General features: G+C 66.2%; 56 protein-coding genes (2 of these 56 only partly in view). 18 read left to right on the top strand and 38 right to left on the bottom strand.

Features of this window, described 5'->3' with window-relative positions:
- From SLW52_RS08400 to SLW52_RS08490, 19 genes are all read right to left on the bottom strand, one after another.
- A protein-coding gene (locus tag SLW52_RS08400; protein ID WP_295911705.1) for a hypothetical protein crosses the window boundary here: on the bottom strand, positions 1 to 41 show its 5' portion. It extends 355 nt beyond the left edge of the window; 41 of the gene's 396 nt are visible here — the first part of the coding sequence; the start codon lies at positions 39 to 41; its stop codon lies beyond the left edge, outside the window.
- Between the two features lie 127 nt (positions 42 to 168).
- The gene (locus tag SLW52_RS08405) at positions 169 to 630 is read right to left on the bottom strand and encodes a hypothetical protein (protein ID WP_320739982.1); all 462 of its coding nucleotides are present in this window, start codon (positions 628 to 630) and stop codon (positions 169 to 171) included.
- Positions 631 to 1063: 433 nt separating this feature from the next.
- On the bottom strand, positions 1064 to 1360 hold the full coding sequence (locus tag SLW52_RS08410) for a hypothetical protein (protein WP_320739983.1): 297 nt from the start codon (positions 1358 to 1360) through the stop codon (positions 1064 to 1066).
- A 175-nt stretch (positions 1361 to 1535) separates the two neighbouring features.
- A complete protein-coding gene (locus tag SLW52_RS08415; protein WP_320739984.1) occupies positions 1536 to 2231 on the bottom strand; it encodes a DUF1963 domain-containing protein in 696 nt (231 codons plus the stop codon).
- A 171-nt stretch (positions 2232 to 2402) separates the two neighbouring features.
- Positions 2403 to 2819, bottom strand: a complete 417-nt coding sequence (locus SLW52_RS08420; protein ID WP_320739985.1) for a DUF4279 domain-containing protein — start codon at positions 2817 to 2819, stop codon at positions 2403 to 2405.
- A 1297-nt stretch (positions 2820 to 4116) separates the two neighbouring features.
- Positions 4117 to 4470 carry a DUF2185 domain-containing protein gene (locus SLW52_RS08425; RefSeq protein ID WP_320739986.1) on the bottom strand — a complete coding sequence of 118 codons (354 nt, stop codon included), beginning with the start codon at positions 4468 to 4470 and terminating at the stop codon, positions 4117 to 4119.
- A gap of 228 nt (positions 4471 to 4698) precedes the next feature.
- Positions 4699 to 5052, bottom strand: coding sequence for a hypothetical protein (locus tag SLW52_RS08430; RefSeq protein ID WP_320739987.1), 354 nt, complete (start codon positions 5050 to 5052; stop codon positions 4699 to 4701).
- A 280-nt stretch (positions 5053 to 5332) separates the two neighbouring features.
- Positions 5333 to 6337, bottom strand: coding sequence for a DUF6708 domain-containing protein (locus SLW52_RS08435; protein ID WP_320744241.1), 1005 nt, complete (start codon positions 6335 to 6337; stop codon positions 5333 to 5335).
- A gap of 196 nt (positions 6338 to 6533) precedes the next feature.
- A complete protein-coding gene (locus SLW52_RS08440; RefSeq protein ID WP_320739990.1) occupies positions 6534 to 6932 on the bottom strand; it encodes a hypothetical protein in 399 nt (132 codons plus the stop codon).
- Between the two features lie 76 nt (positions 6933 to 7008).
- Positions 7009 to 7362 carry a DUF2185 domain-containing protein gene (locus SLW52_RS08445; protein ID WP_320739991.1) on the bottom strand — a complete coding sequence of 118 codons (354 nt, stop codon included), beginning with the start codon at positions 7360 to 7362 and terminating at the stop codon, positions 7009 to 7011.
- Positions 7363 to 7584: 222 nt separating this feature from the next.
- Positions 7585 to 7938 (bottom strand): hypothetical protein, encoded by a 354-nt coding sequence (locus SLW52_RS08450; protein WP_320739992.1) that lies wholly within the window; start codon positions 7936 to 7938, stop codon positions 7585 to 7587.
- A gap of 786 nt (positions 7939 to 8724) precedes the next feature.
- A complete protein-coding gene (locus SLW52_RS08455) occupies positions 8725 to 9501 on the bottom strand; it encodes a hypothetical protein (protein ID WP_320739993.1) in 777 nt (258 codons plus the stop codon).
- Positions 9502 to 9572: 71 nt separating this feature from the next.
- A complete protein-coding gene (locus SLW52_RS08460) occupies positions 9573 to 9941 on the bottom strand; it encodes a hypothetical protein (RefSeq protein ID WP_320739995.1) in 369 nt (122 codons plus the stop codon).
- Between the two features lie 55 nt (positions 9942 to 9996).
- On the bottom strand, positions 9997 to 10305 hold the full coding sequence (locus SLW52_RS08465; RefSeq protein WP_320739996.1) for a hypothetical protein: 309 nt from the start codon (positions 10303 to 10305) through the stop codon (positions 9997 to 9999).
- Positions 10306 to 10659: 354 nt separating this feature from the next.
- On the bottom strand, positions 10660 to 11712 hold the full coding sequence (locus SLW52_RS08470; protein WP_320744242.1) for a DUF4062 domain-containing protein: 1053 nt from the start codon (positions 11710 to 11712) through the stop codon (positions 10660 to 10662).
- A 298-nt stretch (positions 11713 to 12010) separates the two neighbouring features.
- Entirely contained in the window at positions 12011 to 12919 is a 909-nt protein-coding gene (locus tag SLW52_RS08475; RefSeq protein WP_320739998.1) for a hypothetical protein, read from the bottom strand.
- Between the two features lie 86 nt (positions 12920 to 13005).
- Positions 13006 to 13215: a hypothetical protein gene (locus tag SLW52_RS08480; RefSeq protein WP_320739999.1), complete on the bottom strand. Its 210-nt coding sequence runs from the start codon at positions 13213 to 13215 to the stop codon at positions 13006 to 13008.
- A 244-nt stretch (positions 13216 to 13459) separates the two neighbouring features.
- On the bottom strand, positions 13460 to 17248 hold the full coding sequence (locus SLW52_RS08485; RefSeq protein ID WP_320740000.1) for a LamG-like jellyroll fold domain-containing protein: 3789 nt from the start codon (positions 17246 to 17248) through the stop codon (positions 13460 to 13462).
- A 445-nt stretch (positions 17249 to 17693) separates the two neighbouring features.
- Positions 17694 to 20471, bottom strand: a complete 2778-nt coding sequence (locus SLW52_RS08490) for a TonB-dependent receptor (protein ID WP_170268175.1) — start codon at positions 20469 to 20471, stop codon at positions 17694 to 17696.
- A gap of 295 nt (positions 20472 to 20766) precedes the next feature.
- Here SLW52_RS08490 and SLW52_RS08495 point away from each other — a divergent pair, with 295 nt between their 5' ends.
- Positions 20767 to 21789 carry a sugar kinase gene (locus tag SLW52_RS08495; RefSeq protein WP_152239797.1) on the top strand — a complete coding sequence of 341 codons (1023 nt, stop codon included), beginning with the start codon at positions 20767 to 20769 and terminating at the stop codon, positions 21787 to 21789.
- A gap of 372 nt (positions 21790 to 22161) precedes the next feature.
- Here SLW52_RS08495 and fabV read toward each other — a convergent pair whose 3' ends face one another.
- The 3 genes from fabV to SLW52_RS08510 all read right to left on the bottom strand — a co-directional run bounded on the left by fabV (position 22162) and on the right by SLW52_RS08510 (position 25447).
- Positions 22162 to 23367, bottom strand: coding sequence for an enoyl-ACP reductase FabV (gene fabV / locus SLW52_RS08500; RefSeq protein ID WP_320740001.1), 1206 nt, complete (start codon positions 23365 to 23367; stop codon positions 22162 to 22164).
- A 353-nt stretch (positions 23368 to 23720) separates the two neighbouring features.
- On the bottom strand, positions 23721 to 24353 hold the full coding sequence (locus SLW52_RS08505; protein WP_017910062.1) for a response regulator transcription factor: 633 nt from the start codon (positions 24351 to 24353) through the stop codon (positions 23721 to 23723).
- A complete protein-coding gene (locus SLW52_RS08510) occupies positions 24350 to 25447 on the bottom strand; it encodes a histidine kinase (protein WP_267084882.1) in 1098 nt (365 codons plus the stop codon). The genes SLW52_RS08505 and SLW52_RS08510 overlap by 4 nt, the downstream gene beginning before the upstream one ends.
- A gap of 224 nt (positions 25448 to 25671) precedes the next feature.
- On the opposite strand from SLW52_RS08510, the gene SLW52_RS08515 reads away from it, so the two are divergent.
- The 4 genes from SLW52_RS08515 to lldD all read left to right on the top strand — a co-directional run bounded on the left by SLW52_RS08515 (position 25672) and on the right by lldD (position 28797).
- Positions 25672 to 26253, top strand: coding sequence for a methyltransferase (locus tag SLW52_RS08515; RefSeq protein WP_320740002.1), 582 nt, complete (start codon positions 25672 to 25674; stop codon positions 26251 to 26253).
- A 10-nt stretch (positions 26254 to 26263) separates the two neighbouring features.
- A complete protein-coding gene (locus SLW52_RS08520) occupies positions 26264 to 26737 on the top strand; it encodes a DUF2214 family protein (RefSeq protein ID WP_320740003.1) in 474 nt (157 codons plus the stop codon).
- Between the two features lie 85 nt (positions 26738 to 26822).
- Complete coding sequence (gene lldR, locus SLW52_RS08525) at positions 26823 to 27623, top strand: transcriptional regulator LldR (protein ID WP_051064775.1); 801 nt, start codon at positions 26823 to 26825, stop codon at positions 27621 to 27623.
- 13 nt (positions 27624 to 27636) lie between these two features.
- The gene (gene lldD / locus SLW52_RS08530) at positions 27637 to 28797 is read left to right on the top strand and encodes an FMN-dependent L-lactate dehydrogenase LldD (RefSeq protein ID WP_152181213.1); all 1161 of its coding nucleotides are present in this window, start codon (positions 27637 to 27639) and stop codon (positions 28795 to 28797) included.
- Between the two features lie 42 nt (positions 28798 to 28839).
- On the opposite strand, the gene SLW52_RS08535 is transcribed toward lldD, so the two are convergent.
- Positions 28840 to 29823 (bottom strand): Ku protein, encoded by a 984-nt coding sequence (locus tag SLW52_RS08535; protein ID WP_320740004.1) that lies wholly within the window; start codon positions 29821 to 29823, stop codon positions 28840 to 28842.
- Entirely contained in the window at positions 29823 to 30218 is a 396-nt protein-coding gene (locus tag SLW52_RS08540; protein ID WP_320740005.1) for a hypothetical protein, read from the bottom strand. Before SLW52_RS08540 ends, SLW52_RS08535 begins: the two co-directional genes overlap by 1 nt.
- Before the next feature lie 157 nt (positions 30219 to 30375).
- Here SLW52_RS08540 and SLW52_RS08545 point away from each other — a divergent pair, with 157 nt between their 5' ends.
- Positions 30376 to 30678: a hypothetical protein gene (locus SLW52_RS08545; RefSeq protein ID WP_026144577.1), complete on the top strand. Its 303-nt coding sequence runs from the start codon at positions 30376 to 30378 to the stop codon at positions 30676 to 30678.
- Positions 30679 to 30908: 230 nt separating this feature from the next.
- Here the strand turns inward: SLW52_RS08545 and SLW52_RS08550 are convergent, their stop codons facing one another.
- From SLW52_RS08550 to adh, 3 genes are all read right to left on the bottom strand, one after another.
- The gene (locus tag SLW52_RS08550; RefSeq protein ID WP_152236786.1) at positions 30909 to 31304 is read right to left on the bottom strand and encodes a DUF779 domain-containing protein; all 396 of its coding nucleotides are present in this window, start codon (positions 31302 to 31304) and stop codon (positions 30909 to 30911) included.
- Positions 31304 to 32332 (bottom strand): alcohol dehydrogenase AdhP, encoded by a 1029-nt coding sequence (adhP, locus tag SLW52_RS08555; protein WP_148828231.1) that lies wholly within the window; start codon positions 32330 to 32332, stop codon positions 31304 to 31306. The genes SLW52_RS08550 and adhP overlap by 1 nt, the downstream gene beginning before the upstream one ends.
- A 126-nt stretch (positions 32333 to 32458) precedes the next feature.
- Entirely contained in the window at positions 32459 to 33988 is a 1530-nt protein-coding gene (gene adh, locus SLW52_RS08560) for an aldehyde dehydrogenase (RefSeq protein WP_320740006.1), read from the bottom strand.
- 247 nt (positions 33989 to 34235) lie between these two features.
- On the opposite strand from adh, the gene SLW52_RS08565 reads away from it, so the two are divergent.
- Both SLW52_RS08565 and SLW52_RS08570 read left to right on the top strand, forming a co-directional pair.
- Positions 34236 to 36134, top strand: a complete 1899-nt coding sequence (locus SLW52_RS08565) for a sigma-54-dependent Fis family transcriptional regulator (RefSeq protein ID WP_320740007.1) — start codon at positions 34236 to 34238, stop codon at positions 36132 to 36134.
- 341 nt (positions 36135 to 36475) lie between these two features.
- Positions 36476 to 37240 carry an SDR family oxidoreductase gene (locus tag SLW52_RS08570; RefSeq protein ID WP_017911814.1) on the top strand — a complete coding sequence of 255 codons (765 nt, stop codon included), beginning with the start codon at positions 36476 to 36478 and terminating at the stop codon, positions 37238 to 37240.
- A gap of 122 nt (positions 37241 to 37362) precedes the next feature.
- Here SLW52_RS08570 and SLW52_RS08575 read toward each other — a convergent pair whose 3' ends face one another.
- Together SLW52_RS08575 and SLW52_RS08580 are read right to left on the bottom strand one after the other, a co-directional pair.
- On the bottom strand, positions 37363 to 37782 hold the full coding sequence (locus SLW52_RS08575; RefSeq protein WP_017910076.1) for a hypothetical protein: 420 nt from the start codon (positions 37780 to 37782) through the stop codon (positions 37363 to 37365).
- Positions 37783 to 38206: 424 nt separating this feature from the next.
- Positions 38207 to 40333, bottom strand: a complete 2127-nt coding sequence (locus SLW52_RS08580) for a TonB-dependent receptor (protein WP_320740009.1) — start codon at positions 40331 to 40333, stop codon at positions 38207 to 38209.
- A 130-nt stretch (positions 40334 to 40463) separates the two neighbouring features.
- Between SLW52_RS08580 and SLW52_RS08585 the strand changes: the two genes are divergently transcribed.
- The 7 genes from SLW52_RS08585 to SLW52_RS08615 all read left to right on the top strand — a co-directional run bounded on the left by SLW52_RS08585 (position 40464) and on the right by SLW52_RS08615 (position 46106).
- Entirely contained in the window at positions 40464 to 41666 is a 1203-nt protein-coding gene (locus SLW52_RS08585; RefSeq protein WP_026144580.1) for an amino acid aminotransferase, read from the top strand.
- Between the two features lie 169 nt (positions 41667 to 41835).
- Entirely contained in the window at positions 41836 to 42852 is a 1017-nt protein-coding gene (locus SLW52_RS08590; RefSeq protein WP_017910079.1) for a class 1 fructose-bisphosphatase, read from the top strand.
- A gap of 259 nt (positions 42853 to 43111) precedes the next feature.
- Positions 43112 to 43435 carry a hypothetical protein gene (locus SLW52_RS08595; RefSeq protein ID WP_267084872.1) on the top strand — a complete coding sequence of 108 codons (324 nt, stop codon included), beginning with the start codon at positions 43112 to 43114 and terminating at the stop codon, positions 43433 to 43435.
- Positions 43436 to 43516: 81 nt separating this feature from the next.
- Positions 43517 to 44029, top strand: coding sequence for a hypothetical protein (locus SLW52_RS08600; RefSeq protein WP_267084871.1), 513 nt, complete (start codon positions 43517 to 43519; stop codon positions 44027 to 44029).
- A gap of 194 nt (positions 44030 to 44223) precedes the next feature.
- The gene (locus SLW52_RS08605) at positions 44224 to 44496 is read left to right on the top strand and encodes a hypothetical protein (RefSeq protein ID WP_017910082.1); all 273 of its coding nucleotides are present in this window, start codon (positions 44224 to 44226) and stop codon (positions 44494 to 44496) included.
- 206 nt (positions 44497 to 44702) lie between these two features.
- Entirely contained in the window at positions 44703 to 45314 is a 612-nt protein-coding gene (locus SLW52_RS08610; protein ID WP_152236791.1) for an NAD(P)H-dependent oxidoreductase, read from the top strand.
- Between the two features lie 84 nt (positions 45315 to 45398).
- Positions 45399 to 46106: a 2OG-Fe(II) oxygenase gene (locus SLW52_RS08615; RefSeq protein ID WP_017911286.1), complete on the top strand. Its 708-nt coding sequence runs from the start codon at positions 45399 to 45401 to the stop codon at positions 46104 to 46106.
- A 117-nt stretch (positions 46107 to 46223) separates the two neighbouring features.
- Here the strand turns inward: SLW52_RS08615 and SLW52_RS08620 are convergent, their stop codons facing one another.
- The gene (locus SLW52_RS08620) at positions 46224 to 47309 is read right to left on the bottom strand and encodes a PA0069 family radical SAM protein (RefSeq protein WP_320740010.1); all 1086 of its coding nucleotides are present in this window, start codon (positions 47307 to 47309) and stop codon (positions 46224 to 46226) included.
- A gap of 403 nt (positions 47310 to 47712) precedes the next feature.
- On the opposite strand from SLW52_RS08620, the gene cls reads away from it, so the two are divergent.
- From cls to SLW52_RS08635, 3 genes are all read left to right on the top strand, one after another.
- Positions 47713 to 49185: a cardiolipin synthase gene (gene cls, locus SLW52_RS08625; RefSeq protein ID WP_152243853.1), complete on the top strand. Its 1473-nt coding sequence runs from the start codon at positions 47713 to 47715 to the stop codon at positions 49183 to 49185.
- A 102-nt stretch (positions 49186 to 49287) separates the two neighbouring features.
- Positions 49288 to 49554 (top strand): hypothetical protein, encoded by a 267-nt coding sequence (locus tag SLW52_RS08630; RefSeq protein ID WP_010340662.1) that lies wholly within the window; start codon positions 49288 to 49290, stop codon positions 49552 to 49554.
- Positions 49555 to 49568: 14 nt separating this feature from the next.
- Complete coding sequence (locus SLW52_RS08635; RefSeq protein ID WP_017914585.1) at positions 49569 to 50321, top strand: pyridoxine 5'-phosphate synthase; 753 nt, start codon at positions 49569 to 49571, stop codon at positions 50319 to 50321.
- Positions 50322 to 50515: 194 nt separating this feature from the next.
- On the opposite strand, the gene SLW52_RS08640 is transcribed toward SLW52_RS08635, so the two are convergent.
- The 8 genes from SLW52_RS08640 to SLW52_RS08675 all read right to left on the bottom strand — a co-directional run.
- The gene (locus SLW52_RS08640) at positions 50516 to 50923 is read right to left on the bottom strand and encodes a biopolymer transporter ExbD (protein ID WP_267098920.1); all 408 of its coding nucleotides are present in this window, start codon (positions 50921 to 50923) and stop codon (positions 50516 to 50518) included.
- Between the two features lie 320 nt (positions 50924 to 51243).
- Complete coding sequence (locus SLW52_RS08645; RefSeq protein ID WP_010340665.1) at positions 51244 to 51657, bottom strand: biopolymer transporter ExbD; 414 nt, start codon at positions 51655 to 51657, stop codon at positions 51244 to 51246.
- Positions 51658 to 51660: 3 nt separating this feature from the next.
- Positions 51661 to 52086, bottom strand: coding sequence for a biopolymer transporter ExbD (locus SLW52_RS08650; RefSeq protein ID WP_010340666.1), 426 nt, complete (start codon positions 52084 to 52086; stop codon positions 51661 to 51663).
- A gap of 40 nt (positions 52087 to 52126) precedes the next feature.
- Positions 52127 to 52891, bottom strand: a complete 765-nt coding sequence (exbB, locus tag SLW52_RS08655; protein WP_010340667.1) for a TonB-system energizer ExbB — start codon at positions 52889 to 52891, stop codon at positions 52127 to 52129.
- A gap of 97 nt (positions 52892 to 52988) precedes the next feature.
- The gene (locus SLW52_RS08660) at positions 52989 to 53663 is read right to left on the bottom strand and encodes an energy transducer TonB (RefSeq protein ID WP_242082628.1); all 675 of its coding nucleotides are present in this window, start codon (positions 53661 to 53663) and stop codon (positions 52989 to 52991) included.
- Positions 53664 to 53815: 152 nt separating this feature from the next.
- The gene (locus SLW52_RS08665; protein WP_017907988.1) at positions 53816 to 55009 is read right to left on the bottom strand and encodes a tetratricopeptide repeat protein; all 1194 of its coding nucleotides are present in this window, start codon (positions 55007 to 55009) and stop codon (positions 53816 to 53818) included.
- Between the two features lie 159 nt (positions 55010 to 55168).
- Complete coding sequence (locus SLW52_RS08670; protein ID WP_026143554.1) at positions 55169 to 55975, bottom strand: M48 family metallopeptidase; 807 nt, start codon at positions 55973 to 55975, stop codon at positions 55169 to 55171.
- Between the two features lie 68 nt (positions 55976 to 56043).
- Positions 56044 to 56479: the 3' portion of a type II CAAX endopeptidase family protein gene (locus tag SLW52_RS08675; RefSeq protein WP_267095288.1), read on the bottom strand. It continues 410 nt past the right edge of the window; 436 of the gene's 846 nt are visible here — the last part of the coding sequence; its start codon lies beyond the right edge, outside the window; it ends in the stop codon at positions 56044 to 56046.

Raw genomic sequence — 56479 nt, forward strand, 5'->3', positions numbered from 1 at the left:
ACGATGGTCGCGGCTCCCAGGGCCTGGATACGTCGATGCATGCTGTGGGGTGCCTAGATCGGTCCGCGATGGAGTAGGAGTTAGCCTCGCCTCGCCGACCATGATTCAAGACGGGCGAACTAGATGCGTCAATGGTCCAGTTGATCCCGTCAGAGATGTCTCATTGCATCAGCAAGTCTTGCCGAGCGTCACCAACAGGTGCACTGCCCTGTCAGGGGGCGCATCATCCTGCGGTCGCGCAATCGGACTGCTGGTGCCGGCGGCGACGATGGTCTTGATCTGGCAAGCGGGAATGCCCTGCTCCAACAGATAGTCATAGACCAGTTCGGCGCGACGTGCCGACAACATCATGCACGAGGTAGGGCTGCACTCAGTTGCGTTCGCCCTCCCCATCAAGTCATAGGCGACGTTCGGATACTCCTTCATGATCGAGACATTCACCTGTAGATTCTCGAGTTGAGATCCACTCGCGTTATCCATGGAGTCCTCAAGGTTCTCCCCTACAAGTGGATGTCCTTTTTTGAAGTAGACCGTTCGCCAATCAAGCGACATCGACTGTGCCGGAACTGCCACCAGCACGGCGGCGAAGAGCATCAAACTCTTTAGTGCGGCAATGCGGATTATTTGCATGTGTCATCCCACTAATTGAACCGAGTCGCGAAGCGATCGGCTTCGCGACTCGGCACCGATGTAAGGCGAGCTAGTCGCCACGCTTCACCCGGAGCGCATGTCGGCCAGTGCGGTGCGTTCTCCACGCTTCCTGCGTCTCGATCGATAGACCAGATGGGCCGAACCGTTGAGAAGAACCCAACACAAGGCCGGAAACCACGCACTGGAGGCGACACGCGAGGCCGCCTCCATTCCCTGCGATGTGACCGCGTCCGGTCCCAATCCATCCCGCAGGAACCAGTCGACGCAAAGCAGGCATAGGAAGGTCGTGGTCGACGTGAGCACAACGTCAGGCTGGATGGGAAGACGACCACCACGACGAAGGCCGCTCCGGCACACGCAACCAGCGCCAGGAATCCGATCACAAGTGCCTGCATGCCATGCATCGCACCGCTCACCACTTCCCAAAGTAGGACGAAATGTCGAAGTAGACCTCGCGCTCCTCGCCGTAGGGCAGCACGATCGTGATGAGGTCCATGGCCGACGGCTCGAACAATAGCGACTGCGATTTGATGCGCGCGCCGGGGTAGTGCTGATCGAGCCATGTGCGTTGCGCGGCGATGCCCGCGCCTTCGCTATGCGCCGCAGACAGATCGACGGGGCGGTCCGGCGATGCGCCATCCCCATGTGCGACGGCCGGCCTCGGCGACGGCGCGGAGTGACATGCCACAAGGCCCGCCAGCAGGATCAACGACAGCAGTCCACACTTCATATCACACCCCCTAATGTGATCGACCAGACAGCTGGATCAGAGTAGACCTGTCGGCGCACTGCGCACAATAGCGCGCAGTCTTGCTAGGACTTCGCTTGATGCATCACTCGATCAACTGCGCACCTGGTCCCGCAGCCTTCTCCGCCGGGCGCCGCTAGTAGCACTGCCACGCAAGCGCCCACTCGTCTTCTTTTCCTGGTGCTGTTCCGCGGCCGAAGTAGCCAACGCCGCCGTCGCCCCACATCCAGCGGCCCTTGTCCGTGGAGTCGATCTGAAAGACGAACTCCGGCGATGCGGGATGGCGTTTGAAGGGCGCCCAGAAGATCTCGGCCTGGATCAGCGTCGGCCATCCTCCCAGCTTGAAGCCATCCAGGTTCCGGAAGAGATCGTGGTAGTGCGCTTCGATATCTGCTGGCAGATCCATCGGCGCATCCTCCCAGCACGGGTAGTCGTCATGAAAGACATGCGGCCGCATCGGAAATGCGTTGATCGGCGAATCGGTGTGCCGTCGCGCCAGTGGCACCAGTCCATCGAGCCGCTTGTACGCCCGCAGACACCACCCTTCCCCGTTGGGCGTATCGACCGGGAGCGCATCGGGACCGATGAACACCGCAATCAGTGCGATATCCGCGAGGCGCGCCGGCCGCAGCGGCAGTTCGCTGACATTGATCTGACACAGCGCATGCATCGGCCGTCCCGCCGTCTCCGGCCATGTCTCGCCCGGCGCGCAGACGTTCACGCGACCGAACCAACTTGCCAGGGGATCGTCGGGCGGCCGGAATCCCCCGATCTCCAGGATGACACCCGGGCGGGCGAGTTGAGCTTTGAGGTCGTCAGCTGTCGTCGTCACGTATGCGTCTTCCGCGCTTCATCGAGGGCGGGCCGTGTTTACTGGCTTTGCGTTCAATAGAACAAGAACCAGTCTGCAATTCCAAGACAAGTGCGCCGATCCCGTTTCCGTGGTACGTCAGGGTTGAGCGCGTTGTCAGGCCGCACACCGTAGGCATGCGTCCCCTGCACGTCAATCATCGGACGCGTCATAGATATCCAGGCTGAGCGAGATGCCGCGGCGCGAAAGTGCTCCGAGCACCTCCGGGCAGAACTCCAGTCCATCGTTGGAGGAGCCCATGAACACGCCGCAGAAAAAGTCCATTGTGAAGCGTGACCGAAGCGAGGCCCAAACGGCCGGGTCTTCCGGCAGCTTGCTCAGTATCTTGAAGATTTGGGCCGGAATGTCTTCGGGGTAGCTGTCTTCAGCCGCCAAGCTCCATCGTCCGATCTTCTCTACGTAGCGGTTGCCAGTCTTGGCCCCTACACGGATATCACCCTTGGCAAACGCCTTGGTTGGCTCACAGCCCAGCAGGCTTGTGATCTCCGATGGCACGAGGTCATCTCCAAAGATTCGGAAGGAGACGATCGAGTGGTCTGCAATTCTCATGGCGCGCCAACATACGAGTTAAGCCGCGCCGCGAGGTGGCGTCAGCTTGAATGAATGACTAGTCGGTAGGAGCCGTATTCCCCAACGCTGCCGCCGAGAGCCGAGCATGCCACAACGTGTAGCCATGGTGCTTACTCGATTGCTGGCTGCTACTTCGCTGGAACAAAGGGCAAGGAGCGCGGGTGAGCAATGAAGCTGGGAGGCGAAGCGGAGGGCGATTCGAAGATGGACCGAAACATGGAATTGGGAAAAAGCCGATCTTTCAATGGTGTCGCACCTACTTTTGCTCACAGCCGTCGAAGACAGGCTCAACACCAGCCTGTCGCGCCAATAGCAGCTGCTCCGGCGTGGGTCGATATGTGGCGGGCCAGGGTGGCCCAAGCGCGACGGGTGGACAGAACAGTGAGAGCGGAACTCCGGCGCTCACCAAGGCATCCTGAAACAGTTGCGCACGCTTGAGTGCCAGGGCGCTGCATTGCGCATCCGCACATTCGCTTGGGTCGGCTCTGCCAACAGCCTGATACCGAATCTGATTGACGCGCAACATGATCTGCGAATCGTGCTCCACGGCGCGCATTAACCACTCTGTAGAGTCGACGGATGTGGTCAGATCATTGTCAATAGAAGGCTGTCCAGGTTTGAAGTAAATGCAGAATAGCTCCGGACCAGACGCGCTTAGCGTCAGTGGCAATGCTAGGAACACGAGCAATACGAGAGCAAAAGGAGTTTTCATGTGCGGTCAAGGTTTGAACTACACAGCGGACCAAGCGCGAAGCAATTGGGGGTCAGCTAGGTTAAATACTTAGGTTGCACGTCATGCAGGCGGATTGATTGCCGCCATCACACTTGTGCCACAGTTTTTGCAACAGAGACCAGGGTCGCCAAGCGTATTGCAGGTAACGCCAGCCATCGGAAGACGGCAACGAACGCAGTGAAACACCGCCTCTGAGACTTGGCCCACACGCGGGACATCCCGAACCCCCAGCTCATCGAACTCAACTACCCACCAACGGCGCTTCGGGTCGTACTGCGCCGTTCCATGCCCCTCAAGATCCTCGGACTCATCCGACTCATCGTAGGCTATAAGCGGAAGGCCAGGCGACAGCACAACCCCAGCGTTTGATAGATCGCGGATGCTACCGAATGTGTCGAGAACGACAGCGGTTCGTTCCTGATTGATGACGCCACAGACCAAACCATTGAAATCTGCATAGATCCGAATTTGCGGAAGATCACACATTGTCGCTAATGCCTCCGTTAAACCACACCACGACCTGGAGGCGACTTGATCCACCCATCATGGCGCATCCGCTGGTGCCCAATCCATCACAGCGATGAACTGCTCCGACTCCGGGGACTTTTCAAATGCGCTGCCTTCCGGGGCGTCCAGAAACGGAATAATGCTCGGGTCGTAGTTGGCGATCGTGTTGACGTCATAGACGGCATGGTTGGCTGGGTTGTCCATGTACGCATCGTCTTCGGAGCCTGACATGAAGCGCCAACCGCTATCGATGTCGTTGTCCGGCGCTTCGCGGTACATGAAGCGCACGGAATCACCGTCGACGGTGATCCTGTCGGTGGCAATACAGCCGCCGTAGCCTTCGGCCATTGGCTCGATCTGATCTTGCGAGAGTCGGAACTGCTTGGTCATGCGTCCTGACACCTGGATTGGGCGACACCGCGAAGCAGGGCCGGTTGAATGAATAGTTGGACGGTGGTGCCAGAGGTGGTGAAGCATCGACTGCGCTTCACCAGCACTGCCGCATGGGCGCGAGCATGCCATAGATCTCTGTCTTGGATCTTGCTGGCGTCGCTGGTCTCTGGGTGTCACCAAGACCGGTCGTCAGGCCTCAAGCCTCCGGGCTTGGTGTGCCCACTGCTACACGCCGCCGCCCAGAAACGGCAGCACGATGAAAGAGGTAATCAGGAGACTACCGACGACGACGGTCGACAAGTAAGGCGCCGAGCGAGTTGAGCGATCCGTGGCCACGGAGTACCACGCTGCCGGAACCGAGATCAGAAGCGCCAGGAACGAGCCAACCCCAAGCACGGCGAACGCAACAGGCACCACAGGGACATCGCGCAGGAGGAGGGACGCCACCGTTGAAATGACCAGACTTGCTTCAAGAACCAGCAGAGCAAGTATGGAAATCTTCGCCGGCTGCATAGACATGTTCTCGGGGCTTGGTACCTGAATTGAACCGCACCGCGCGGCGGCTTCGGGTTGCATCATCGTTAGGCGTTGGTGCCAAGGAGGTCGTGAAGCATGGACCGCGCTCCCCAGCACTACTGCCAAAAACCGAGCATGCCACAGTTCGCGATCATGAGGACGTGCCCAAAGTGGACGCCGCATCGCGCGTCCATCACTAGACTGATGCATGAAGTAGGCGGAACCACGACACGCATTCGTCTCGTGTGGATTGTTGTGCCCAGCATGTCTACTCCAGAACTGGGGTCAGAGCTAACTTTAAATGGCCTTGCATACAAGAAAAATGCACTCCGCCCCCCGTTTTCTAAGCGTCCAGCGCGCTGCCGCGCAAGGGGGCGCCGCCCACGCTGGCCAGCACTTCACGCGGCCATACGGGCTTGCTCTTGATGTGGAAACTGGCCCAGCGGATCAGGCCGTAGAGCAGGGTCAGCGGAAAGAGCGGGATGGCGATGACCTGCCAGAGGATGGCGCCCAGGTCGGGGTGCTTCCAATGCTCCGCACTGCCCGGGCCGATGAAGGGCTGGCCGAAGAAGATGCAGCGCGCCAAGCGCATCTCGAACAAGGCCTCATTGGGTCCGTCGCCTTCCACGAACAGCGGCCCTTCGTGTTCCATGAAGCGGCGGATGTGCTCCCAGGTATCGAGCAGGGGTTGCACCGCGATGGCGCTGCTGGTCAGGCCCAGGCCGAACTGGCCGACCACGCGGGTGTCGCCGGGCGCGGCCAGCACGATCATCTGCAGGGCCGCGTTGTCCTGTGCGACGGTGCCGGTGAAGGTCTTGAAGCGGACGACCTGGGCGCGCACGCAGGCCCAGTCGTAGCTGAGGATCTCGTGTTGGCCGTCCCCGCCCCAGAGCGGCCACCAGCCGAAGAGACGCGTGTTGTCCTTGAAGACATGGACCTTGCCGGCGTTGCGGTCGAACAGGGTGGGTGCGTAGCGGTAGCCGATGAGGTCGAAGCGGAGCATGAGAAGTGCGCTAACCAGCAAAACCATGAGTGCGATCAACCCGAAGTAGCTAAGTCCTAGTACGCGATCAAAGGTCGCATCGAAGACGATGTAGATCAGAGGGGGCATCATCACCAAGGCGCCGAAGGCCAAGTAGCCCAAGAGTGCAGTCATCATGCTTCCATAAGCCAGCCCATGGGGAAATGCTTCGATGACCGCGCCTCCGCTGTTGGGTGATCGGCTGGCCGGTACGCCGTGCGGCGGCAAGAGGACGGCCTGGGTCCCCACGCCTTTGAACACTTCGTTCTCGTGCAGCTTGAAGAATTCGTCTCCGGCCTGCTGGCCGAGCCATTCGATGTCGGCCATACCGGCGGGTCGGCGCGATATCGATGGCTTGGGCTCGGAGGCGGAGTGTTTGTCGTTCTTGGTTCGGGTCATGGTCAGGGTTTAGAGCGGCTCACAAAACCCTTCTGGCGTCGTTGCCGCATCTTGTCGTACTACTCGTACTGCCTTCGATGCGGTGCCTCGCCAGAACCGCTTCGCTGGGTTTTGGGAGCTGCTTTTATTCACGATGAGCGGTCGCGCCCGAGGCTGAGGCGCTCGACGGCAGCGGCGCAGCGGCCCCTGCTGCGCGGTCCGGCACCACATGGCGCCAGGCTTCCAGCGCGCTGCCATGCAAGGGGGCGCCGCCCACGCTGGCCAGCACTTCACGCGGCCATACGGGCTTGCTCTTGATGTGGAAACTGGCCCAGCGGATCAGGCCGTAGAGCAGGGTCAGCGGAAAGAGCGGGATGGCGATGACCTGCCAGAGGATGGCGCCCAGGTCGGGATGCCTCCAATGCTCCGCACTGCCCGGGCCGATGAAGGGCTGGCCATCGCACTCTGACCCCTGTTTACGCAGCAGTCTTGTGATCTCCGATGGCACGAGGTCATCTCCAAAGATTCGGAAGGAGACGATCAAGTGGTTTGCAATTCTCATGGCGCGCCAACATACGAGTTAAACCGCGCCACGATCTGGAGGCGGTTTGAATCAATTGTCAGGGCTCATCCTCCGGCGTCCAATTCGTCACAGCGATGAAGTGCTCCGAATCCGGAGGCTTTTCAAATGCGCTCCCTTCCGGGGCGTCCAGAAAAGGAATAATGCTTGGGTCGTAGTTGGCGATCGTGTTGACGTCATACACGGCATGGTTGGCTGGGTTGTCCATGTACGCATCGTCTTCGGTGCCTGACATGAAGCGCCAACCGCTATCGATGTCGTTGTCCGGCGCCTCGCGGTACATGAAGCGCACGGAATCACCGTCAACGGTGATCCTGTCGGTGGCAATACAGCCGCCGTAGCCTTCGGCCACTGGCTTGATCTGATCTTGCGAGAGTCGGAACTGCTTGATCATGGGTCCTACACCTGGGTTGGGCGACACCGCGAAGCCTGGCCGGTCGAATGAATCGTTAAACGGTGGTGCCAGGAGGTGGTGAAGCATCGACTGCGCTCCCCCAGCGCACGGGCGCGAGCATGCCATAGATCTCTGTCTTGGATCTTGCTGGCGTCGCTGGTCTCTGGGTGTCACAAAGATCGGTCGTCAAGGCCCAAGCCTCCGGGCTTGGTGTGCGCACTGCTACACGCCGCCGCCCAGAAACGGCAGCACGATGAAACAGGTAATCAGGAGACTACCGACGGCGACGGCCGACAGGTAAGGCGCCGAGCGAGCTGAGCGATCCGTGGCCACGGAGTACCACGCTGCCGGAACCGAGATCAGAAGCGCCAGGAACGAGCCAACGCCAAGCACGGCGAACGCAACAGGCACCACTGGTACATCGCGCAGGAGGAGGGCCGCCACCGCAGAAATGACCAGACTTGCTTCAAGAACCAGCAGAGCAAGTACGGAAATCTTCGCCGGCTGCATAGACGTGTTCTCGGGGTCTGCCAACTGAATTGAACCGCACCGCGCGGCGGATTCGGGTTGCATCATCGTTAGGCGTTGGTGCCAAGGAAGGGGTGAAGCATGGACGGCGCTCCCCAGTACTGCCGCCAGGAGCCGAGCATGCCACAGATCGCGATCATGAGGACTTGTCCAAAGTGGACGCCGCACCGCGCGTCCATCACTAGACTGATGCCTGAAGTAAGCGGACTCACGATACGCATTCGTATCGCGTGGATTGTTTTACCCAGCATGTCTAGATAGACATGGCCACTGCAAGAAATCCTGAACTCATCCATACGAGAAGGCAAAGCCCGACACAAGGCAGCGCGAGCGCGCGCCAGCAGGCGCCAATAGCGGCGACGGCCGCAACAAGCAGAGTGGAGCACCAGAACATGGTGGATGCCCCGGCTCCCCAGACAAGCCAATACGGTGGACCAATCAGCGAGGCGCCAAGGACCGAACCAGAAGGTAGCCAGCCAGGCTGACGCAGTACGACCAGACAAAGCGTGAGGTAGCAAAGCACCAAGACAAGCAACGACGTGGTCGCAACGACTGCCCACCGCCGACGATCCAGTGCTTTCGGAGCATGTGGGGCCATCAAGAACCCTGCTGTTGAGCCTACGGCCTGGGTTGAGCCGCGCGCGGAGCATGCCGGCTTCGACGAATCCATACCAGGAGGCGCTGACGTATGAACAATGCTGCCGGGCGCTGCCACCGAGAATCGAGGTTCCCACAGATCGCGGTGTTGGCGCTAGAGCCGACTGAAATCGGAGCAAACTTACAGACGTGTCGCACACAACAAAGTGCACTCTCCCCTTGTCTTCGCGGTCTTTCCTATTTGCGCTCGACTAACCTGATCTGGTCGCCCTGCACAGTCCAGATCGTTCCCGCGGGCGCTGTTGCGACATAGATGGGCTTTCTGGCCCACAGGCTCCAGAACACGTGCGCCTCCGTGGGCACAGGATCGAGCAAGTGGGTGATCATCAGCGCCTCCACCTTTTGGCCCGTCTCTAGAACGATGCATGTGCGCGTGAATGCCCGCTGGGATACGACGCGCGCATCCTTCACCGAGAAGCGGTAGGTGCCGCCGATCGGCACCACGTTGTTCTTTGTCGTTGCTGGAAGAAGGTAAACGACCCAGTCTTCCTCGGGACTCTTGCCTGGCAACACAACGGAGTTGTACTTCTTCGCGCATCGCTCGAATTGCGCCGTCGTTGCCGCGGCGCGGGCTTGTGCCGCGCCCGCTTCGTAAGCGGTGAGTGCAACAGGCGCTTCCAGCGCCTTGAAAGACCCGGCCTTCCCGTTGGTGACGGCGACCCGATAGATCGCCGCCGGCGTGCTGTCCAGAAACGTCACGACGATGTCGGCGCCCTGCTGTTCCGTGACCCAGCCCCTAACCCGCTTGTCTCGCCTGAACTCAGGCACTGCCAGCACCGCGTCGGTCGCCACGGACGCGGCTTGATCATGCAGGTAGATCGTGCTTCCGACGGTTTGTGCGGACGCAATTTTGGCTGCCTCGTCGGCTGGCGAAAGCGCAGCTGGAAGTGCTTCGTCTGCATGCACCGACGTGCATGCCACAACGAGAATCGCGGTCAGTATCAGTCGAATCACTTACATTTCCGGTTATGAGTCCAGCGCCTGCATGGTGCCGCGCCGGGATGTGGCGGCCGCCCGGATGGATATTAGGCCGTATTCGCGACCTTGGGCAGATAGAAGTACGCCGTCAGCAGCGTAGTCGCAAAGAACATTGCCAAGAACAGATTGAGTGCCGCGATAACGGCCGAGGCAAAGAGCTTGTTCTCGAGCGGGTGACGCGACCGCCACAGATAGAGACCAATTGCCGCAGTAACGGCTGCACTGAGCCAGAGCGCGAATGGGGAATAAGGCAACCAAGCAGAAAACGATCGGGCGACCTGCGGCACGTGCGGCCCATAAGACTCGAGCTGGCTCGCGGGAAAAGCAGCGAGAACCTGCGACAGCTGTGCGGCCGTGGCAAGCGATCCGAAGAGGCCGCAGAGGTAGATCCAGACGCTGATGACAATCTTTAGCATGGGGTCCAACGAGCGTTAAGAGGCGGAGCCGAGCGAGATGGACTCGAATGAAGTGTCAGAACCCTGCCCGCGACAGCGCGTAAGTCAATTCCAACTGGTTGCAGCCATGGTCGTGCAAGATGCCATCCGCATCCAACACCCCAACCTCAAATCCGTCCTCAACGTCCTCGTAGTAGAGCAGGCCGGACGGCAGCTCCGCAATAACAAGGGCCTGCTCCAAGCCGAAGCTGCGCTGGAAAGGCACTGAGTAGAACGGCACACGGTAGCGGGCGAACGCAGTCTGCTGGGCAAGCGAGCAGCTAGGAAGCTGATCGGCCACCAGTGCCTCAAGCTCATCGACCGTAATGGGCTGCCAGGCTTCCATAGAACTCACTCGTTTGGACTAAGCCGCGTCGCGAGGCGAGATAGAAAAGTGCACTCTGACCCCTGTTTTCGCTTTCTCTGACCAGGTTTTGATTTGCCATGAAATTCGCGTGTTAAAGCTGGGGTTAGAGTGAACTTTCGAAGGTTCAGCACACAAGAATAAGTGCACTCTGCCCCGTGTTTCTAGACCCCTGTTTCTAGCAACGATGCGTTTCGCGGCATGGACGAGGCCAAGACCCGCCGCTTCGCTGGTGTAAGATCGGACTATCGGCCACGCAAACCCACTACGATCAACGAGCAAGTTAACCTGGCCCCTTTATCCGGTTCCTTTCCACCGACCCTTGTTCAATATCTGCTACGCATCGCTTTTTGATTTTGGTAGATTAGCCTCAGTAATCTTCCTCAAACTTTCAACTTTGTTGAGACGCCTTTTTCTCATTTCTGATAGCATTAGTAATCCAAAAGGAGAAAGTGACCAGTATTCGTCCTTATCTGCCACGGGCTTCCTGCGTTTGGAAGGTTCGACACATCCAAGCGCGGCCAAGTCAGCAAGGAGAGTCCGCAGTGTGTTTCTTGGAGTTGGCCAGATGCTGCGAAGTTCCTTGAAGGGAACATCATTTATATGCATAGCGATGTATCGGGCGATCTCTGCCAGCGAAAATTCGACCTGTAACTCCGGCGCTAGAACCTCAAATATTTGATAGAGCGTCACCTCCTTCCCAGATTCCCAATCGGCTCCGCTCTTTTTATGAAATGCGATAATTTGCTTATTATTTCTCAGTATTTCCATCACTTCAACTAAATTGGACTGCTTTTTTTCTTGCTCCTCGTAAATTGCAATTCGGCGGCGCAGCTCGGCGTTCTCCGAGCTTAATCTAACAATTTCTTTTGCAGCTGCCGCGTCTTGCACTTTAGAGGCCCGAACCCAGCCTTCCCTTGGATAAGCATTAAAGGCCTTCATTAGGGCAATTGAACATCTCCCATAGAGATCCTCTCCGTTTTTCCAAAAGCTGACTGGCTTTTTCTTCACTTTTTCTTTGAATGCCTTCAAACGCTTAATCGCGTTTTTATCAGAATCAGATTTTTCTTTAGGCCAAGATACACTTTCATCAAGAACAAAACCTAACGCAGGTATACCTTTTGAAATAGCGTAATCATACTCTTTCTCAGTGTAGCTCAAGCCTGCTGCATCACATGTTCCGTAGCAATGGGCAGCAACGACAACATAGTAATCTGATTGATCAATTTGCTTTTTTATAATGTTCCACTGTTCTTCGTCAGCAGCACTGAACATCTCCATCCCAACAGGGATATGCCCCATTTCTAAAATAGCCTTGATAACTAGGTCTCTCTCCTCGTGTAAATCGCGGAAGGTAGAGCTAACGAATATTTGAAACTTTGAAGACATCATTACACCTATTTATTAGATATGCTAACCAAACCAAGGATCGAGGTCGGAAGCTCTGTATTTATAAAATATATCTAGAACTTTCCTCTCTGACGAATTTACTCTGGCCAGTGCATAGTGCTCGGGTGAATACCTCCAGAGGTATCGCATAAAAAAATGTACTCTGACCCTGATTTTTGACCCTGATTTTTAGTCCACCGACGACGCAAACCCACCACGATCAATGAATAATTCAAACTGACCCCGTTATCCCATGCAACCTAAGGCCTTTAGAAGCGAGGTCGGCTTGGATGAATTATTAGACGACATCTCTAGGCTCGTCCGGGATAGCTGGTCCGTTTACAAAAGAATCTTCAATTTTTTCTTCATACCTCGCAGCGACCTTTGCCCAAGTCTTATCCTTTTTTTCGTTTCGCTTAGCCCAGAGCTGCTCTAGAACGGAGCCAAGTGCGTCACTTGGGTCTTTTAGACGAACGGACTTCATGCTCTTCTCTTTCTCGGAATATTCCAGCTCGAAAACACTTGCACAGTTGGAGGCGATGAGGAAGCCGTAGACATAGGTGTATAATCTAGCTTCCATTAGCCGAGAAAAGTCAACGTAACTGTTCTCCTTCTTTGCCCGCCACGCGGCGTAAACGGCTATTCGACCGATAGGGCTTGCAAGACTAAAGAAAGTCTTTAACTCGTTCTCACCCCACGATCCCGATTTGTTGTCATCGGAGGGCTCTGCCATAGTATTGGTCGGCGGGTCAGTTGGCGCGAGTGATTTTGAATTGTTTATCCGGTCTGGTATCGCCTCCAGGCCCGTTTCGATCCGCTCTGTCGTTTCAGATAGAGAGGCTAGGCCCGAGCGCATGTCATCAATGAGGCCATGGAGTTGCCCCGTACGCTCTTCTGCGCGCGCCTGGGCCCGCTGTCCTCCTTCTAAAACCGCCTTGAGTTCCGCTGCGATCTGCGTGAAATTTGACGCGCTTGATTCTACTGAGCCAAGTGACTGGCTAATGGTGCCGCTGGACACGAAGCCGAAAATGATCGCAAGGATACCGAGGACTAACGAAGTCACCGTTGCAGCAACGCTTAAGTATTCTGTGAAGCCCTGAAGATGGGTCCAGTCAAAAGTGATTAGCAGTACGATAGCGAGACTTAGGATCAGCGCTACATAGAAGAAATGGACGCCGAGGTTGCTTCGTGCATTAGGGCTAGTCATTCCGTTTTCCCGTTAACTTAGTGGCTATCTTTGTTATCTAACACTTGAATTAGACCGCACCTTATGGACTCTCCCAACTTAGAAAATTAAGGCTTATGCCGACGGTATTGATTGTTGGTGCTCGGGCTATGGTAGCTACCACCCTTATACGAAGAGCCGTGGCCCGACGTGTAGTGACCGCCGTGACTCGTCGTGTGGTGTGAACCAAATGCGCGCACACGTGCGTTCGCAGATGCGGCGGCTAGGCACAAGGCAAACCCCGCTAGCGCCGCGATGATCGAGACTTTGGTAAACATCGATTTCCCCTGAGAAAATTTGGCGTCCTAGCGTTCTCATTAAACATGGACGCTCTGCGCCGCATATCCCCAGGCGCAACCGTCCGATCAGGTCCTATGGAAGTCCGTTCTCCCCCCACAGACGATCTTGTTCTAGCACGGCGTCACACTTTTTTGGGAGACAAATGCAGCCATCCATTGGGGGCATTCCCAGGCGAAGTCACCCCGCTATGCAAAGCGCGTCGTGACCCAGGCCTCGATTAAACTAGGGCACATCCACCGCATTGTTTCTCCGCGTCAGTTCCGCCACGTCGCCCTCGGTGACGACACGCACCCGTCCTCCCTTGGCGCTTTTTCCGGCCGGCACCGCCAGCCGCACCAGCGCCGTCCTCGGCTCCAAATCCCGCGGCGCCTCCAACGCAGGAAACCCCGCCCGCGCCAATTCCCGACCCCGCGCATCCTCCAGCACCACGAACCCAGCCGGCGCATCCACATGCCCCAGGCTATGCACGGTGACTTCGATGGCATCGGCCATCACCCGCACATCCCCACGCCCAATCCCCAGATCCGGCCGCAGCTCGACCGGCACCGCGGCCGGCGTGACCAGCTCGAACTCCATCACCACCGTCTTGCCGGCCGGGAATTCCACATCCACCGCCCCGCTCTTCTCGAACGCGAACTCGCGGCTAGCGACCTTGCCGTCGATCTTCCCATCGCCATCGCGATCCACGCCCGCACGCATCCGCCACTGCCCGGCCGCGACATTCCACCCGGTCATCTGCGCCCGCTGCGTCTTGCCGCTGGTGTTGTAGCCGATGACGGTGAAGCGATCCTGCCGCGGCTTCGGCAGCAGCAGCGCTACCTGCACGGCGCCTTCGGGATCGGCGAAGCGCCAGCTGACGGTGTGGCCGGGGTAGGTCTGGTTGCGCTTGAGGGCGACGCCGCCGAGGCGGGCGCGCTGCAGGTTCACGGTGGGCGATTCGACGCGGTCGCTCCACCAGTGGCCTTCGGTGTTCATGTAGAAGGTCTGCAGTTTGTCGCGGGTCTCGGCGCGGTACAGGGTTTCCAGCCAGCGCGGGTCGCCGGTCTGTTCCCAGGCGACGTGGTGGGCGAAGTCGGGGGCGTCGTCGGGGTCGGCGTCGGCCGCCGCCTTGGCCAGGCTGGCGCCCCAGCTGTCGCGCTTGCCAAGCACGTCGAGGAAGTTCTCGTTGAGCAGGGACAGGCCGCCTGGGCCGGCCTTGGCGACGCGGTAGTCGATCGCCTTCAAATAGCGCGCATCGCCGGTCCAGCGGTACGCCGCCCAGAAGGTGTGCAAGGTGTCGGGGCCGCCGCTGCCGTCGAACAGGCTGCCGCCGCGGGTCTTGCCGGTGGCCCAGTTGATCTCGTTGGGCAGCGCCCACTGGCCCTTGGCGTCGGTGTAGGCGTGGGCGAGATAGCCGTCGGCCAGGCCGGTGACGATGCGGCGGCTGTTGGGGTCGGCGTTGTAGCCGCCCAGCAGCAGCGCCGGGTGCAGGATCGGGAACGAATAGGGTTTTTGCCACTGCCAGTTCGGTTCGCGGTAGACCTTGCGCCCGCCAAACCAGTTGCTGGCGAACAGCAGGTGGCCCTGCGGGTTGACCTGGATGATGCGGTCGAACGCCTTCACCGTGCGCATCAGCCGCTCCACCGTCAGCGGGTCGCCCCAGTTGAGGTAGAGCATTTCGCTGTTGATGTTGATGCCGTCCTCGTAGGAATGCAGTTCGTCGGTCTCGATGGTGGAGAGGCCGTCGGTGAACATGCCGTTGCGGTAGTTGGCGTCGGACAGGGCGGTGAGCGAGGCGTTGAGCTTGTCGGGATCCACGCCCATCAGGGCGACGCCGGGCCATTGCTGGGTGAGGTCGGAATCGTCGGAGATGCCGCCGCCGAAATCGCCGTAGTCGACCTGGCGCTCGTCGATCCACCAGTTGATGTAGCGGCGCGTGGCCTTGAGGTCTTCCAGTTGCCAGAACGCCCAGCCGGGCACGCCCTTGGGCGGCTGCGGCAACTGCACCGGCAGCGGGCCCTGGTTGCCGTAGCTGATGTCGGCCCAGTACTGGCGGCCCAGCGCGTTGTCCGGGTCTACCCGCAGCAGGTCGTGGATATCCGCATCCAGGCGCGCGTACAGGCGCTGGCGCTTGGAGGTGGTGTGTTCTTCGACCAGGAAGCCCCAGTTGTCCTTGACCTGGTTGAAGCGATCGGCGATGTGCTCGACCTTGGCCTGCTCGCGCGGCTTGAACAGCAGGCGGATCTGCGCACCGTCCAGCGTGCGCGCGTCGAAGCCGGGCGCGGCCGAGGCGATGCTGAGCATCAGGCTGTCGTCGGTCAGGATGCGGTCGCGCAGGTCCAGCCACAGCGTGCGCGCCTGCCCGGGCGCGACCGAGACCGACACGTCGAGCATGTCGCGGCCGGGCCAGATCGGATCCTTGACGCGGATGTTGAGCGGGATCAGGCCGTTGTGCGTGGCTGGCAGCTGCAGCGCCGGCAGGTCGATGGCGATGCCGTCCAGGCCGTCGTGCATGTTCTCCCAGCCGTACGACCAACTGCGCATCAGCGGCTGCGCGGCCGGTGCGTCGCCGAGGTTGGACGGAATCAGCACGTGGACGATGGGCAGCGGCGGCGCAGCGATCTTTCCGTCGGCACGCTTGCGCGACGGCGCCTTGGTCGGCAGCGCGACCACGGTGCTGCGCTCGTCCGGCGGGTAGCGCCCGGCGATGTAGGCGCGCAGCGCGGCGAGGTTGGCGTAGTCCGGGGCGACGTCGCTGCGCACGGTGTAGCGCAGCGTGGCGCTGGGGTTGGCCGGCTCGGCACCGGCGCCGACGTCGTAGGCCCAGATCTCCTGGATCGGAGTTTCCTGGGCGACGTTGGTGAAGCGCAGATGGCCGCCGCGGCGGCGTTCGAACTGATCGACGCTGCGCACCGTGCCCTGGGCGCGCGAGAACAGCGGCGTCGGCGTCGCACCATCGGCGGCATAGGTGGCCTGGCCGTAGGCGGCGCCGCGCAGTTCGATGCGGTTGAACGGTTCGTCCGGCAGGGCCAGGTCCAGCGCCTTGCCGCCTTCGACGTAGACGTTCCAGTCGGGCAACTGGAAGTAGTCGTTGCGGCCGGGCAGGCGCGAGCGGTTATAGACGCCGGGCCAGGTGGTCTCGGCGATGCCGTCGGTGGCCTTCCACATCCATTCCTTGAGGTCCTTGGCGTCGGCGAACTCGACCTTGCGGATGCGCGTGGACGGGGCATCCAGCGCCGGCGGTGCGCGGCCGTGGTCCCAGCCGAAGCGGTGCAGCCAGGCGTTGCGCGCGGCACTGTCGGGCACGGTCTCGGCGCTGCGCGGTTCCTGCTGCCGGGCCAGCGCGGCGACGCCCGCGGCGTCGAGCATGCGGTCGTAGACGCGGATCTCGTCGAAATCGCTGCCGCGCAGGAAGTTGTAGCGGCTCTGCACCTGGTGCGGGGCGAGTACGCGTGCGGCCAGGCCGAGCTGGTCGAGCGCGGCGTCGAAGTCGAGCGAGCCGCCGTCGGCGCAGGCCTGGGTGCAGTCCACGCGTGCGGCTTCCTTGCCGTCCACGTACAGGCGCACGCCGCGGGTCTCGTCCCAGGCGAAGGCCAGGTGGGTCCAGGCGCTCGGCGCGGGGAATTTGTCCAGCTTGAAGGAGACGCGGGTGCGCGCCAGGTTGGCGTCGGTCACGAAGGCATCGAAGCCGTGGCCGTTCCAATCGATGCGCAGCCAGGCCATGTCCCAGCTGGTGTGGTCGGCGTAGCCGACGCGGAAGATCACGAACGGCGCTTCGCCCACCGGGTAACGCGAACGCCAGAAGAACGACAGCGTGCCGCGCTGGGTGTAGAGGTTGCCGGGAGCGTTCCAGGACAGCACGCCATCGTCGGCCCATTCGATGGCCTGCCCGGACACGCCGGTCGGTACCAGGGCGATCTTGTCGCGGAAGTTGGGTTGGGGGTCGCCATGGGCGACGTCGGCGTCCAGGCCTTTGTCGGCGGAGACGCGGAACAGCAGTTCGGGAGTGGCGGCTGCGGCGATCGCTGGCAACGCGAGGGCACAGAGCAGGGCGAGGCGGTGTGAGATGCGACCTGGGCTCTGCGATTTGGAGACGTATGCAGTAGAGCCTTGCTTTGCCGAAGTGGGTAGGAACAGCGCGTCGCGGCTGAAGCCGCTCCCACATGTGCGGTACTGCACTGTGGGAGCGGCGTCAGCCGCGACGCGCGATGCCCGCACATCCTGTGGCAATCGCGGAGAGCCGATGGACGCAAGCAGGTGCACCGCCTTCGCCTTCAGGCGACGCCACACCCCAGGACCGATCGCCGACACACCACCGCCGGCGCCCACCGCGCTGCCGCACATTGCCTGTTTCATCTCGCTCCTTTGCGATCGGCGCGCACCGTGGCGGCGCGCGTCGATCTCCCTCCCCGGCCCGCGAGTATGCGGGCAGCGGGGCGTTGCCGATGCCGCAGCGCGGCACCGGCGAACGCAGTCTTCAGAACTTGTAACGCACCCCGATCGCGTACTGGCGGCCGGTCTCGCTGTAGGTCAGCGGCAGCTGCGCGCCGGTGGCGCTGGTCTGCACCCACTCGTAGTACGGCACATTGGTCAGGTTCGACCCTTCCAGGCTGATGTCGATCTTCTCGTCGATCTTGTAGGTCAGCTTGGCGTCCACGACATTGGTGCCGCGCATGCCGTGCATGTCGAAGCCGGTTTCCGTGGCCGGCACCTGGGTCAGGTAGCCGTCGCGGTGGGTCAGCGACACGCGACCGCTGAAGCGCTCGCCTTCGTAGAACAGCGTGGCGTTGTACGAATTCTTCGACAGGCCGGTGAGATCAGTGTTGAACGACAGCGCGCCGGTGCCGGTGACGTACTGGATCTTCGACTGCACGTAGGTGTAGTTCAGCTGGGTACCGAAGTTGGCCCACTTGCCCGGCAGGAAGCTGAAGGGCTGGATGTAGTTGAACTCCGCGCCCTTCAGCTTGCCGCCCGGGGTGTTGAGCGGCACGCTGAAGACGAAGTCGTCGGTGGCCGCCGCGCCGGTGCCGTCGAGCAGGCTGACCGGCAGGCCGCTGCTGGAGTACGGGGCGATGGTGCGCGCGGTCTGCACGAAGCTGTCGATGTCCTTGTAGAACAGCGCCAGGCCGAGCATCGCGCCTTCCTGCAGGTACCACTCGAAGCCGAGGTCGGCGGTCTTGGCGCGGATCGGATCCAGGTTCGGATTGCCGCCGCTGACCGTGCGCGCGCCGCCGGCGACGGCGACCGTCACGCCCGGGGTCAGGCTGCCCAGGCCCGGCCGCGTCATCACCTTGGCGGCGCCGAAGCGGATCAGGAAGTCCGGGGTGATCTCGGCGACCAGGTTCAGCGACGGCAGGGTGTCGTGGTAGTCGCGCTCGACCGTGGTGTTGATCAGGTTCGAGCCGACCAGGGCGTAGCCGGTGGAAGACTGGTTGGTCTTCACGTAGCGCACGCCGATGTTGCCGGAGAACGGGATCGCGCCGATGTCGAAGGCGAAGTCGCCCATCAACCAGGCGCCGCGGTCCTTCTCTTCCACGCTGCGGGTGTTGACCGCGCGCTCGGTCAGCGTCCAGGTGCCGGTGCCGCTGTAGATGCCCAGCGCATCGGCGATGCCGTTGAGGTCGGGCACCGCCCAGTTCGACGGCGTGCCCTCGATGCCCTTGAGCCCGGCCAGCGTCACCAGGTTGACCGGCACGATGCGGTTGCCGGTGGCGAAGGTCGGCACGCTGGTCTCGGACGCGCGGCGGAACTCCTTGGTGTCGAAGCCGTAGTTCTTGGCCAGCACGCCGCCCTTGAGGGTGAAGTTGGTGCCCAGGTTCCACTCGAAGTTCAGTGAGCCGGTGTCGAAGCTGTTGTTGGCCGACTGCGGACGCATGCGCACTTCGGCCAGGGTCCAGCCGTTTGCGGCGGTCGGGTCGATGCCGTAGTTGAACACCGGCGAGGTGTAGCTGTTGCGGTAGTCGTAGCTGTAACCGGCGACGTTGTTCTTGTCCATGATCACCGTGGTCTGGATCGGGTTCCGGTGCTTGGAACTGGAGGTGCCGATCTCGCCGGTGATCTTGAAGGTGTCGCTGAAGCGGTGCTCGCCGTTGAGGGTGAGCTGCTTGAAGACCGTGTTCCACTCGTCGTGGCGGTTCTCCGAGCGGATGTCGGTGTTGTCGAAGCGACCGTACAGCAGCGCACCGGAGGCCGGGTCGACGTAGCCGTCGCGCACGATCATGTCCGGCTTGCCGTTCTGCGAGCGGCCGCGGCTGAAGCTGATCGCCTCGATGTAGTGCTCGTCGCGCTTGGCATCGATCTTCGAGTACAGGCCGTCCAGCGAGAACTCGGTGCTGTCGTTGGGCTTCCACTGCAGCGAGCCGGTCACGCCCAGGCGGTTCTGCTCGTGCTCCATCTGCGTGTAGCGCGGGATGCGCGGGCTGAACACGTTGGCGCTGTTGGCGGCGGCGAACGGCGAGGTGGGGCTGTAGCCGTTGTTGCTCGGGCCGTTGGCCCAGCGCGTGGTGCCGCTGCCTTCCTCGAGCACCTGGCGCTCGGAGTAGGCCACCGACATCAGCGCGCCGAAGGTGCCGTCGGCCCAGGTGTTGGCGACCAGCGCGGCGATGCGCGGATCGGCCTTCTGCGACATGCCGTTGTAGGTGGCCTGGCCGTTGGCGGCGAAGGTGAAGCCGTCGTAGTCGAACGGCCGCGCGGTGCGCAGGTCGACCGTGGCGCCCAGCGAGCCTTCCTCGACGTCGGCCGAGGCGGTCTTGCGCACCACCATCTGGGTGAACAGGTCCGAAGCGAACACGTTGAAGTCGAAGCCGCGGCCGCGGTTGGTGCCGCCGCTCTGATCGCTGGCGCCGACCGTGGTCAGCGCTTCCATGCCGTTGATGCGCACGCGGGTGAAGTCCGGGCCGAGGCCGCGCACGGAGATGTTGCGGCCTTCGCCGGCGTCGCGGGTGATGACCACGCCGGGGATGCGCTGCAGCGATTCGGCCAGGTTGGTGTCCGGGAACTTGCCCACATCCTCGGCGACGATGGCGTCGACCATGCCCTTTTCGGCGCGCTTGATGTCCAGCGCCTTCTCCACGCTGGCGCGGTAACCGGTGACGACGACGGTGTCGAGCTCGGTGGTGGCATCGGCCGAGGCCGCGGCGGGCGGCGCGGCCGCCGGCGCTTCCTGTGCCTGCAGGGCACCGGCCTGCAGGGCCAGGCCGATCGACAGCGCGAGCAAGGTAACCGGTGTCTTCCGGCGTTCGGTACGTGATTGCATGTCCTCCCCTCCCAAGGGTTACATGACGGCGTGGAACTGCGGGCGTTGTCGCGAATGACACCGCTGGTCAAAACCAACGTTAACAGTTGCGAAACATCCCGGCATCTTGCAGCGCAACAGAGTGCCCGGCGACCCGAGGGTCTTTTCAGTCAATGAGATAGCGCAGGATCTCGACGTCGGCCAGTGCCGAAGCGCCTGCTGCCGCACAAAAATGACACCGCTAGTCACTTTTTCTGGTCGGCGTTTGCATTTCGCGGCATGCTTGGCGTCCCTTCGGCTGCCGGACCCGCTTGCCATGACCGTTTCCCGCATCGTCTGCTTCGGCGAACTGTTGCTGCGCCTGGGCGCGCCCGGCCACGAACGGCTGCTGCAGACGCCGCGGCTGGAGGTGCAGGTGGGCGGTGCCGAGGCCAACGTGGGCGTGGCGCTGGCGCATTTCGGCCACGCCGTCTCGGTGGTCAGCGTGCTGCCGGACAACCCGCTGGGCCAGGCCGCGGCCGGCGAACTGCGCCGGCATGGCGTGGACACCAGCGGGGTGCGCTTCGTGCCCGGGCGCATGGGCCTGTACTTCCTCAGCACCGGCGCCGGGCACCGCCCCAGCGAGGTCACCTACGACCGCGCCGGCTCGGCCTTCGCGCTGGATGCGGGCGACCGGCACGACTGGCCGGCGCTGCTACGGGGCGCGCAGTGGCTGCACCTGTCCGGGGTGACCCCGGCGCTGGGCGAACGCGGCGCGGCCGCGGCGCTGGCGGCCGCGCAGGCGGCACGCGCGGCCGGGGTGCGGGTGTCGTTCGACGGCAACTACCGCCCCAAGCTATGGGAGGCCTGGAACGGCGATGCGCCGGGCATCCTGCGCCAGCTGCTGGCGCAGGCGGACGTGCTGTTCGCCGACTACCGCGACCTGGAGGTGGTGCTGGGCCACCGCTACCCGCAGGACAGCGTGCAGGCGCGGGTGGAAGCGGGCGCGCGCGACGCCTTCGCCGCATTCCCGCAGCTGCAGGCGATGGCCTGCACCCAGCGCGTGGCGCACAGCGTGGACCGGCACAGCCTGGGCGCGATGCTGCTGCGCCGCGACGGCAGCGTCGCGCAGGCGCCAGCCGAGGAGCTGAGCGGCATCGTCGACCGCATCGGCGGCGGCGACGCCTTCGCCGCCGGCGTGCTGCACGGGCTGAGCCGCGGATGGGACGACACCGCCACGATCCGCTTCGGCCTGGCCGCCGGCTGCCTCAAGCACACGCTGCCGGGCGACGTGCTGGCGCTGAGCGAGGCCGAGGTGCGGGCGTGCGTGGGGGCGACGCGGTTCGATGTGAGGCGGTGAGGCGGTGAGGCCGGGAATGGGGAATGGGGAGTGGGGAGTGGGGAATCGTAAAAGCGCTGGCGCTGCGGGGTTTGCGTGCGGATCGGCGTTGCGTTGTGGCGTTTTTTTGTCTTGATGGTGTGCGGATAGTCCCGGCGTCGCGGCTTCGATTGTCGCGGCTGAAGCCCCTCCTACAGCAGATGCCGCGGGGATGGATGAGGTCTTTGTGGGAGGGACTTCAGTCCCGACGCGATTCGGTCGACGTGCCGCCACCGCTGCCTCGCCGTCACCGCAAAAAAACGGCCGACATCGCTGCCGGCCGCATCTTCTGTCCGGGGCCCGGGATCAACACGACGCCCGAATCCCCACTCCCGAATCCCGAATCCTCGCTCCTCAGAGCTCCACGCAATCGAACTTGACGTCGGGGTCGACCTCGGCGTCGTAGTCCACGTCCTTGCGCTCGAAGCCGAACAGCTTGAGGAACTCGTGCTTGTAGCCGGCGTAGTCGGTGAGCTGGAACAGGTTCTCGGTGGTCACCTGCGGCCACAGCGCCTTGCAGGCGTCCTGCACGTCGTCGCGCAGTTCCCAGTCGTCCAGGCGCAAGCGGTTCTCGTCGTCGGTGGCCGCGGGCTGGCCGTCCTCGCGATACAGGCGTTCGCGGAACAGGCGGTCGGCCTGTTCGATGGTGCCTTCGTGCAGGCCCTTCTCCTTCATGATCTTGTAGACCATGGAGATGTACAGCGGCATCACCGGGATCGCCGCGCTGGCCTGGGTCACCACCGATTTCAGCACCGCCACGTTGGCCGCGCCGCCGTGCTGCTGCAGGCGCGCATGCAGGCGCTGCGCGGTCTGGTCGAGGTCGACCTTGGCCTTGCCCAGCGCGCCGTGCCAGTAGATCGGCCAGGTGATCTCGGTGCCGATGTAGCTGAAGGCGACGGTGCGCGCGCCCGGGGCAAGCACGCCGGCGGCGTCCAGCGCATCGATCCACAGTTCCCAGTCCTGCCCGCCCATCACGGTGACGGTGTCTTCGATCTCCTGCTCGGAGGCCGGCTCGATCGAGGCCTCGATGATCGCGTCCTTGTTGGTGTCGATGGCGGTGGCGGTGTAGGTCTGGCCGATCGGCTTGAGCGCCGAGCGCTTCACTTCGCCGGTGCCCGGCAGCTTGCGCACCGGCGAGGCCAGCGAATACACCACCAGGTCGACCTGGCCGCCCATGTCCTGCTTGATCAGTTCGATGACCTTGGCGCGCGCCTCGTCGGAGAACGCGTCGCCGTTGATCGACTTGCTGTACAGGCCGGCGGCCTTGGCCTGCTTGTCGAAGGCGGCGGCGTTGTACCAGCCGGCGGTGCCGGCCTTCTTCTCGCTGCCGGGCTTTTCGAAGAACACGCCGAGGGTGGCGGCGCCGAAGCCGAACGCGGCGGTGATGCGCGAGGCCAGGCCGTAGCCGCTGGACGCGCCGATCACCAGCACGTTCTTTGGCCCGTCGTGGCGCACGCCGCGCGCGCGCGTGGCGGCGATCTGCTCGAGCACGTTGCGCTCGCAGCCGAGCGGATGCGTGGTGGTGCAGATGAAACCGCGGACTTTCGGATGGATGATCAACGTGAATTCCTCGTCGGCACAATGCCCGCGGCATCTTAATGTCTGCGGCGGGTGTGCAGAAGTCCCGGTGGCAGCACACGGCGGGGTATGGAGCGTACTGCGGGCGTGCGCGCGCGTTCGGATGGGTCGCGTCGCGACTGAGGTCGCTCCCACAGGGGAGGCGTCGCGGCGGCGGATGTCGTGCTGGCTGGAGGGAAACAGCTGATCGGCGAGCCGCAATCGCGCCATCGGTTGTCGCGGCTGAAGCCGCTCCTGCGGCAGGCCGCGGCACGGCACGGTCGCACCGTTGTGGGAGGGACTTCAGTCCCGCCGCGCTGCCGGTGGACGTCGCAGCGCCACCGCTGGTGCACGCATCAGATGATGCGCAAGGTGATCGCCTTGAGCACGGCACGGGTGCGGTCGCGGGTGCCGAGCTTGTCGAGGATGGTGGAGACGTAGTTCTTCACCGTGCCCTCGGCCAGGAACAGGCTGCGCGCGATCTCCTTGTTGGAGTAGCCGCCGGCGAGCAGGCGCAGGATCGCGACTTCGCGTTCGTTGAAGGTGTCGCGCGGGGCGTCCTCGTCGCGGTAGCGGTAGCGCGCACGCACCGGGTCGGTGCTGACCGGCTGCAGCAGGGTCTCGCCGGCGGCCACGCGCGCGATCGCCTCGCGCAGGTCCTCGGGCGCGGCGTCCTTGAGCAGGAAGCCCTGCGCGCCGGCGGCGGTGGCGCGCAGCAGCAGATCGGATTCGTCGAAGGTGGTGAGCAGCAGCACCGGCGTGCGGTCGCCGCGCGCGCGCAACTGCTGCAGCGCCTGGATGCCGTCCATGCCGGGCATGCGGATGTCGCTGAGCACCACGTCCACCGGCGTGGCCGCCACCACGTCGAGCAAGGCCTGGCCGTCGTCGGCCTCGCAGGCGACGACGATGCCCTGGGTCTGCAACAGCGCGCGCAGGCCGGCGCGCACCAGCACCTGGTCGTCGGCCAGGGCGATCCGCAGCGCGCTCACAGCGGCAGCCTCGCGCTCAGTTGCATGCCGCCGAGCGGCGTGCGGCCCAGTTCCAGGCGCCCGTGCAGCGCGGCCAGACGCTCGCGCATGCCGGCGATGCCGTTGCCCTCGCGGATGCGCTCGGCGCGGTGGCCGTCGTCCTCGATGTCCAGGCACAGCTGCTGCCGATCCTGGCCCAGGCGCACCCGCACATGTGCCGCGTCGGCATGCCGGGCGGCGTTGGTCAGCGCTTCCTGCACCAGCCGCAGCAGGGTCTCGGCCAGATGCGGATCGGTGATGCGCAGCGCCGGGTCGATCTGCAACTGCAGCTGCGGCCGCGGAAACGGCGCGGCCAGGGCGCACAGCGCGGTCTCCAGATCCACCCCGCGGTCGTCGCGCAGCGACTGCACCACTGCGCGGATGTCGGCCAGCAGCTCGCCGGACAGTCGCTCCACCGTCGCCACCTCCGGGCGTTGCGCCAGCGCCGGATCGGCCAGCAGCAGGCGCAACTGGATGCGCAGGGCGGTGAGCTTGTGCCCGGCCACGTCGTGCAGTTCGCGCGCCAGGCGCAGGCGCTCGGCGTCGCGGGTGCTGTCGGCGAGCAGCGCGCGGGTGGCCAGCAGGTCGGCGTTGACCCGCGCCAGCGCCTCGCGCGCCAGCTCGGCGGTGCGCGCGTAGTGCGCGCTGAGGCCGGCGAAAGCATGGAAGCCGGCGTAGATCAGCGTGGTCAGCAACGGATGCCTGATGCCGGCGGCGGACAGCGCCAGGAAGGTGCCCAGGTTGGCCAGCAGCGCCAGCGCCAGCACCGGCCGCGGCGGCCACTGCAGCGCCACCTGCGCGACCACCACCACCAGCAGCACCGGCGCGGTGCCGACGTGTGGCTCCAGCCAGACCAGGGCCATCGCCGCGGCTGCCTCGACCCACAGCGCGACATCGCGCCAGCGCCCGGGCAGGTAGTGCGCGCCGAGCAGCGGCAGCAGGAACAGCGCCGCCGCAGTCCAGCGCCAGGCCACCAGCGCATGCGGCGCGAACTGGAACGACCACAGCACGGTGGCCACGGTCAGCAACCCGGCCAGGCGCTTGGGTTCGATCAGATCGCGCAGGAATCGGTTCATGCGGCCGATGCTGACCGCGGGCCGATGCCGCGGCAATGGGGCGGGCGCAGAAAGTGACTTCCGGCAGGCGGACGGCATGACCAGCGGCCACTGCCGCGCCCCCCCGATGGCGCCACACTGCGTCCATGCCCTGCCGGGTGCCGGACGATCGGCACGCAGGACGGGCCCGGTTCATCCACCCTGCCACGCAATGCGTGGTGCACGCCGCCACGAGGAACACCGTCATGCTCCTGACCCTGCGCCATCCGGATCTGCTGTTCATGCTGCTCGGCCTGGGCTGGGGCGCGTACGAGATGCTGCTCAGCCGCCGCCGTCGCGCCGCCGATGGCGGTGCGCGCGACCAGGGCACGCTGCGCCTGCTGTGGCGCGTGCTGTACGCCGCGGTGGCGCTGGGCGTGCTGCCGTCGCTGCTCGGCGTGTGGCGCTATGCGCCGCACCTGCGCGAACCGCTGCGCTGGTTGGCCTGCGCGCTGCTGGCCGGCGGGCTGGCGCTGCGGCTGTGGTCGATCCGGGTGCTGGCGCGCTGGTTCACCGTCGACGTGACCATCCAGGAAGGCCACCGCCTGGTCCGCCACGGGCCGTACCGCTATCTGCGGCATCCCTCGTACACCGGCGCGCTGCTGGCGTTCTACGGGCTGGCGCTGGGCATGGGCAACGTGCTGTCGCTGCTGGCGATCGTGCTGCCGGTGACCTGGGCGTTCCTGCGCCGCATCCGGGTCGAGGAAGCGATGCTGACCCAGGCCTTTCCAGAAGAATACCCGGACTACGCCGCGCACAGCTGGCGGCTGCTGCCGTGGGTGTGGTGAGGCCGCCGCGATGGCGCTGCGCGACCTGATCCTGGCCAGCCTGCACCACCTGGCGATGCTGCTGTTGATCGCCACGCTGGTGGCGGAATGGACCCTGCTGCGTGCGCCGCCGGACCACCGCCAATTGACGCGGCTGGTCCGCGTCGACGCCGGCTACGGGCTGGCCGCGCTGCTGATCCTGGCGATCGGTGCCCTGCGCGTGCGCTACGGGCTCAAGGGCACCGGTTACTACCTGCACAACCCCTGGTTCTGGGCCAAGCTCGGCACCTTCGCGGCGATCGGCCTGCTCTCGCTGGTGCCGACGCTGCGCCTGCTGCGCTGGCGCCGGCAGGCGCGGCTGCAGCCGACCTGGTCGCCGAACGCGGCACAGGTGCGCACGCTGCAGCGGTTGATCGGGGTGGAACTGGGCCTGTTGGCGGTGCTGGTGGTGCTGGCCGCGGCGATGGCACGTTACGGCATGACCTTATTGGTATTACCAATTTAGGCGGCTCGCATCGTTGCAACCATTGACGTCGCGTAATCCAAGGCGCCTAATGGTCACACCATTCGCGCCCCGCCAGTTTATTGGTATGACCAATAGTCTTAAAGCTGCCGCCACTGCCGCTGCCGGCGAGTCCCCTGCCCGGCTCAGCGACCGGGTCGCCGCGCAGTTGCGCACGCTGATCGCGCAACGCGGCCTGGCGATCGACGCGCGCCTGCCCGCCGAGCGGACCCTGGCAGCGGAGCTGGGGGTGTCCCGCCCGGTGCTGCGCGAGGCCATCGCCCAGCTCGCCAGCCAGGGGCTGCTGCGGGCCCGGGTGGGCGGCGGCACCTACGTGCAACGGCCACCGACTCCGGAAGACCAGGTGGTGGCGCCGCTGCAGCCGTTCCTGCCGTTGCTGCACGCCGACCCGGAGTACCGTTTCGACGTGCTGGAAGCGCGCCATGCGCTGGAAGGCGCCACCGCCTGGCATGCGGCGCTGCGCGCCACCGACGACGACCGCGCGCGCATCGAGGCGGCCTACGAGGCGCTGCTGCAGACCCATGCGCAGGCCGATGCGGCGGCGCAGGCGCACGCCGACGCCGATTTCCACCTGGCCATCGCCGAGGCCACCCACAACCGGGTGCTGCTGCAGGTGATGCGCGGGCTGTTCGACCTGCTGCAGGCCAACATCTCGCAGAGCCGGCAACAGCTGTTCGAATCGCCGCGCATCTTCTCCGCCCTGCTCGCCCAGCACCGCGCCCTGCGCGACGCGATCCTGGCCGGCGACCCCGAACGCGCCCGCGCCGCCGCGCACGCCCACCTGGAATTCGTGCACAGCGCGCTGCGCACCCTCGACGAGGACGATGCGCGCCGCGCCCGTGCCTCGCGCCTGCCCTCCTCTCCCTGACCGCCCTGCCCCCATGATCATTTCCGCCTCCACCGACTACCGTGCCGCCGCGCAGCGCCAGCTGCCGCCGTTTCTGTTCCACTACATCGACGGCGGCGCCTATGCCGAGCACACCCTGCGCCGCAACGTGTCCGACCTGAGCGACATCGCCCTGCGCCAGCGCGTGCTGCGCGACATGTCGGCGCTGGACCTGCACACCGAGCTGTTCGGCGAACGCCTGGCCTTGCCGGTGGCGCTGGGGCCGGTGGGCCTGACCGGCATGTACGCACGCCGCGGCGAGGTGCAGGCGGCCAGGGCGGCAGCGGCCAAGGGCGTGCCGTTCACCCTGTCCACGGTGTCGGTGTGCCCGATCGAGGAAGTGGCGCCGGCGATCGACCGGCCGATGTGGTTCCAGCTGTACGTGCTCAAGGACCGCGGCTTCATGCGCAACGCGCTGGAGCGGGCCAAGGCCGCAGGCGTCACCACCCTCGTGTTCACCGTGGACATGCCGGTGCCGGGCGCGCGCTACCGCGACGCGCATTCGGGCATGAGCGGCCCCAACGCGCCGCTGCGGCGCATGCTGCAGGCCGTCACCCATCCGCGCTGGGCCTGGGACGTGGGCCTGCGTGGGCGCCCGCACGACCTGGGCAACATCTCCACCTACCGCGGCCATCCCACCGGGCTGGCCGACTACATCGGCTGGCTCGGCGCCAACTTCGATCCGTCGATTTCGTGGAAGGACCTGGAGTGGATCCGCGAGTTCTGGACCGGGCCGATGGTGATCAAGGGCATCCTCGATCCGGACGATGCGCGCGATGCGGTGCGGTTCGGTGCCGACGGCATCGTCGTTTCCAACCATGGCGGGCGCCAGCTCGACGGCGTGCTGTCCAGCGCGCGGGCGTTGCCGGCGATCGCCGATGCGGTGAAGGGCGAGCTGAAGATCCTGGCCGACTCCGGCGTGCGCAACGGCCTGGACGTGGTGCGCATGCTGGCGCTGGGCGCCGACACCGTGCTGCTCGGCCGCGCCTTCGTCTACGCGCTGGCCGCCGCCGGACAGGCCGGCGTGGAGCATCTGCTGAGCCTGATCGAGAAGGAGATGCAGGTGGCGATGACCCTGACCGGCGCCAAATCGATCGCGGCGATTTCGCGCGAGTCGCTGGCACAGGTGACGCGCGAGGCGATGGTCTCGGCGTAAAGCCGGTCGCGGCGACCCTGGCGCCGCCGCGACCGACCTGCTCTACCCGGCCTTGCGCCGCGCCGGGGCCTTGCGCGCAGCTGGCTTGGCCTTGGCCGCCGCTGGTTTCGGTTTGGCGCGCGTCGCCTTCTTGGCCTTGCCGGCCGCGGCCTTGGCCGGCTTGGCCGCCTTCTTCGCGGTCTTGCGCACCGGCACGCGCTCCTCCTGCCTGGCCGGCGTGCGCTTCTTGGCCTCCAGGCTCTTCTGCAGCAGCGACATGAAGTCGACCACGTTGGTGGTGGCGTCCTCGCGCTGCGGCGCCTCGGCATCCTCGTCGACCTGGGTGGTGCCCTCCTGCGCCTTGATCCGTTTCTGGATCACCGCGTGCAGCCGCTCGCGGAATTCGTCGTGGTAGGCATCGGGGTCCCAGCGCCCGGACATCGAATCGATCAGCTGCGCCGCCATCTCGGTTTCCTTGGCGCTGATCCGGTAGTCGGCGGCCTTGCCGCTGGGCAGCATGTAGTCGTCCAGGTCGACCAGTTCCTGCGGGTAGCGCAGCAGGATCAGCACCAGCGCATCCTGCAGCGGCATCACCGCCGACAAATACTCGCGGGTGCGGATCACCACCCGCGCGATGCCGACCTTGCCGGTGTTGCGCAGGGTCTCGCGCAGCAACACGTAGCCCTTCTCGGCCTTCTTGCCCGGCACCAGCACGTAGGGTTTCTCGAAATAGCGCAGGTCGATCTCGGCGGCGTCGACGAAGGCCTCCACTTCCACCGTCTCGTGGCTTTCCGGTGCGGCCGAGGCGATGTCCTGCTGCTCCACCACTACGTAGTTGCCCTTGCTGTACTCGTAGGCCTTGACGATGTCCTTCCACGGCACTTCCTCGCCGGTGTCGGCGTTGACCCGCTCGAAGCGGATCGGGCGCTTGTCGCGCGCGTCGAGCATGCGGAAGTGCAGGTCGATCCGGCGTTCGCCGGACATCAGCGACACCGGCACGTTGAGCAGGCCGAAGGACAGCGTGCCGGTCCAGATCGGGCGCGGCATCAGTGCGGCTCCACGCCGGCGGCCTGCGCCGGCAGATGATCCAGCGCCTGCCAGGCATCCTCGATCACCTGCCGCGCCTGGGCCCAGTCCAGCCGCGAGTCGCCACGCATCAGGTCCCAGTGCGCGGCCAGTTCGTCTTCGGTCTCGGCGCCGGGCCCGCGCGGCCAGCCGCGTGCATGGGTCTGCAGGGCGAAGGCGTAGGCCGGGCACAGGTCGCGCCACGGCGTGCGGTGGCGGGCGCGGCGCTGGCGGTAGTCGGCCAGGCTGTAGCGGCGGTAGTCCGGTGCGTCGTGCGGGCGCAGGGCCGCACCACGGCGGCGCGGCGGCGGAGCGCTCGGCAAGGGATCCAGATGGGCGTTGAACAGCAGCGGGTCGGGACGGTCGCTGGGGCGCATGGCAGGGCTCCGGGCGGCAACGGCGGCGGGGGACGCGCAGCAGTAGCGCTGCAGCCGTTAGCGACCCGTGACCGATCCGTGGAGGATGCGCGATTCGCAATGGCTTCACCACGCCGGCGGTGAACTGGACCTCCGCTATTCCCTGGAGGAACCGGACATGTCCACGCCCACCGATCCGCTGCGCCAGGCCGCGCCCGTCCCCGGCGAACAGCGCGGCAAGCGCCAGACGCAGGACCGCGAAGACCGCGGCGCCGGCGACCGCCCCGAGACCATCGTCGAACACGAACCGCGCACCGGCGAGAACCGCCCTGCCCCGCCGGACACGCCGGCGCACTCCACGCCGGACACCGCGCACGGACGGCATGCCGACGCCAACCAGGACGAAGCCCTGGAAGAAACCTTCCCCGCCAGCGATCCGGTGTCGCCGTTCGTGCCGGCGAAGGCGCCGAAGGCGTCGTAGCGCATCGAAGTCTGGCGTCCTACCAGCATCGGTGTGGAAGTGACTTCAGGGCACCTCAAAAAATCTCGACTGCAACATCAGCCGCGACGAGCGACATCATCGGCGCGTCCGACTGCACTGCAGTCGGGACTGAAGTCCCTCCCACAAGGAGGGGCCGGCGGGCAGCGCTTCCATCGATAGGATCGGAAACACGGTGCAGAAGAACTCGCTGCACCGCGTGCCTTCCGCCACTACACCTTTCCCGCCGCCTCCAGCGCGGCGTACTCGCTGTCGCTGAACAGCCGCGAGCGCACCAGGAAGCGCACGCCCTCGCCGTTCTCCAGGGAGAACATGCCGCCACGCCCAGGCACGACGTCGATGATCAACTGGGTGTGCTTCCAGTAGGCGAACTGCGACGGGCTGATGTAGAACGGCGCCTCGCCGATCTCGCCGAGCAGCACGTCGCGGTCGCCGACGATGAAGTCGTCCTGCGGGTAGCACATCGGCGAGGAACCGTCGCAGCAGCCGCCCGACTGGTGGAACAGCAGCGCGCCGTGCCGCGCCCGCAGCTTGGCGATCAGCTGCAGGGCCGGCAGCGTCGCCAGCACCTGCGGCGGCAGCGCGTCAGCGGGCGCGGACGCGTCCATCAGGCGGCCATGTCCAGCACGATGCGGCCTTCGATCTTGCCGGCGTGCATGCGCGCGAACACGTCGTTGACGTTGTCCAGGGTGTCGGTGGCCACGGTCGCGGCGACCTTGCCCTGCTCGGCGAATTCCAGCGATTCCTGCAGGTCCAGGCGGGTGCCGACGATCGAGCCGCGCACGGTCACGCCGTTGAGCACCATGCCGAAGATGTCCAGCGGGAACTGGCCCGGCGGCAACCCGTTGAGCGAGACGGTGCCGCCGCGGCGGACCATGCCGATGGCCTGCTCGAACGCCTTCGGCGACACCGCGGTGACCAGCGCACCGTGCGCACCGCCGATCTCCTTCTTCAGGTACGCGACCGGATCGGTGGTGCGCGCGTTCACCGTCACCGTCGCGCCCAGGCGCGTGGCCAGCGCCAGCTTGGCGTCGTCCACGTCGACCGCGGCCACGTTCAGGCCCATCGCCTTGGCGTACTGCACCGCCATGTGGCCGAGACCGCCGATGCCGGAGATCACCACCCAGTTGCCGGGCTTGGTGTCGGTGACCTTCAGGCCCTTGTACACGGTGACGCCAGCGCACAGGATCGGCGCGACCTCGACGAAGCCGATGTTCTTCGGCAGGTGGCCGACGTAGTTGGCATTGGCCAGGGCATATTCGGCGAAGCCGCCGTTGACCGAGTAGCCGGTGTTCTGCTGCGCCTCGCACAGGGTTTCCCAGCCGCCCAGGCAATGCTCGCAATGGCCGCAGGCCGAGTACAGCCACGGAATGCCGACGCGATCGCCTTCCCTGACGTGGTCCACGCCGGCGCCGACCGCCACCACATGGCCCACGCCCTCGTGGCCGGGGATGAACGGCGGGTTCGGCTTCACCGGCCAGTCGCCCTCGGCCGCATGCAGGTCGGTATGGCACACGCCGCAGGCTTCGATCTTGACCAGGATGTCGCCGGCCTGCGGCCGCGGCACCGTCACTTCCTCGATCACCAATGGCTTGCCGAACTCACGCACCACGGCGGCTTTCATCGTCTTGTCCATCGCAACGCTCCTGAGAAAAACGGGTACTGTCACCATCGCGCGACCGGCGACGGAGTGCCTTGATCCAGATCAGTTCGCAGGCGGACGACGGCACGCCGGCAGCGTGCCGCCGCCCTGCCCGGCGGGTCAGAAGAAGCCCAACGCCTTCGGCGAGTAGCTGACCAGCAGGTTCTTGGTCTGCTGGTAGTGGTCGAGCATCATCTTGTGGTTCTCGCGGCCGATGCCCGACTGCTTGTAGCCGCCGAACGCGGCATGCGCCGGATAGGCGTGGTAGCAGTTGGTCCACACCCGCCCGGCCTGGATCGCGCGGCCCATGCGGTACAGCCGCGCCGCATCGCGGCTCCACACGCCGGCGCCCAGGCCGTACAGCGTGTCGTTGGCGATCGCCAGCGCCTCGGCCTCGTCCTTGAAGGTGGTCACCGACACCACCGGGCCGAAGATCTCCTCCTGGAACACACGCATCCTGTTGTGGCCCTTGAACACCGTCGGCTTGACGTAGAAGCCGCCGGCCAGCTCGCCATCCAGCGCGTTGCGTTCGCCGCCGATCAGCACCTCGGCGCCTTCCTGCTTGCCGATGTCGATGTAGGACAGGATCTTCTCCAACTGCTCGCTGGAGGCCTGCGCGCCGACCATGGTGTTGGGATCGAGCGGGTTGCCCTGCTTGATCGCCGCCACCCGCTTGAGCACCTTCTCCATGAAGCGCTCGTAGATCGACTCCTGGATCAGCGCGCGCGAGGGACAGGTGCACACCTCGCCCTGGTTGAAGGCGAACAGCACGAAGCCTTCCACCGCCTTGTCGAGGAAGTCGTCGTTCTCGGCCATCACGTCGGCGAAGAAGATGTTGGGCGACTTGCCGCCCAGCTCCAGCGTCACCGGGATCAGGTTCTGGCTGGCGTACTGCATGATCAGCCGGCCGGTGGTGGTCTCGCCGGTGAAGGCGATCTTGGCGATGCGCGGGTTGCTGGCCAGCGGCTTGCCCGCTTCCAGGCCGAAGCCGTTGACCACGTTGAGCACGCCCGGCGGCAGCAGGTCGCCGATCACCTCCATCAGCACCAGGATCGAGGCCGGGGTCTGCTCGGCCGGCTTCATCACCACGCAGTTGCCGGCGGCCAGCGCCGGTGCCAGCTTCCAGCACGCCATCAGCAGCGGGAAGTTCCACGGGATGATCTGGCCGACCACGCCGAGCGGTTCGTGGAAGTGGTAGGCGATGGTGTCGTGATCGATCTCGGAGATGCCGCCTTCCTGCGCGCGCACCGCGCCGGCGAAGTAGCGGAAGTGGTCCACGCACAGCGGCACGTCGGCGTTGAGCGTCTCGCGCACCGGCTTGCCGTTGTCCCAGGTCTCGGCATAGGCCAGCAGCTCCAGGTTCTGCTCGATGCGGTCGGCGATCTTCAGCAGCACGTTGCTGCGCTCGGTGCTGGAGCTCTTGCCCCAGGCGTCCTTGGCGGCGTGCGCGGCGTCCAGCGCCGCCTCGATGTCCTCGGCGTTGGAGCGCGCCACCGCGGTGAATACCTTGCCGGTGATCGGCGTGCTGTTGTCGAAGTACTGCCCGCTCTTCGGCTCCACCCACTTGCCGCCGATGAAGTTGCCGTAGCGCGACTTGAAGATGGACTGCGGATCGGTGGCATGCGGCTTGGCGGTGCTGACGGCATTCATCGTGGTGTCTCCTTCGGCGGTCGAGAAGGACAGGGCAGGCCCGTCCGGGTAGCTGCACAAGCGCAAGTCCGATGCCAGGTTTCGCGTGCTGCGCCGCGTCACCCGGTCGCACCGCGACACACCGACGCACCCCCTGCGGTTTTGCTGCGTCGCGTCACGTCTGTCGATTGCGCCGCGCCTGCGGATGTGCTGTTTATCGGAACACCCGTATCACCAGGTGTCGCAATCTGCGACAGCGGAGCCGGACATGGCGCAGCACCCTTCGCAACACCAACTCGGCCAGGCCCGCCGAGCCTTCTTCGAACGCGGCGGCGCGCCGGTCGGGCAGGTGCCCGACACCATCCTGCAGTCGTGGCAGCGCTGCCAACGCCTGGGCCTGGCCGCGGACGCGAAGCCCGCGATCGAGCCGCTGGAAGCCTCGCGCCTGCGCGCCCTGCGCGAGGCGCACGAGCGGCTGTGGCGGCTGGCCCGCGCCGAACTGGAAGGCCTGGCCGGCGACGCTGCGGCCACCGGCAGCATCGTGCTGCTCACCGACGAGGCCGGCTGGATCCTCGACGCCGAAGGCAGCCCGCGCTTCCTCGACAAGGCGGGCAGGGTGGCGCTGATGCCCGGCGCATGCTGGAGCGAACCCCAGGTCGGCACCAACGCCATCGGCACCGCCATCGTCGAAAGCCGCTCGGTGGAAGTGCGTGGCGGCGAGCACTATTTCGCCCCGCACCAGATCCTCAGTTGCGCGGCGGTGCCGATCTTCGATCCGTACGGCGCCCTGGCCGGCGTGCTCGACATCTCCGGCGACGCCAGCGTGCAGCACATGCATGCGCTGGCACTGGCGCGGATGGCGGTGGCCAACATCGAACACCGCTATTTCGACGACGGCATCCCCGGCTGCGAACTGCTGCGCGTGCACCACGACCCGGCGCTGCTCGGCACGGCGCGCGAAGCGCTGCTGGCGTTCCGCAACGGCCGCCTGGTGGCCGCCAACCAGGCCGGGTTGCGGCTGTTCGGGCTGGAGCGCCACGAACTCGGCCGCGCGCCCTACGAAGCGCTGTTCGAAGAGCCGCTGTCGCGGCTGCGCCAGCAGGGCAGCGTGTTCGACCTGCAGGGGCGGGCGCTGCACGGACGCATCGACAGCCCGGCCGACGATCGTCCGCGGCGACGCCCGCAGCAGGCGCCGATCACCGTAACCGCGTCATCGCGGCCTTCGGCGGCGGCGGCGTCCGAGGCGCCGCTGTTCGACGCGGCGCAGGAACTGGCGCTGGAACGCGCGCGGCGCGTACTCGATGCGCAACTGCCGGTGCTGGTGCAGGGCGAGACCGGCACCGGCAAGGAAGTGTTCGCGCGCGAACTGCACCGGCGCAGCGCGCGCGCCGGGCGCCCGTTCGTGGCGGTCAACTGCGCGGCGCTGCCGGAAGGGCTGATCGAAGCGGAACTGTTCGGCTACGAGGACGGCGCCTTCACCGGCGCGCGCAAGCACGGCAACCCGGGCCTGCTGCGCCAGGCCGACGGCGGCGTGCTGTTCCTGGACGAGATCGGCGACATGCCGCTGGCCCTACAGCCGCGGCTGCTGCGCGTGCTGCAGGAACGCGAACTGCTGCCGCTGGGCGGCGGCAAGCCGGTGAAGCTGGATTTCGCCCTGGTCTGCGCCACCCACCGCGACCTGGACGCGGCGATGGCCGAGCAGCGCTTCCGGCCCGATCTGTACTACCGCATCGCACACCACTGCGTGCAGATTCCGGCACTGCGTGCGCATCCGGACCGGCACGCGCTCGTCGCCGAGCTGTGGGCGCGGCTGGGGCAGGGCAGGCGTCTGAGCGAGGCGGCCCTGGCGACGCTGAGCGCCTACACGTGGCCGGGCAATCTGCGCCAGCTGGTGGCGTGCCTGCGCACCCTGGTGGCGTTGAGCGAAGCGGATGCGCTGGTCGATACCGACGCCTTGCCGGCCTACCTGCCCGGCGTGCGCGCGGGAGAGCAGGGCAGCAACGGCGGCACCGCGATGCCGTTGCCCGATGCCGACCTCGACAGTCTCGCGCTCGGCGCCATGCGCCAGGCCCTGGATGCCTGCAACGGCAACGTCTCGCAGGCCGCACGCCGGCTCGGCATCAGCCGCAGCACGCTGTACCGGCGGCTGCAGTTGGGGACCCACTGAGGCGGCATATCGCCGGCTGCGCCTTACGCGGTCGTCGACGTCGCACGTCCCGTAGGAGCGGCTGCAGCCGCGACACGGCGTTATCGGTCATGTCAGTCGCGGCTGACGCTGCTCCTACAGCGCAGCGCGGTTTCCACCGAACCGCAGCAACGCGCGTGGCTGGAGCGCCCTTTCGCCGCGACAGCCCTCCCACAGACCCCTCATCGGTTGGAAACCGCTCTCGCATCCATGACCTCTTTCTGACCGAACACATCGCCCACGACTGCCGCGTCCGAACACGGCGAGCAGCGCGCGGTGCTGCCGGCGATGCTCCAGGCTCCTTCGCAACCATGGAGCTTCACATGCAACGCTTGCACGGCAAGATCGCGCTCATCACCGGCGCCAGTTCCGGCATCGGCCACGCCGCCGCGCACCTGTTCGCGCGCGAAGGCGCCTGCGTGGTGCTGGGCGCGCGCCGCGGTGCGCTGCTGCAGACGCTCGCCGCGCAGATCGAGGACGCCGGCGGCCAGGCCGCGTGGCTGGCCGGCGACGTCCGCGAGGAGGCCTATGCGCAGGCGTTGGTGGCGCTGGCGAACACGCGCTTCGGCGGGCTGGACATCGGCTTCAACAACGCCGGCACCCTGGGCACGCTGGTGCCGACCACGCAGCTGCAGGCGCAGGCCTGGCGCGACGCGCTCGATACCAATCTCAGCGGCGCATTCTTCGGCGCCAAGCATCAGATTCCGGCGATGCTGGCACGCGGCGGCGGGTCGCTGATCTTCACCTCGACCTTCGTCGGCCACACCGTCGGCTTCCCGTGCACCGCCGCCTATGCCGCCAGCAAGGCCGGCCTGATCGGCCTGACCCAGGCGCTGGCAGCGGAGTTCGGACCGCAGGCGATCCGGGTCAACGCCTTGCTGCCGGGCGGCACGCACACGCCAATGGCAGAGGCGATGAACGGCACGCCGGAAGCGCTGGCGCAGGTCGCGCAGCTGCATGCGCTCAAACGCCTGGCGCAGCCGGACGAACTGGCACGGGCCGCGCTGTTCCTGGCCTCGGACGAAGCCGCGTTCGTGACCGGCAGCGCGATGCTGGTCGACGGCGGGGTATCGATCATGCGCAGTTGACGCGGACGGCGGTCGCGATGTCGCCGCGCCCGCACGCTGCGTGGCGAGGCGCACGCTCGCCACCGCGGGCAATGCCCTGCCGCTGCCGACGTCGCGACAGCAGCGGCCGGGCATGCAATCGCTCAGTCGTAGCTGTTGTTCATGCACGGTGAGCTGACCGGCGTCAGCACACTGAAGCTGCTGGCGTACAGCGCGATGATGCAGGTTCCCGGCGCATCGCTCTGCACGTAGTTGCATTGCTTGCTGTTGCGGCTACGCGAGCTGCCGTCGCTCATCTGGAACGACAGGTTCCAGTAGTCGTTGGAGCCGGTCTGCGCCCGCAGGGGCACGGAGGCGATCGTACCGCCCGGCGGCAGTGATGCCGAAGCGGCCGGATCCATGTAGTTGCCGCAGGTGTGCTTGACGCTGACGTTGTTGATCGTCTGGCCGGTGCAATTGACCACCGTGAAGGTGCCTTGGTACGGCGTGGCGCTGACGCCTTCGGCCAGCGCGGGTTTGCTCTTGGTGCCGGCGTTGTCGCGGCTGTCGTCGGATGTGCTCATGGTGCGTCTCCTGGAGAGGCGTGGCGGTATGCGGGGGTGGCATTACGCTAGCGCCGCCGCGAAGAACGCCGCCAGCGTCCGCCGCCGGTTCGCGTAGACAGGTGCAGTGCGTTTGGTAGACGACTTGCATGCGCGGCGCAGCATGTAGACACGCGGCACCTGGCGTTCGCTCAAGCCAGGCGCGGCATCGCCTCCGATGATTCATACGCGGCTGCCAGGCGCCTTCTTCCGCAGTGCCGCTATCGCGTTCGCCTCGCACTGCATCTGCGCCTCGCACTTGCCGTCGTTCGACAGGTGCAGATGCTGATGGACGCATCGACCGTCGTCGGCGTACAGCTGCGGCAGGCCATCGCCGAGTGGTCGCCGGAACCAAGCAAGTACGCAGCCGCGCGCGAAGCCTAGCCCGACCGGCAGGCGTTCGCGGCTAGTGCGGCAAGTCCCACTGCAAGCCGACCGTGTAGCTGCGGTCGGGGCCCGGCTCGTAGTAACGGCCGTTGCCGTCGTTGACGATGACCGAGCCGATGTAGCGGCGATCGAACGCGTTGTCGATGCGCGCGAAGGTGCGCAGGGTGCCGTGCGCGGTGGTCCAGCGCCGCGCCGCTTCCAGGTTGAGCAGGGCGTAGCCGGGCGCGGCCTCGCTGGCCAGGTCGTTGACCACGGTGTCGCCGGCGGCCACGCCCTCCACCGCGAATTGCCAGGCGCGCGGCTGCCACTGCCAGCGCGCGAACAGTTGCTGCTGCGGCACGCCGGGCAGGCGCGTGCCGGCGGCCACCACCGCGGTCGGCCTCGCGCAGCCGCTGCTGGCGCAGGTCAGGTAGGCCTGGCGCACCGTCGCCTGCAGCCAGGTGTAGGCCACCTGCAGTTGCGCACTGGCGCCCAGCGGCAGGGTCAGGCTGGTCTCGGCGCCCTGGCGGCGGGTGCGACCGATGTTGCGATAGGTACTGCGGCCGTTGGTGTTGCTGGCCACCGCCAGCTCGTCCTCGGTGGTGGCGCGGAACAGCGCCGCGTCCCAACGGGCGCCCGCGGCGTTGCGCCACTTCGCGCCCAGTTCCAGGTTCTGGCTGCGCGCGGCGTCCAGGTCCAGCGCCAGGCCGGCGCCGCCGTCGCGGCGGTAGCCCAGCTCGTTGAAGGTCGGGGTCTCGAACCCGCGCCCGGCCGAGGCGTAGAGCCGCAGGTCGTCGGTGACGCGGAACACCAGCCCGGCCACCGGCGTGGTCGCCGCATAGTCGGTGCGGCCGCTGTCGTCGGGATTGCGGCCGACGATGTAGGCGTCGTTCGAGCGGAACCGCACCTGGCTGTGGCGCAGCCCGGCCAGCAGCGACCAGCGCTCGGCGAACTGCCACCAGGCCTGGGCGAACTGGTCCACGTTCTCCACCCGGTCCTGCTGGTCGCGGCGCAGCCGACCCTTCACCCCCAACGTGCTGCCGACGAAGTTCTCGTAGCCGGTGCGGTGCTGTTGCTGGCGGTCGGCATTGGCGCCGACGGTGAACTGGAACGGGCGGCCGCCCAGTTCGCCCTGCCAGGCCCAGCGCGCGTCGAGGCCGCCGTAGTCGCCGTCCAGGTCGATCACGCCGCCGGCATTGAGCGGGTTGCTCTGCGCGCCCACCGGGACCGAGAGGTATTGGGTGACGTCGCGGCGCCCGGCGTAGCCCATCAGCCGCCAGGTCTGCTGGTCCACCTGCTGGGTGAAGATCGCGCCGGCCTGCACCTGGCGGGTGGACTTGCGGGTGTCGAACTGGCCGGCTGCGGCAGTGGCCTGGCGCGGGTCGGCGGCGACCTGGGCGCGGCTCAGGCCCAGCGGATCCTGCGCATCGGGCGCCTGCAGCGCGTTGAGCAGCAGGTCCAGGCGCCGCCCGGGCGCCAGGTCGATGCCGATCTTGGCGTTGAAGGTGGTGCGCTGGGCGTGGCTGTGGTCGCGGTAGCCGTCGGTGCTGAAATGGGTGGCCGCCAGGTTGTAGTGGACGTCCCCCTGCTGGCCCAGCGCCTGCGCGCTGAGCGCGGCGGTGCCGTGGCTGCCGATCGCACTGCGCAGCCGCCACGGATCGTCCGGCTGGCCGTCGGCGCTCCACAGCTGCACCACGCCGCCGGAAGAGTTGCCGTACAGCGCCGAGAACGGCCCGCGCAGCACCTCGACGCGCTCGCTGCCGAACAGGTTGAAGTTGGATAGCTGGCCCTGGCCATCCGGCATCGTCGCCGGGATGCCGTCCAGCAGCAGGCGAACGCCGCGTACGCCGAACGCCGAGCGCGCGCCGAAGCCGCGGATCGACAGCTGGGTGTCCTGCGCATAGTTCTGGCGATCGCGCGCGAGCAGGCCGGGCACCCCGACCAGCGCCTCGGACGCCTGTATGCCGAGGCGGTCGCTGTCGCCCAGGCCGGTCGTGGTCAGCGACGCCGGCAGGTCGAAATCGGCCACGCCGCCGACGCGGGCGGCCTGGACCTGGAGCACTGGCAAGGTGGTGGCCGGATCCTCGCCGGGAGCGGCGTGGACCAGGGGCGACAGCGCCAGGGCGCAGGCCCCGCAGAGCAGGGCGGAGGGCAGGGAAGATGACATGGCCCATCATCGCCCAACTGCCGCCCGGCCGCACCCGTCCAAGCGCGGCAGCGTTTGTTAGGATGAGGTGTTTGACCGCGCCGGCTCCGGTCCTTCCGGCCCCCACCTCCGCCACCGAACGAGTACCGCCGTGTCCTTCTTTGCAAACGTGGAACAGGTCCCAGGCGACCCGATCCTGGGCCTGACCGAGGCCTACAACGCCGATTCCCGCCCGACCAAGGTCAACCTGGGCGTGGGCATCTACTACGACGAAAACGGCCGCATCCCGCTGCTGCGCGCGGTGCAGCAGATCGAACAGCAATTGGCGCAGGACGCCAGGCCGCGCGGCTACCTGCCGATCGACGGCCTGCCGGCCTACGACCTGGCCACGCAGAAGCTGCTGTTCGGCGCCGAGTCGCCGCTGCTGGCCGCCGGCCGCGTCGCCACCTCGCAGACCATCGGCGGCAGCGGTGCGCTGCGGGTGGGCGCGGACCTGCTGAAGAAGCTGCTGTCCACCTCCACCATCGCCATCAGCAACCCGAGCTGGGAGAACCACCGCGCCGTGTTCGGTGCCGCCGGCTTCGACGTGGTCGAGTACACCTATTTCGATCCGGCCAGCCACGGCCTGAACTTCGACGGCATGCTCGCCGACCTGCGCCAGCTCGCCCCCGGCAGCGTGGTGCTGCTGCACGCCTGCTGTCACAACCCGACCGGCGCCGACCTGAGCCAGGCGCAGTGGCGCACCGTGGCCGAGCTGCTGAAGGAACGCAACCTGTTCCCGTTCGTGGACATCGCCTACCAGGGCTTCGACAAGGGCATCGACGCCGACGCCTACGCGGTGCGCCTGCTGGCCGAGGTCGGCATCGACAACTACGTGGTCGCCAGTTCGTACTCCAAGTCGTTCTCGCTGTACGGCGAGCGCGTCGGCGCGCTGTCGGTGGTCTCGGCCAACGCCGCCGAGAGCAAGGCGGTGCAGTCACAGGTCAAGCGCATCATCCGCACCATCTACTCCAGCCCGTCCACGCACGGCGCCGCGCTGGTCGCCGGGGTGCTCAACAGCCCGGAACTGCGCGCGATGTGGGAGCAGGAACTGACCGAGATGCGCGAGCGCATCCACGCCTTGCGCGCCGGCATGGTGCAGAAGCTGGCCGCCCTGGGCGCGCCGGAGTTCGGCTTCATCCAGCAGCAGGCCGGCATGTTCTCCTACTCGGGCCTGAGCAAGGCGCAGGTGGACCGGCTGCGCGAGGAGTTCGGCATCTACGCGGTCGGCACCGGCCGCATCTGCGTGGCCGCGCTGAGCCAGAAGAACCTGGACTACGTGACCCAGGCCGTGGCGACCGTGCACAAGGGCTGAGCCCTGCGGTCCCGCACCGAGCCGGAAGCGCCTGCGCTTCCGGCTTTTTTGTGCCTGCATGGGGGCCGTGTCGGCCCGCGCCTGCATGGTCGCGGAACACCGTTGATCGAAATCTGCGGCGCAACCCGCGACAATGGCGGCCCCCTTCTCACGCAAGGCCGTCCTGCCCATGTCGCGAACGTCGCTGACCCGCTTCCTGATCGAAGAACAGCATGCCGGGCGTATCGGCCCGGAGCTGCGCCAGCTCATCACGATCGTGTCCCGCGCCTGCAAGCGCATCTCCATCGCGGTCAGCAAGGGCGCCCTCGGCGGCGTGCTCGGCGATGCCGGCACCGGCAACGTGCAGGGCGAGGCGCAGAAGAAGCTGGACGTGCTCAGCAACGACATCCTGCTCGAAGCCAACGCCTGGGGCGGCCACCTCGCCGCCTGCGCCTCGGAAGAGATGGACCACTGCCAGCCGGTGCCCGACAAGTACCCCAGCGGCGATTTCCTGCTGCTGTTCGATCCGCTGGACGGCAGCTCCAACATCGACGTCAACGTCTCGGTCGGCACCATCTTCTCGGTGCTGCGCGCTCCCCCGGGCACCGACAAGCCCGGCGACGAGCACTTCCTGCAGCCGGGCACCGCGCAGGTCGCCGCCGGCTACTGCATCTACGGCCCCAGCACGATGCTGGTGCTGACCCTGGGCCACGGTACCCACGCCTTCACCCTGGAGCGCGAGGAGGGCAGCTTCCTGCTGACCCAGGCCGACATGCGCATCCCCGAGGACACCGCCGAGTTCGCGATCAACATGTCCAACCAGCGCCACTGGGAAGCGCCGATGCAGCAGTACGTGGCCGACCTGCTGGCCGGCAGCGAAGGCGTGCGCGGCAAGAACTTCAACATGCGCTGGATCGCCAGCATGGTCGCCGACGTGCATCGCATCCTCACCCGCGGCGGCATCTTCATCTATCCCTGGGACAAGAAAGACCCAGGCAAGGCCGGCAAGCTGCGGCTGATGTACGAAGCCAACCCGATGGGCATGCTGGTGGAGCAGGCCGGCGGCGCCGCCAGCACCGGCCGCGCACGCATCCTCGGCCTGCAGCCGGAGCAACTGCACCAGCGCGTGCCGGTGTTCCTGGGCTCGAAGAACGAAGTGGCCGAGGCGGTGCGGTATCACCTGGAGCACGACAGCCACCACGGCTGAGCGTGGTGGCGCGGCAGCCGCGCGTCCGGGGACCCTGGACGATGGCGGCTGTCGCCAGCGCTGTCGTATCCTCGGTGCCGCATCGCCGGCATGGTCGCGGTGGGTGCAAGGGGGAGACCGCTACAGGCGGCACATTGCGATTGGGGGGCGAGATCGTCCTGTAGCGGCGCAGTCGCTTCGGGGCGGCGTCTTGGCTCGATGATGTGCGCTCACTGCCACAGCGCCGATGGCGGTAGAAAACTCAAACAGGGGAAATGCAATGAAGCGTGTCATCGGGCTATTGCTGCTGCTCGCCTCGGGTGTGGCCTGTGCCGACACCACGCAGCAGGGGAAGATCACCCGCGTCGTGGTCGAATCCAACTACGCTTCGGTCTGGCTGGAGAACCAGCCGACCAACAACGAGTGCGCGTCCGATGGACGCTGGGTGATCGATTTTTCCGCGGACGCCATCGCCAAGGAAAAGTATTCGGCCATTCTCTCCGCCGCCACGTCCAGGACTCAGGTCGTGCTGCAGTACACGACCAGCGAGGGCTGTGGCGGTTTCGGCGCGAAGAAGATCCACTACGTCGATCTGCTGTACTGATCCCCGACGCTTGCCGCGCCCCTGGCCGGGCGCGCGGCGATGCGGCAGGATGCGCCGATCGAGACGAACAGGGAGGTTCCGATGCGCTGGTGCCTGATGCTGGTGGCAATGATGTCGAGCGGAACGCTGTCGGCCGCCGAACCCTTTCGCATGCAGAACCTCATGCTGCTGCAGCCGGAATCGGTGATGCGCGATCGCGCCGAGAGCGTCGAAGACCTGGCGGCATATGTGAAAGCGCTGAATGCCACGGCGTCGCGCGAACTGGCGCGGGTCGCCACACCCCGACCGGCCGCCGGCTTCGTGGCCGTGGCGGTCCGCCCTGGCGGCCGGTCCCGGATCTGGCTGGATGTGACACCGGCACTGCCCGATCCGGTGGCGAACACGCTGGTCTCCGCTCTGGAGCGGGTACCGCCATTCCAGGCCAAGGGCGGTGTGGTGGTGTTCGCGCTCAACGTCACGCTGTGGGACGCGCCGCCGACCGGGCGCCAAGGTCCTTCGCCAGCGGCCTGGCAGCGTGCTGCGGAAGGCGAACAGTCGCCGATCGAAATCGGCGACCTGGTCGATCGGGTCTGGCCAGCGAGTGCGGCGCACTGAGGCGCGGGAGCGGCGCTCGTCATGACGCACGACCGTGCGTCCGCTGCGACACCGCTCCTTTGCGCCGCTGGCGACGTGCCGGCGGTTGCCTGACGCCCTGGCTGCGGTAGGGTAGCGGCGTCCGGCGCCAGCAGAGCGCGTTGATCGCCGGCGGTCGTCGCATGCACCTGGTCGTCCCGGGCGGGAGGAACCCCATGAACCAGACCCTCGTCGTGTTGTTCTTCTTCGCCACCGCACCGGTCGCGCTGATGCCCACGGTCATCGCGCTGTTCACCCGCCACCGCTGGCGGCGGCGGATCGTGCTGGTCAACCTGGCGCTGTGGACGCTGCTGTTCTTCGCCGCCCGCAGCTTCACCCTGTACAACTCCAGCCGCTTCGAGCTGCCGACCCTGCTGGCGCTGGCGGTGTGGCTGGCGCTGTTGGGCATCGCGATCCGCGGCACGCCCGGGTCATCCAAGCGCTCCTAGCCACCGACAGCGCCCGCACGCCTGGTCGGTGCGCGATGGGGCGATCGCGGCGGCGGACCGCTATCGCCCAGGCCGATCTCAAGGCCACACGGACCGCGCTCGCTGCGTGTTTGCGGTGCCGCAGCGCTCACGACCCTTGCACGCCATCGCGACGTCAGGCCCATCGCGCCCGATCCACAGTGAGGTTTTACTGACGGAGTCGGACCATGTCCCTGCGCGCCTTCGGCCTGAACTGCTCGCTCAAGCGCGGCACTGCGCCCTCGTCCACCCAGCGCCTGCTGGATCAGATCCTGCAGGCACTGGCCGCGCACGGCGTGCAGGGCGATTCGGCGCGTGTGGCCGACTTCGACGTGCGCCCCGGCGTACGTGCCGACGAAGGCGACGGCGATGCCTGGCCGCAGCTGCGCCAGCGCGTGCTGGATGCAGACATCTTCGTGCTGGCCACACCGATCTGGGTCGGCCATCCGTCGAGCCTGGCGCAGCGCGTCCTGGAGCGCATGGATGCGTTTCTCGGCGAAATAGGCGACGACGGCGTGTATCCGACCTTCAACCGCGTGGCCATGGTCGCGGTGGTGGGCAACGAGGATGGCGCGCACAAGGTCAGCGCCGATCTCTACCAGGGGCTGACCGACTTCGGTTTCAGCGTCGCCGCCGGCAGCCCGCCGTACTGGGTCGGCGAGGCGATGGGCAGCACCGACTACCAGGACCTGAAACAGACGCCGAAGGTGCTGGCCGACACCATCAAGACCGCCGCCAGCAACGCCGCGCACCTGGCGCGCCTGCTCAAGGCCAATCCGTACCCACCGCCGCTGGCCTGAGCGTTCCGCCGCGTCGGAGCGCCAGTGGCACGGAGCCGCTGCGCTGCGGCTGCAACCCTGCGAAATCGCTGGTAAGGTCGCGCGATGTCCGACCTGCATCCCGATTTCATCGAAGTGTTCGATGGCGCCATGTCCCGCGAGGACTGCGCCGCCATCCTGCGCCGCCTGCGCGGCAGCACCCAGTTGCGGCCCGGCGAGGTAGGCAGCGGCGTGTTCCCCGAGCTCAAGCGCAGCCGCGACCTGCGCATCAGCGGCCTGGAGCCATGGCGCGACGTGGAACAGCGGCTGCAGCAGGCCGTGTTCGGCGGGCTGCTCGGCTACCTGCGCAAGTACCCGCAGACCCTGATCTCGCCGCTGATGCTGCAGGTGCCCGGCGCCGACGGCCAGCCACACCGGCTCGGCGCCGACGACTTCGCCCTGCTCGACGACGCCGCGCTATCCAACCTGGCGCGCACCTGCCTGCGCCCGGGCGCGATCAACCTGCAGTGGTACGAAGCGGGCGAGGGCGGCTACCCGTACTGGCACTGCGAACTGTACCCGCGCGATCCGAGTGCCGAGACCCTGCACCGGCACCTGCTGTGGACCCTTTACCTCAACGACGATTTCGACGAGGGCGAGACCGAGTTCCTGTTCCAGCAGCGCAAGATCGTCCCGCGCGCCGGCAGCCTGCTGATCGCCCCGACCGCCTTCACCCACACCCACCGCGGCAACCGCCCGCAGCGCGGCGACAAGTTCATCGCCACAAGCTGGATCCTGTTCCAGTCGGCGCAGGCGCTTTACGGCAGGGAATAGGGAATGGGGAATGGGGATTCGTAAAAGCGGCTTTCTTGGCAGTTGGATTGCAGTGGCTGCGTCAGGCCGCGCCGTGTCGCTCTTGCGAATCCCCAATCCCGAATCCCCAATCCCCGCTCAAAACAACACACCCTGCGGCGACGGCGGGCGCGGCGGCTGCGGTTTGACGAAGTGGCTGCAGTCCAGGCGGCGACGCGGGGACTCGGCATAACCCAGCCGCTTGTGCGCCAGCGCGAAGCGCCGTGCCAGCAGGTCGGCGTACACCCCTTCGCCGCGCATGCGCTTGCCGAAGGTGCTGTCGTAGTCCTTGCCGCCGCGCAGTTGCTGCACCGTGCTCATCACGTGCGCGGCGCGGTCGGGATGGTGCGCCTGCAGCCAGTCGCGGAACAGCGGCGCCACCTCGTGCGGCAGGCGCAGCAGCACGTAGCCGGCGGACTCGGCGCCGGCCTCGCGGGCCGCCTCCAGCACCGCTTCGAGGGCGTGATCGTTGATCCACGGGATCACCGGCGCCACCATCACCCCGACCGGCACGCCGGCCTCATGCAAGCTACGCATCGCGCGCAGCCTCGCGTGCGGCGCCGAGGCGCGCGGCTCCAGCTTGGCCGACAGCCGCGGGTCCAGCGAGGTCACCGAGAAGTGCACGCTGACCAGGTTGTCGCGGGCCAGCGGCGCCAGCAGGTCCAGGTCGCGCTCGACCAGCGCGTTCTTGGTGATCAGCGAGAACGGGTGGCGAGTCTCGGCGAAGACCTCGATCAGGCGCCGGGTCAGCTGCAGCTTGCGCTCGATCGGCTGGTAGGCGTCGGTGTTGATGCCCAGCGCGATCGGGCTGGGCACGTAGCCGGGCTTGGCCAGCTCCCGGCGCAACAGCTCCGGGGCATTGGTCTTGGCGAACAGCCGCGTCTCGAAGTCCAGCCCCGGCGACAGGTTCAGATAGGCATGGCTGGGGCGGGCGAAGCAGTAGCTGCAGCCGTGCTCGCAGCCGCGGTACGGATTCACCGATTGGGCGAACCCCACGTCCGGCGACTGGTTGCGGCTGATGATGCTGCGTGCGGTCTCCTCGCTCACCTGGGTGCGCAGGCGCGGAGCGGCGAATTCCTCGCTGTCGTCGGGGTGCCAGCCGTCGTCCTCGGCCTGGCTGACGGTCCGTTCGAAGCGGCCCGGCAGATGGCTGCCGGCGCCGCGGCCCTTGATGGCGGTGCTCATCGGCATAGGCTACGCGGCAGGCGTCTCGGCGGATGCGACGGCACCGACGGCGGCGCTGAATCTTTCAGGCCACGCAGGCAGCGTGGCTCGCCTCCGCCCGTTGCGCATGGCGGCGCAGCAGATCGACGTTCCACGGCGGGCCGGCGGCCTGTCGCTCTTTGGCGATGACGCTGCCATTCGCCGAACCGGGGCCTCGTCGCGGGCGCACGCGAACGCCGTCGCCTTGGCGTCACCCGGTTGCCGCGAACGCCTGCTGTCATGCACCCGCCGTGCAGGGCAGGTTCGCAGAGCGGATGACTGCCAGCGCGCCAGACAGCAAACCCACGCGATCCGGGCAGTCGCCGCGGTACCGAGCCGGCACCGCCTTCGCCGCAATCTCCGCGTCACCCTCTAGAATCCGCCGATGCTCGTGATCGCGACTCTGCAGAACACCTGGGACCGGCTGACCGGCATCCCGCACATCGGCGCCTACCTCACCGCCGCCTACCTGCTGTACATCCTGTGGCTGAGCGGCTGGATCGTGCTGCAGAAACGCGAGCCGGCGGCGACGCTGAGCTGGGTGCTGTCGCTGGCCGCCTTGCCCTACCTGGGCTTCGTCATCTACTACCTGCTGGGCCCGCAGAAGGTGAAGCGGCAGCGCCTGCGCCGTGGCCGCTCGCGCTCGGGCATGGAGCACTACAGCAGCGTGTGCCCACCCGACGCCGACTGCACCGAGCTGGCCAAGATCGCCCAGGCCACCACCGGCCTGGCGCCGAGTTCGGCCACCGCGGTGCAGTGGCTGGTCGACGGCGCCGCTACCTACGAGGCGATCCTGCGCGACATCGGCGCCGCGCAGCACCATGTGCACCTGGAGTACTACATCTTCAATCCCGACCGCACCGGCACGCGCATCCGCGACGCGCTGGTCGAGCGCGCTCGCGCCGGGGTTCGGGTGCGCCTGCTGCTGGATGCGGTCGGCTCCTCGCAGGTGCGCAAGCGCTTCCTGCGGCCACTGCTGGAGGCCGGCGCCGAGGTGGCCTGGTTCCATCCCACCCAGTTGCTGCGGCCGTTCAAGTTCAAGCGGCCCTGGGTCAACCTGCGCACCCACCGCAAGATCGTGGTGATCGACGGCCGCATCGCCTTCACCGGCGGCATCAACGTCACCGACGAGGAGAACGAGGCGCTGCGCGCCGACGCCTACCGCGACCTGCACCTGCGCTGCGAAGGCCACGTGGTGCGCAGCCTGCAGCTGGTGTTCGTGGAGGACTGGCTGTACGCCACCCGCCAGGGCCGCGACGCCTTCGACATGGCGCGGATCTGGCCCAGCGACATGCCCAGCCGCGACGCCGGCAGCATCCAGGCACAGGTGCTGGTGTCGGGGCCGGATTCGTCGTGGGAAAGCATCCATCGCCTGCAGGTGGCGGCGATCCACGAGGCGCAACGGCGGGTGTGGCTGGTCACGCCGTACTTCGTGCCGGGCGAGGCCGCGCGCATGGCGCTGACCTCGGCGGCGCTGGGCGGGCTGGACGTGCGCCTGCTGGTGCCCAAGCGCAGCGACTCGCGGCTGGTGACCTTGGCCGCGCGCTCCTACTTCGACGAACTGCTGCAGGCCGGCGTGCGGATCTACGAGTACGGCCCGCGCATGCTGCACACCAAGGCGCTGATCACCGACGAGGACCTGTGTCTGGTCGGCAGCGCCAACTTCGACAACCGCAGTTTCCGGCTCAATTTCGAGGTCGCCACGCTGTTCCGCGACCGTGGGCTGACCCGGCAGCTGGCCGAGCTGCTGGAAGGCGAGATGGCCGACGCGGTGCGCGTGCGCGACGACCGCAAGCGCTCGCTGTGGCGCTACCGGCTGCCGGAGGCGGTGGCGCGGCTGACCTCGCCGCTGCTGTAAGCGCGGCGCCCCGGCGCCGGGAGCGGCGCGCGCCGGCCGCCACGCCACGTGGAACCGGCACGCCCGGCGGCGCTACACTGCGCCATCCTTGGGGAGATCGTCATGTATTGGCTCTTTCTGCCGCTCGCGCTGGGTGCTTTCGTTCTGGCGTTCACGACGCCGCACATGTGGTTGCTGGTGGTGAGCCTGCTGGCCGCGCTGGCCTTTCTGCTGGCCTGGGCACGCGGCTGGTACGTGGCCAAGATCGGCGATGCCAGCCAGCGCGACGCGATGCCGATGATCGACCCGGCCGAACTGCGCCGGCTGCGCGAGCAGGCCGAGGCGCGCCGCGCTGCGGCCGCCGCCAGCGACGACGCCGCGGCACCATAAGCGGTTCGCCGGCGATGACCAAGCTCAGCGTCAACGTCAACAAGATCGCGGTGCTGCGCAATTCGCGCGGCGGCGACCTGCCCAGCGTGCTCGACGCCGCGCGTGCCTGCCTGGACGCCGGCGCGCACGGCATCACCGTGCACCCGCGCCCGGACCGGCGCCACATCCATGCCGAGGACGTGCTGGCGCTGGCCGAACTGACCCGCGAGCGCGGCGTCGAATTCAACATCGAGGGCAACCCGTTCGCGCCGCCGCGTCCCGGCTACCCGGGACTGATCGCCCTGTGCGCGCAGACCCGCCCGGCGCAGGCCACCCTGGTGCCCGACGGCGACGGCCAGCTCACCTCCGACCACGGTTTCGACTTCGGCCGCGACAGCGAGCGTCTGCGCCCGCTGATCGCCGAACTGAAAGCCCTGGGCTGCCGGGTCAGCCTGTTCGTCGATGCCGACAACCCGGATCTGGCGGTGGCGGCCGAACTGGGCGCCGACCGCATCGAGTTGTACACCGGTCCCTATGCCGCCGCGTGGGAGCAGGGCGACAGTGCCGCGGCCGCGCCGTTCGCTGCTGCCGCACGCCGCGCGCAGGCTGCCGGGCTCGGCGTCAACGCCGGCCACGATCTGGCCCAGGCCAATCTCGGCGCGTTCCTGGAGACGGTGCCGCAGGTGCTGGAAGTGTCGATCGGCCACGCGCTGATCGGCGAGGCGCTCTACGCCGGGCTCGACGCCACGGTGAAGGCGTATCTGGCGGTGCTGGCCGGGGCACGCTGAGCGAGGCCGGCAAAGCGAGGCAGGGCGCTTCCCGGGCAGACTGGCCGCTTGGCAGCCATCGCGTGCTGCAGTGCTCGCGCTCGGCGCAATCCAATCAGCGTGGGTTTTTGGCTGTCTCCGCCAGGGCGCGCGCCGTGCGGTGCCCGAGCGGGCGACGTCACCGACAACGGTGGCGTCGCATCGCCGGCTGCCTGTTACTGCACGAAACCGATGCGCTGGACGTCGGCGTTCTTGGCCGCCGCCAGCACCTTGGCCATGGCCTCGTAGTCGGCGTCCGGGCTGGCATCGATGCGCAGTTCGGGCGGATTGCCGGCCGCCTGCGCCATCGCTTCCTGCAGCCGGGGCTGCAGATCGCGCAAGGCCAGCGGCACGGCATTCCAGAACAACTGGCCACTGGCGTCCAGGCGCAACTGGATCGGGTCCGGTGGCGGCAAGGGCCTGGAAAGTGCCGGCGTCCGCTGCGGCAGGTCCATGGCGATCGTCCGCGTCAGCATCGGCGCTGTGACGATGAAGATGATCAACAGCACCAGCATCACATCGACCAGCGGGGTGACATTGATCTCCGCCAGCGGTCCCCGATTCCCTGCAGCACTGAACGCCATGGCCAGCCTCCTGTGGGTGTTGTGGTGTCGCGCCACCAGCCTACACCCGCGGCGCGGCGGGATGCGAGGGGCGGCGACAGGCGGGCAGGCTCGGGAGTGGTCCCGCATCGGACTGCTCAGGCCGGGAGGCGAGCAGGCGAGCGCGAAGCACGCCCGGCAAGGCGGACGACGCGACGCGCCACACGCAGGACCGCGGGCAGGCATCGTCGCAGCGGGCAGTGCAGCCAACCGTGCACGCACAAAAAAACGCCACCGTTGCCGGTGGCGTTTGCAGTCGCGTCATGACTGAGGTGTTGCGGTGAAGCGAATTGCGGTGAAGATTATTGCTGCACGAAGCCGATCTTCTTCATGTCCGAGTTCTTGGCGGCGGCCAGCACCTTGGCCATCACTTCGTACTCGGAATCCGGATTGGCATCGATGCGCAGTTCCGGCTGGTTGGTCGGATCGCGCTGGACTTCGTTTTCCATCATCTGCGGGAGCGCACTCACCGCCACCGGGCTGTTGTTCCAGAACACCTGGTTCGACGCATCGATCCGCAGATCGATCGGCGGCGGCGGATCGCGCAACTGCGGCGGCGGGTTGATGACCCGCTGCGGCAGATCCACGTCGATCGGGTACGTCATGATCGGCGCGGTCACGATGAAGATGATCAACAGCACCAGCATCACGTCGACCAGCGGCGTGACGTTGATGTCGGCCATGGGACCACGGCCGCCTCCTGAGCTGAACGCCATGGCTCAGTTCCCCTTCTCTTTGGTCGCAACGAAGCCGACGTCCAGCATGCCCTGACTCTGCGCGATCTTGGTGATCTCGTTGATCGTGCGCATCTTGGTGGTGCGGTCGCCACGCAGGTTGAGCGGCGGCTGCGGGGTCTGCTGTGCAGCGGTCGAGAAGCGCGATTCCAGGGCTTCCTTGGAAATCGGCTCATCGTTCCAGTACAGCGACCCGTCCTCCTTGACCGCCAGGGTGATCGGATTCGAACGCTTGTCGTCCTTGTCCGGATCCTGCTTCAAGTTGGCTTGGGGCAGTTCCACCTTGACCTTGTGGGACATCAGCGGTGCCGTGATGATGAAGATGATCAGCAGCACCAGCATCACGTCCACGAGGGGCGTGACGTTGATGTCGGCCATGGGGCCGCCGCTGTTACCACTACTGAAAGCCATAACGGGCTCCGTTAACGTTGCGTGGACGACTTAGCCGGGATCAGCGAACGCGCGAACCGGTGGCGAAGAAGTCGTGCAGGTCGTGAGCGAAGGTGTCGAACTTGGCGATCACCGAGCTGTTGACCTTGCTGAAGAAGTTGAAGGCGAACACGGCCGGGATCGCGACGAACAGACCGATCGCGGTCATGATCAGCGCTTCACCGACCGGGCCGGCCACGGCGTCGATCGAGGCGGAGCCGGTGGCACCGATCTTGATCAGCGCGCCGTAGATGCCCCACACCGTACCCAGCAGACCGACGAACGGCGCGGTCGCACCGACGGTCGCCAGCAGGGTCATGCCCGACTGCAGCTTGGTGCTTTCGCGGGTCACGGCCTGACGCAGGGCGCGGTCGACGAACTCCGAACGGCTCAGGGTCTCGCCCAGGCCGGTGCCGGTGCCGGCTTCGGCGCGCTGGTGGTGAGCGGCGGCCTGCGCGGCGTCCAGGGCGATCTTCGAGAACGGCTCGGAGGCCGGCTGCTCTTCCATCGCACGGATGGCGTCCTGGGCGTTCGGGGTGTCCCAGAACAGGCTGGTGACGCGGTCGGCCTGGCTCTTCAGACGGGTGGCGCGGAAGATGTTGATGATCGTCCAGTACCAGGACGAGGCGGACATGATGATCAGGGTGATGAGCACCACCCAGGAGACGGCGAAGTCACCCGGCTTGGAGGTCATTTCGGTGATCAGGTGCTCGAAGCCCATCTGCGACAGGGCGTTCGATGCGTTGTTGCCCCCCGCAGCAGCGGCGATGAAAATTTCCTGCAGCATGACGCTTACCTTTGTTGTGTGTGGTGGTGATGAGGGTGGTGCAAAGAGTAGACAGGGTTTGCGGACCGGCGGTGCGCCGGTCCGCGCAACCTTTGTATCAGTTCAGCGCGAAGTTGACCGGGACGCGGACGCGGCCGGCGGTCTTCTGTCCATTGACGACAGCGGCATTGAACCGCCACTTGCGCGCTGCTTCCATGGCGGCGCGGTCCAGGTCGCGGTTGCGGCTGGATTTCTCGACGGCAACGTTCGTGACGTTACCACTGGCATCGACATCGATGATCAGGATCACCTCACCCTGCGCGCCCGACCGGAATGCAGCCGGCGGGTACTTCGGCGGGTTCATGTTCTTCGACGAAATATCGACGCTAGCGCTGATGTCGGAGGGTGCGGCCGGCGGCGCAGGCGGCGACGGCGGGGTGGCCACGTCGTTCGGGCGCGGCTCCGGCACGTCGATCACCGGGGCTTCCGGCGGCGGCGGCAGCGGGGTCGGCTTCGGCGGCGCGAGGTTCTTCACCGGCGGCGGCGGAGTTTCCGGCGGCTTCGGCGGCGGCGGCGGCGGCGGGGGAGGCGGCGGCGGTGCGTCCACCAGGGTGACCATGATGTTGCGTTCCTTCTCCGCCACCGCCTTGGGCGCAACGGCCGGAATCAGCAGCAACATCAGCGCCGCAAGATGCAGCGCGATTACGAAGGCAATACCGATGATGCGCGGCCAGCTGAGGCCGGAGGCGTCATCTTTGTCGTACTGCCGATGGATGACCAGTTGTTCCGTCATGCGCCAATGACTCAATTAAAGGGGGGCGGATTCCGCTGTGGAGCGGAACCCAAGTTCACGCGGCAATGACACCGCAGGAACCTCCAAGCTTATACCAATCCCTGTTACCTGCACTACTTTCAGCACTGGTCTTCGGGGGCTTTTTTTGCGTGCTACTTCAGGTTGATGATCTTCTTGGCGTCTTCCGGCTTTTTGACGCCCTTGGCCAGTGCCTGCTGCGCGGCCTGCTTGGCCTCGGCAACGCGGCCTTCCGAATGCAGCACCTTGGCCAGGTTGAGATAGGTTTCGCCGTCCTTGGACAGCGGCGCCGCCTTCTGCCAGTTCTCGATCGCCTGCGGCAGCTGGTCGGTGTAGTAGTACGACTGCGCCAGCGCCAGGTAGGTCTGGTAGTCCGGCTTCAGAATGCCCTTCTGCATGCCTTCGTTGATGACCGCGATGACGTCCTTTTCGTGGCCGTCGGTGTTGGCGTAGATCGAGTACAGCTGCTTGTATTCCTTCTCGTCGGTCAGCTGACCGGCGGCGCGCAGCTTGTCCATCACCGCCGCGGCCTTGTCCATCTGGTCGGCCTGCATGTACATGCTGGCCAGGTTGAGCTGGGCCTTCTTGTCGTTGGGCGACTTGGCGGCCAACGCCTCGGCGGCCTTGACCGCTTCACCGGTCTGGCCGGCTTCGGCGTAGGACGCCATCAGCAGCTGATTCCAGCTGTCCTTCGGCTCCGGCGACGCGGCGATCGCCTGCTTCAGCGCCGGGATCGCTTCCTGGTAGCGCTGCGCCTGGTACAGCGCCTGGCCCTTGAGGATCAGGTCTTCCGGGCGGGTCGACTTGGTTTCGGCGAGGAACTTGTCGAGGGTGGCCAAGCCCTCGGCGGTCTGCTCGTCCTGCAGCTGCAGCTGCGCCAGCATCAGCATCGACTGGTAGTGGCCGTTGTTGTCCAGGCCGTTGAACTGGATCGCCTGCTTCAGGTACGCCTGCGCGGCCTTGCTGTCGTCGAGGTTGTAGGCGGCCTGCGCGGCCAGCTGCGCGGCCAGCGACTTGTCGTACTCGTTGGCGCCGCTGTTGGCCAGGATCTCATCGGCCTGGGCGCGCACCGCCGCGTAGTCCTCGCCCTTGTTGTAGGTGTCGATGAGCTTCTGCAGCTTGCTGCCGAGCTTGGACGACGGCTTGCCGGTCGGCTCCTTGCGCTCGGCATTGGGGAACAGCACCGCCGCCTTCTCGTTCTTCGCATTGCGCGAGGAACGGTGGTCGGTGCGATCGCTCTGCGCAGCGGCATCGGTCACCACCGCGCCACCGAGGGCGGCGGCGATCACCAGGGACAACAACGCTTGCTTGCGAATGCGGAATTTCATGGGTCACCTCGGTGGAAACCGCCCGGAGCGGCACGGAAGACGGAGCGGCCATTCCTCGGCCGAGCCAGCAAACCTATCAGAAACCTGTACGCCGTGAAAACGTTTTTGGATGCGTTTTCTGTGACAGTGCCGGCGACGGACACAGGGACGACGGACGACTCAGCCGCACTTGGGCGTCCTGCCGGCGCTGCGCGCCTGCGCATACACCGGTTCCAGCGCGGCGACGTCGCGCTGCAGCTCGCCGATGCGGGCACTGGGATCGGGGTGGGTGGACAGCCATTGCGGCGGACGTGCGCCGCCGGCGGCCATCATGTTCTTCCACAGATCCACCGCCTGCGCGGGATCGAATCCGGCCTGCGCCATCAGGCGCTGGCCGACGACATCCGCTTCGGTTTCCTGCTGGCGCGAACCGGGCAGCAGGAACAGGGTCTGCGCAGTCATGCCGCCGACCTGGCCGACGGTGTCGGCCGCGCCCTGACCGTAGCGGGCACCGGCCAACGCGCCAATCACGCTCAGGCCTGCCTGCGCACCGAGCTGGCGGGTGATGCGTTCTTCGTGATGACGCGAAATGACGTGGCCGATCTCGTGGCCGAGCACGGCGGCGAGCTGGTCCTGGTTCTTGGCCACGCTGAAGATGCCGCTGTTGACCCCGACCTTGCCGCCGGGCAGGGCGAACGCGTTGGGTTCCTTGTCGTTGAACAGCGCGGTTTCCCAGCCGGTGCCGCGCCATTGCTCGGGCAGCTGCGCGACCAGCGTGTTGACCACGCAGCGCACGTAGGCGTTGCGCTTGGGATCGGTGTCCAGCTGTTCCTTGGCCTTGGCTTCGGCGAACGCCTGCGCGCCCATCTGGTCGAGTTGTTGTTGCGAGATGCCGCCCACGACCTGGGTGCGCCCGGTTGGCGATGTCGTCGTCGCACACGCTGCCAGCAGCATCGCCAGCGATGCGCCAAGTACCACTTGCTTCATACGGTCCCCCCTCCTAACACGCGTCGCAGTGTGGGGGGCCGCGTCTTAACATTTCGTCAAACAAACCTTCAGGTTGCGCCAAACCAGTAGAGTCCGGCGACCGCGATGGCGTTGTTGAGGCCATGCGCGGCGATCGACGCCCACAAGGTGCCGGTACGCTTGTACAGCCAGGCGAACGCGGCGCCCATGCCGCCGTAGACCAGCCACAGTTGCGCGGTGGCGGCGAGGCTGTTGCCGGTGGTCCCCGGTACTTCGTGCACCAGGGCGAAGGCGGCGCCGCTGAGCAGCATGCCCAACCGCGGCCGGCCTGCGTCCCACAGCCGCCCGAACAGCACGCGGCGGAACAGCAGTTCCTCGTAGGCCGGCGCGATCACGATCGCGAACACGCACAGGAACAGCGGCATCTGCGCCATCGCGTCCTGCATCAGCGGCAGGTTGGTCGGCACCGGCTTGATGCCGATCTGCGCCGCCAGCGCGGAAATCGCCGCGCTGCCGACGAACACG

Origin of the sequence: Xanthomonas sp. LF02-5, from assembly GCF_034105325.1 — a bacterium.
In the GTDB taxonomy this organism is placed as follows: Bacteria; Pseudomonadota; Gammaproteobacteria; order Xanthomonadales; family Xanthomonadaceae; genus Xanthomonas_A; species Xanthomonas_A sontii.

Coding starts and splice junctions, on each gene's coding strand:
- lldD (WP_152181213.1), top strand. CDS start 27,637: ATGATCATTTCCGCCTCCACCGACTACCGTGCCGCCGCGCAGCGCCAG.
- SLW52_RS08600 (WP_267084871.1), top strand. CDS start 43,517: ATGCGCTGGTGCCTGATGCTGGTGGCAATGATGTCGAGCGGAACGCTG.
- SLW52_RS08545 (WP_026144577.1), top strand. CDS start 30,376: ATGTCCACGCCCACCGATCCGCTGCGCCAGGCCGCGCCCGTCCCCGGC.
- SLW52_RS08645 (WP_010340665.1), bottom strand. CDS start 51,657: ATGGCGTTCAGCTCAGGAGGCGGCCGTGGTCCCATGGCCGACATCAAC.
- adhP (WP_148828231.1), bottom strand. CDS start 32,332: ATGGACAAGACGATGAAAGCCGCCGTGGTGCGTGAGTTCGGCAAGCCA.
- lldR (WP_051064775.1), top strand. CDS start 26,823: ATGACCAATAGTCTTAAAGCTGCCGCCACTGCCGCTGCCGGCGAGTCC.
- SLW52_RS08550 (WP_152236786.1), bottom strand. CDS start 31,304: ATGGACGCGTCCGCGCCCGCTGACGCGCTGCCGCCGCAGGTGCTGGCG.
- SLW52_RS08635 (WP_017914585.1), top strand. CDS start 49,569: ATGACCAAGCTCAGCGTCAACGTCAACAAGATCGCGGTGCTGCGCAAT.
- SLW52_RS08430 (WP_320739987.1), bottom strand. CDS start 5,052: ATGATGCAACCCGAAGCCGCCGCGCGGTGCGGTTCAATTCAGGTACCA.
- SLW52_RS08570 (WP_017911814.1), top strand. CDS start 36,476: ATGCAACGCTTGCACGGCAAGATCGCGCTCATCACCGGCGCCAGTTCC.
- SLW52_RS08580 (WP_320740009.1), bottom strand. CDS start 40,333: ATGTCATCTTCCCTGCCCTCCGCCCTGCTCTGCGGGGCCTGCGCCCTG.
- SLW52_RS08540 (WP_320740005.1), bottom strand. CDS start 30,218: ATGCGCCCCAGCGACCGTCCCGACCCGCTGCTGTTCAACGCCCATCTG.
- SLW52_RS08480 (WP_320739999.1), bottom strand. CDS start 13,215: ATGTTTACCAAAGTCTCGATCATCGCGGCGCTAGCGGGGTTTGCCTTG.
- SLW52_RS08590 (WP_017910079.1), top strand. CDS start 41,836: ATGTCGCGAACGTCGCTGACCCGCTTCCTGATCGAAGAACAGCATGCC.
- SLW52_RS08670 (WP_026143554.1), bottom strand. CDS start 55,975: ATGAAGCAAGTGGTACTTGGCGCATCGCTGGCGATGCTGCTGGCAGCG.
- SLW52_RS08515 (WP_320740002.1), top strand. CDS start 25,672: ATGCTCCTGACCCTGCGCCATCCGGATCTGCTGTTCATGCTGCTCGGC.
- SLW52_RS08495 (WP_152239797.1), top strand. CDS start 20,767: ATGACCGTTTCCCGCATCGTCTGCTTCGGCGAACTGTTGCTGCGCCTG.
- SLW52_RS08465 (WP_320739996.1), bottom strand. CDS start 10,305: ATGGAAGCCTGGCAGCCCATTACGGTCGATGAGCTTGAGGCACTGGTG.
- SLW52_RS08660 (WP_242082628.1), bottom strand. CDS start 53,663: ATGACGGAACAACTGGTCATCCATCGGCAGTACGACAAAGATGACGCC.
- SLW52_RS08630 (WP_010340662.1), top strand. CDS start 49,288: ATGTATTGGCTCTTTCTGCCGCTCGCGCTGGGTGCTTTCGTTCTGGCG.
- SLW52_RS08620 (WP_320740010.1), bottom strand. CDS start 47,309: ATGAGCACCGCCATCAAGGGCCGCGGCGCCGGCAGCCATCTGCCGGGC.
- SLW52_RS08595 (WP_267084872.1), top strand. CDS start 43,112: ATGAAGCGTGTCATCGGGCTATTGCTGCTGCTCGCCTCGGGTGTGGCC.
- SLW52_RS08445 (WP_320739991.1), bottom strand. CDS start 7,362: ATGATCAAGCAGTTCCGACTCTCGCAAGATCAGATCAAGCCAGTGGCC.
- SLW52_RS08605 (WP_017910082.1), top strand. CDS start 44,224: ATGAACCAGACCCTCGTCGTGTTGTTCTTCTTCGCCACCGCACCGGTC.
- SLW52_RS08575 (WP_017910076.1), bottom strand. CDS start 37,782: ATGAGCACATCCGACGACAGCCGCGACAACGCCGGCACCAAGAGCAAA.
- SLW52_RS08450 (WP_320739992.1), bottom strand. CDS start 7,938: ATGATGCAACCCGAATCCGCCGCGCGGTGCGGTTCAATTCAGTTGGCA.
- SLW52_RS08470 (WP_320744242.1), bottom strand. CDS start 11,712: ATGTCTTCAAAGTTTCAAATATTCGTTAGCTCTACCTTCCGCGATTTA.
- SLW52_RS08425 (WP_320739986.1), bottom strand. CDS start 4,470: ATGACCAAGCAGTTCCGACTCTCGCAAGATCAGATCGAGCCAATGGCC.
- SLW52_RS08490 (WP_170268175.1), bottom strand. CDS start 20,471: ATGCAATCACGTACCGAACGCCGGAAGACACCGGTTACCTTGCTCGCG.
- adh (WP_320740006.1), bottom strand. CDS start 33,988: ATGAATGCCGTCAGCACCGCCAAGCCGCATGCCACCGATCCGCAGTCC.
- SLW52_RS08520 (WP_320740003.1), top strand. CDS start 26,264: ATGGCGCTGCGCGACCTGATCCTGGCCAGCCTGCACCACCTGGCGATG.
- SLW52_RS08650 (WP_010340666.1), bottom strand. CDS start 52,086: ATGGCTTTCAGTAGTGGTAACAGCGGCGGCCCCATGGCCGACATCAAC.
- SLW52_RS08615 (WP_017911286.1), top strand. CDS start 45,399: ATGTCCGACCTGCATCCCGATTTCATCGAAGTGTTCGATGGCGCCATG.
- SLW52_RS08460 (WP_320739995.1), bottom strand. CDS start 9,941: ATGCTAAAGATTGTCATCAGCGTCTGGATCTACCTCTGCGGCCTCTTC.
- SLW52_RS08535 (WP_320740004.1), bottom strand. CDS start 29,823: ATGCCGCGCCCGATCTGGACCGGCACGCTGTCCTTCGGCCTGCTCAAC.
- SLW52_RS08510 (WP_267084882.1), bottom strand. CDS start 25,447: ATGAACCGATTCCTGCGCGATCTGATCGAACCCAAGCGCCTGGCCGGG.
- SLW52_RS08665 (WP_017907988.1), bottom strand. CDS start 55,009: ATGAAATTCCGCATTCGCAAGCAAGCGTTGTTGTCCCTGGTGATCGCC.
- exbB (WP_010340667.1), bottom strand. CDS start 52,891: ATGCTGCAGGAAATTTTCATCGCCGCTGCTGCGGGGGGCAACAACGCA.
- SLW52_RS08640 (WP_267098920.1), bottom strand. CDS start 50,923: ATGGCGTTCAGTGCTGCAGGGAATCGGGGACCGCTGGCGGAGATCAAT.
- SLW52_RS08475 (WP_320739998.1), bottom strand. CDS start 12,919: ATGACTAGCCCTAATGCACGAAGCAACCTCGGCGTCCATTTCTTCTAT.
- SLW52_RS08435 (WP_320744241.1), bottom strand. CDS start 6,337: ATGGCCGACATCGAATGGCTCGGCCAGCAGGCCGGAGACGAATTCTTC.
- SLW52_RS08405 (WP_320739982.1), bottom strand. CDS start 630: ATGCAAATAATCCGCATTGCCGCACTAAAGAGTTTGATGCTCTTCGCC.
- SLW52_RS08420 (WP_320739985.1), bottom strand. CDS start 2,819: ATGAGAATTGCAGACCACTCGATCGTCTCCTTCCGAATCTTTGGAGAT.
- cls (WP_152243853.1), top strand. CDS start 47,713: ATGCTCGTGATCGCGACTCTGCAGAACACCTGGGACCGGCTGACCGGC.
- SLW52_RS08565 (WP_320740007.1), top strand. CDS start 34,236: ATGGCGCAGCACCCTTCGCAACACCAACTCGGCCAGGCCCGCCGAGCC.
- SLW52_RS08610 (WP_152236791.1), top strand. CDS start 44,703: ATGTCCCTGCGCGCCTTCGGCCTGAACTGCTCGCTCAAGCGCGGCACT.